Below are 57,671 nucleotides of genomic sequence, written 5' to 3' on the forward strand. Positions count from 1 at the left end.
CATGGTGTGGCATACCAATCAGTATCAAGTCAACAAGGTATCGAAAAAGACCATCGATAAGAATAAAGATGCCAAGACTAGCTTTGATTTTAAAGAAGTCAAATCGCTTTCTACAGAATCTGTTATCAATGCCCAGTGGCAGGCGCAGAAGTTGCCTGTTATTGGGGGGATAGCAATTCCTGAGTTAAAGATGAACCTTCCGATTTTTAAAGGCTTAGATAATGTGGGACTCTATTATGGGGCAGGTACCATGAAAGAGGACCAGGTTATGGGGGAAAGGAATTACTCCTTGGCTAGTCACCATGTCTTTGGTTTGACAGGGGCAAATGAAATGCTCTTTTCTCCATTAGAACATGCCAAAGCTGGAATGAAAATCTATATCACTGATAAGGAAAAGGTCTATACCTATGTCATCAATTCTGTTGAGACAGTTACACCAGATCGGGTCGATGTCATTGCAGATCGTGAAGGGGTTAATGAAATCACCTTGGTGACCTGTGAGGATGCCGCAGCAACTTATCGTACGATTGTAAAAGGTACTTTGGAAACTTCAGTAGATTACTCAAAAGCACCAAAAGATATACTGGAAGCTTTCACAAAATCTTATAATCAAATGCAATTATAATCAACTTAAAAAGAGAGGTCCTTGACCTCTTTTTTGAATGTAGACAAATTGTTATTTTACATAAAACAGCTGGATGATTTTCAAAAAATGACTTTTATTTTTACTCATTTAAGAAGAAGAAAAACTTTCCGCTGTGAGAAAAGTTCCTGAAACACTGTTAATTCAGGCACTCGGAATTATTGAGAGTAAAACAGTTTGGGGAACTGTTTTAGCCTGAGCCAAGAAATTAAAGAGCGAAGAGACTCAATAATTAGTCATGGAACTTCTACGAAGTTCGCTGACGTCCGTACTCACCTAAGGAAAGTTTTTTAAATTACTTTTTTTTTAATCTGAAAAGGGGTCCTTGCCCCCTTTTTTTCTGTTAATTTTCTGCCGACTTGTAAGAGGATAGTCATAAAATGTTACCTGACTGACATATTTTTGCATGCTTTCTATTTTATAATAGAAGAGTGATAGAAAGAAACTTGGAGGAACCGAATGCGCACAGAAGATATCTATACTTTGTTAAGAAACTTCTATGGCTTACTGGTCAATGATTTCCCCAAAACAGGGCTCATTACCAAGGGGATCTACGAAGTTGAACAGGTCTTCGAAACCATTGAAAACCTTCCTGATGATCAAGAACACTTAATTCGATACGAAATTCGTCAATTTCTTGCGTCATTGGAACAAGTGCAAGAGTGCTATAGAATTAACTTCTCAAATGAAGAAACTCGAATTCTTGAAAACTTAAGAGAAGTAGTTTGTCCAATTTAATTTATACAGAATCGTCCTTTTTCCTCCTCAATTGCGAATTATTAATTGAGGAGGTTTTTTATGTATCATATTGTATTTCAAGAATCAGGTCTCTTACCTAGAGAACGTTTGCTAACAGAAGGACCTGATAAGCTCAGTCATCAAGAATTGCTGTCCATCTTATTACGGACGGGGAACAAAAATAAACCAGTCTACGAGATCGCTCAGGACCTGCTGGGCTCACTAAAGAGTTTAAAAGAACTGGCTAGTATGAGTTTTCAGGAGTTACAGGAAGTTCCAGGAATTGGGAAAGTTAAAGCCATTGAGCTGTTAGCTGCTATTGAACTAGGGAAACGAATACAGACTTCGGAAGTGATTGAAACGGAACAAATCATGAGTAGTCAGAAGCTGGCAAAAATGATGCAACAAAAAATAGGCCATGAGAAACAGGAACATTTATTGGCCCTGTATCTGAATACCCAAAATCAAATTATCCATCAGCAAGTGATCTTTATCGGAACAGTCAATCGTAGCATTGCAGAACCGAGGGAAATCTTGCACTATGCCATCAAGCATATGGCGACATCCATAATCTTGGTTCACAACCACCCGTCCGGTATCATTCATCCTAGCAAGAATGATGATGGTGTCACCCAACAAATGATTGAAGCCTGCAATTGTCTAGGAATTGTTTTTCTGGACCATCTGATTGTCTCAACTGATGATTATTATAGCTATCGGGAAGAAACAGATTTATTGGTATAGAAAAAGAGAGTGGGACAGAAATCGGTAATTCGTTAGAATTCGATTTCGTCGTCCCACCTCCGCACAGTTGAGTAGGGCTGTAAAAGCTGATAAAATCAGCGTAGTAGAGCCCACTCAACCACTGCGTCTTGCTCAATAATCCAAAGACAATTGAGAGGCTAGGACTTTTGTCCCAGCCTCTTTGCTTATCATGAATTCTTGCGCATAAAGTAGAGAAGGGTTTGCAGTTCACTGGTTAGGTCGACATATTGGACTACCACATCTTTTGGAACTGTTAAGTGGACTGGAGAAAAGCTAAGGATTCCCTTGATACCAGCTTCAACTAGTAAATCTGCAACTTCTTGAGATTTTACACTTGGAACGGTTAAAATAGCTGTTTGAATCACTTTTCCCTCAAGTTTTTCTTTTAGTGAGGAGATGCCGTGAATCGGAATACCATCTTTACTTTTAGTGCCGACTAACTCATGATCATCCGTATCAAATGCCATGACAATTTTCATTTTATTTCGCTCATGGAAGCGATAGTGAAGAAGGGCACTCCCCATATTTCCAATCCCGACGATAGCAACATTGGTGATGGAGTTATCATTCAAGAGATCGGCAAAGAAGTTCATTAACTTTTTGACATCATAACCAAAACCACGTCGTCCAAGCTCTCCAAAGTAGGAGAAGTCTCGACGAACAGTTGCGGAATCAATCCCGATGGCTTCAGCAATCTGTTTTGAATTTGCTCGCTCGATTTTCTCTGCATTAAAGCGTTTAAAAATGCGGTAATACAAGGAGAGTCGTTTGGCAGTAGCACGAGGAATTGGATTAGTCTTATCTTGTTTCACAATATCACAACCTTTCAAATCTATTTTATAAAAAGTTTGTGAAAAAAGCAACTATCTTCTACTAAAAAAACACCAAAATGGTGTTTTCTTTGTTAATTGGAATTTCTTAAACTCTGATCGAACTGAATCAGATAGCGATAAAAGTCACCGATTTTTCCAGTGAAAGGTAAGGTATGCTCCTTGTAGGTAACAGAAACAACCTGATAGGAATCTGGAATGGTCACACAGCCTGAGAAGGCTAATAGACAGTGATCGATGTTATCGTAGCTAACCTGACGTTCTTTTTGGTATGCATCCAAATAGGTGAGGACTACAGGACCATTGGTCATTAGTTTTCAATCCTTTCAAAGATTTCACGTTCAACTAAACTGTCCATGAGGAAGTAGAATTTTTGTTGGATAATCTTGTTTTCTGGGTTTTTAAAAATATTTACCAAATGAAGGCCTGACTTGTCAGTAATGTTAATTTTAAATCCTGTTAAATCCTTATTGATGATAATTTTTAACTTAAAGCCATCTCCACTATTTGGAATAGCTTCTAACAAACGATTTAATTCGTAGTTTCCAACCTTTGTTTGTGCAAAGGTATTGTCGCGTAGGGTATATTTTTTAATATTTGGATGGATTGCGTATGTGTAATCGCAGTTTGGTAATGAGACAGATGTTTCAAATGCCATGTAATTCTCCTAAAATTTTGTGAATAGTTGTTATAAAAGTATCGACTTCAGCAGTCGTATTGAATTCGGATAAACTAATGCGAATAGATTCCTTCATGCGAGGTGAATCTTCGCCATAATAAGCTGCAAGGACATGACTTGGCTGAACAGTCCCCGCAGTACAAGCAGAGCCAGTTGAGACTGAAATTCCCACCATATCTAAACGAAGCAGTAAGATATCATTGCTGATACCGGGGAAGCCGATGTTTAAGACATGAGGAAGTTTGGAGTCTGTGCTATTCAGATAGAAATCTAAATCTTCTAGGCCTGTTAGGATACGTTCAGATAAGCTCTGAATGTACTGATAATTTGCGTCTAGCTGATCAGTTGCTTCTTTGAGGGCTTGAGCCATTCCAGCAATTGAAATCAAGTTCTCTGTACTAGCTCGACGCTTGTCTTCTTGGTCACCCCCGTGTAAGAGATTGAAAAAGTCAGGCTTTCTAGCATAGAGGATGCCGACGCCTTTAGGCCCATGAAATTTATGAGCGGATGCGGTTAAAAAGTCAATTCCCAGCTCTTCAGGGGCTACAGCAAGTTTACCAACGGCTTGAACGGCATCGACATGAAAAGCAGCAGGATGGTCTTTTAAAAGGTCAGAAATGTCCTTGATGGGTAAGAGATCGCCTGTTTCGTTGTTGGCATACATGGTGGATACTAAAATAGTATCGGGACGAAGTGCAGCTCGAATATCTTCAGGTCGAATTTTTTGATCGACCGGTTGAATGATGGTTACTTCAAATCCATATTCTTGAACCAGGTACTCAATCGGTTCTAGAACGGCATGGTGCTCAATAGCCGTGGTAATAATATGCTTCCCTTGCTGTCTATGTTTGAGACAGTAGCCCTTTATAACAGTGTTATTGCTTTCGGTCCCGCCAGATGTGAAGATAATCTGTTGACTAGAGGTCTTTAAACAAGTTGCAACGCATTCCCTAGCGTCTCTAAGAATCTTTTTCGCTTGACGACCATGGGAGTGGAGACTAGAGGGATTTCCGAAACTGGTTTCCATCGTTTCTGTCATCACCTTGATTACTCCTGGGCTTAGGGGAGTGGTTGCCGCATTGTCAAAATAAATCACGACATCACCTTATTTCTTGTGGTATGCAAAGAGTGGACTAACTGGTTTACGCTCTTGGATACGTACAAGGGCATCTCCAATCAATTCGCTTGCAGTAATGTATTTTACATTTTGGGGTTTTTGCTCTTTGGTTGCTACAGAGTCTGTAACTAAAATTTCTTTAATCGGTGCTTGGTCTAGTAATTCCGCAGCTCCCTTAACGAAAAGTCCGTGACTAGAAACAGCATAAATCTCAGTAGCGCCGTCGCGTTGGACAATTTTTGCAGCCTCAGAGAAGGTTTTTCCTGTATTCAAAATATCATCGATTAGGATTGCTTTTTTACCTTTAACATCCCCGATGATGTAGCCCTCGTCACGGCTGGAATCGTCTTGGGCGTAATCGATGATAGCAATTGGAGCATCTAGATATTCTGCAAGATTGCGGGCGCGTTTCACTCCAGAATTTTTAGGGCTGACAACCACTACATCTGAACCGGTTAAACCTTGTTTGATATAGTGATCAGCAAATAGAGGAATCGTGAACAAGTTGTCTACTGGGATATCGAAGAAGCCTTGTACTTGAACCGCATGAAGATCAAGGGTTACAACACGGTCTACCCCTGCCTTGACAAGCATGTTGGCAACCAATTTTGCTGTAATTGGTTCGCGAGGAGCAGCAGTGCGGTCTTGACGAGCATACCCAAAGTATGGAAGGACCACGTTAACGGTATGGGCACTTGCTCGTTGGCAAGCATCTACCATGATTAACAATTCCATCAAGTGATTGTTAACAGGGTAGCTAGTAGATTGGATGATGTAAATATCATATCCACGCACACTTTCTTCGATATTAATTTGGATTTCACCATCTGAGAATTGACGTGAAGAAAGCTTTCCGAGTGGGATGCCAGCAACTTCTGAAATTTTTTGTGCAATTTCTTGGTTGGAGTTGAGTGCGAAGAGCTTCATATTGTTTTTTTCTGACATGTGTTTGATCCTCATTTAGATATTTTTGTCTAGACTTATTTTAGCAAAAAAATTCAGTAATTTCAGCTATTTAGCAAACTTTGAGCCAATCTTGCTACTTTACTTTTTGCTGGCTTGTATTCAATTTGTTTTTCCTTGAGAAATTCGTGAAAATAAGTTTCATCTGAGGCGTCATCTACCTCCATCTCCAACTCATAGTCCTCGATAGAGTTATAGCGACTACGGTCAAAAGCTAATAATCCTTTAGGGATTCTTTTCTCCCGTCTCTCTGTTTCTAGACTTCCCCAGACATCTAAGGAAGTTAGAGGAATGTCTAAATCAGTGAGAAAGCTGGCAATATCACCTTGAGGGAGTTTCTTCTTGGAGAGAAAGGCTTCTACTTGTTCAAAAGTAAGGGCTTGATTGTATTCAAAATGTCCCGCATCTTGCGGTACTTTAAGGGTTAGCTCAGCTCGATCAGCTAAGGTACGAATTCGCAAGGCCATCCGATGATTCCGGATAGCTTGGTCGGGCGTGTCAATATAGTGATTGGTTTGTCGGATAGGAGGTTGGTCCTTGAAAAAGTCTTCTAGAGAATGGTACTCTTCTTTGGTTAGTAAGGTTTTAAATTCAATTTCTAAATGATTCATAGCTACGTCCTTTTCTTTCGTTTGCAAGCTCTTTATGATATAATAATAGATGTGTTTATTTTATACAAAAAACTTTGAGATGACAAGGTGATTCAATGGCGATTGATTGGGAAAATTTTTTAGATCCCTATATCCAAGCAGTTGGGGAGTTGAAGATTAAACTTCGTGGGATAAGAAAGCAGTATCGCAAACAACAAAAGCATTCCCCAATCGAGTTTGTGACCGGTCGTGTGAAGCCGATTGAGAGTATTCTCGAAAAGATGGAACGCAGAAGTATATCTGAAGAGAACCTGGCTCAAGATATGCAAGATATTGCTGGTCTGAGGATCATGGTTCAATTTGTAGATGACGTAGACGAAGTCCTAGAAGTCTTGCGGAAGCGTCAGGATATGCGCGTGGTTCAAGAACGAGACTATATTCGTCACAAGAAATCAAGTGGGTATCGAAGCTATCATGTAGTGGTAGAGTATCCAGTAGATACCATTAATGGCTATGAAACGATTTTGGCAGAGATTCAGATTCGTACTTTGTCTATGAATTTCTGGGCCACCATTGAACACTCATTAAATTACAAATATAAAGGAGATTTTCCGGACGAGATTAAGAAGCGTCTTGAAGTCACCGCGAATTTGGCTTATCAACTCGATGAGGAAATGGGTGCCATTCGTGATGCCATTCAGGAGGCGCAAGCTCTTTTTGATCCAATGCATCGTAAATTAAACGATGGCGTCGGAAATAGTGATGATACAGATGAGGACTACAGGTAAAAAGGTTTCGATTATTCGGAATCGAAAACGCCAGAGCGAAGAGGTTTTTCAACAACTTCGTTATAAATTAAAAAAGAATAATTTTATCTTAACTGAGAAGCATCCGGATATCGTGATCTCTATCGGTGGGGATGGTATGTTGCTCTCGGCTTTTCATAAGTACGAGAGTCAATTAGATCGGGTTCGTTTTGTTGGAGTGCATACGGGTCATCTTGGATTTTATACGGACTATTTAGATGATGAGATTGACAAGTTGGTAGAAAATCTCAAGTTCGATACAGGTGCCAAGGTATCTTACCCAATCCTTAATGTCAAAGTGACCTTTGATAATGGGGATACGAAGATTATGCGAGCTCTTAACGAAGCGACAATCAAACGCAGCGATCGAACCATGGTGGCTGATTTAACCATCAATGGCGTTCATTTTGAGCGATTCAGAGGGGATGGCATTACGGTTTCGACCCCTACAGGTAGCACAGCTTATAACAAATCTTTGGGAGGAGCTGTTCTTCACCCGACGATCGAAGCGCTTCAGATTGCTGAAATCGCTAGTCTGAATAATCGTGTCTATCGAACTTTGGGGTCATCGATTATTGTTCCCAAAAAAGATAAGATTGAAATCACTCCTAGCCGGCCAGGTTTTCACATTCTCTCTGTTGATAATTCAACCTATTCCTATCGAAATATCGCCCATATCGAGTACCAGATTGATAACCACAAGATCAATTTCGTAGCGAGCCCAAGCCATACCAGTTTCTGGAATCGGGTCAAGGATGCCTTTATCGGAGATATTGACGAATGAGGTTCGAGTTTATTGCAGATGAACATGTCAAGGTTAAAACCTTTCTGAAGAAACATCAGGTTTCAAAAGGCTTATTGGCCAAGATCAAGTTTTCTGGAGGCCAGATTTTAGTCAATGGCGTTGAACAAAATGCCATTTATCTTCTGGATATCGGAGATAAGGTAACGATTGATATTCCCTCTGAGGAAGGTTATGAAGCTTTGGAGGCCATTGATCGTGATTTGGAAATCTTGTACGAAGACGATCATTTCTTGGTTATCAACAAACCAGCAGGAGTGGCATCCATTCCTAGCTCCCTTCATTCCAACACCATTGCGAACTTTGTCAAGGGTTACTATGTTCGCAATCAGTATGAAAATCAGCTCGTTCATATTGTCACCCGTTTAGACAAGGATACCAGTGGGATCATGCTTTTTGCCAAACATGGCTATGCCCATGCTCGCTTGGATAAGCAACTTCAGGCTAAGACGATTCAAAAACGTTACTTTGCATTGGTAAAGGGCAAGGGTAAGTTGGAAAGCAAGGGGGATATCATAGCCCCCATTGCGCGTGATGAAGACTCCATTATTACCCGAAAGGTAGCAAAAGGTGGCAAGTATGCTCATACCAGCTACCAAGTTGTCCAGTCTTTTGGTGATATTCATCTGGTGGATATCCAGTTGCATACAGGCCGGACCCATCAGATTCGCGTTCATTTTTCTCATATTGGTTTTCCACTTTTGGGAGATGATCTCTATGGAGGTTCGTTAGAAGATGGGATTCTTCGACAAGCCTTGCATTGCCATTCCTTGGCTTTTTATCATCCTTTTTTGGAAGAGGAGCTCCGAATTGAAAGCTCTCTGCCAGATGATTTTAGCCGAGTCTTAAAACAGTTATCAAATATTTAATTTTTTTCAAAGGAGAAACTCATGGAAGTTTTTGAAAGCCTCAAAACCAACCTCGTTGGTAAGAATGCTCGTATTGTGTTACCAGAAGGGGAAGAGCCTCGTATTCTGCAAGCAGCAAAACGGATTGTAAAAGAAACAGACGTTACACCTGTCTTGCTTGGTAATCCAGATAAGATTCGTATTTACCTTGAAATTGAAGGAGTTTTGGAAGGATACGAAGTTATCGACCCGCATTCTTACGCAGGCTTTGATGAGATGGTAGCTTCCTTGGTAGAACGTCGGAAGGGTAAAATGACAGAAGAAGAAGCACGTCAAATTTTGCAAGACGATGTCAACTACTTTGGTGTTATGTTGGTACATCTGGGAATCGTTGATGGTATGGTTTCAGGTGCGATTCACTCAACAGCTGCAACTGTTCGTCCAGCCCTTCAAATTATCAAAACTCGTCCAAATGTCAAACGCACTTCAGGTGCCTTCCTCATGGTTCGTGGTTCTGAACGTTACTTGTTTGGAGACTGTGCGATTAACATCAATCCAGATGCTGAAGGTTTGGCTGAAATTGCCATCAACTCTGCTATCACAGCCAAGATGTTTGGCATCGATCCGAAAATCGCCATGTTGAGCTATTCAACCAAAGGTTCTGGTTTCGGTGAAAGTGTTGATAAAGTTGTGGAAGCAACAAAAATCGCTCATGAACTTCGTCCAGACCTTGAAATTGATGGGGAATTGCAATTTGACGCTGCCTTTGTACCAGAAACAGCAGCATTGAAAGCTCCAGGAAGCAAGGTGGCAGGACAAGCTAATGTCTTTATCTTCCCAGGTATTGAGGCTGGTAACATTGGGTACAAGATGGCAGAACGTCTCGGTGGCTTTGCTGCAGTAGGACCAGTTTTGCAAGGGTTGAACAAACCAGTTAACGACCTTTCTCGCGGATGTAATGCAGATGACGTTTACAAATTGACCTTGATCACAGCAGCTCAAGCTGTGGAACAATAAGAATGATTGAAAGGCTTAGGGATTTCCTAGGCCTTTTTATGGTAGAGTCAGAATCTCTAAAGTAGAAGTCATTCTATGGTATACTAGGAATATGATGGATTTAAAAGATTACGGGATTATCATGTGGGAGGAGGAAAAAATTGCCTCTTTCCGAGAAAAGTTATTAGCCTGGTATGATGCCAATAAACGGGATCTCCCCTGGAGACGGACGCAGGATCCTTATAAAATATGGATTTCAGAGATTATGCTCCAGCAGACACGTGTCGATACGGTTATTCCTTATTATGAGCGTTTTTTGGATTGGTTTCCGACCATTGCGGATTTAGCTCAAGCCCCTGAAGAAAAGCTCTTAAAAGCTTGGGAGGGCTTGGGCTATTACTCGAGGGTCCGCAACATGCAGAAAGCTGCCCAGCAAATCATGGAGGACCATGGGGGTGTTTTCCCATCAAGCTATGAGGCTATCTCTAAACTCAAGGGAATTGGACCTTATACAGCTGGTGCCATTGCCAGTATTGCTTTTGGCTTGCCAGAGCCAGCAGTGGATGGCAATGTCATGCGGGTTTTAGCTCGTTTGTTTGAGGTTGACTACGATATCGGAGTTCCGACTAATCGTAAGATTTTTCAAGCCATGATGGAAGTCTTGATCGATCCAGAGCGTCCGGGTGATTTCAATCAGGCTTTGATGGATCTGGGCTCAGATATTGAATCACCAGTCAATCCACGGCCCGAAGAGAGTCCTGTAAAAGAGTTTAGCGCGGCCTATCAGCATGGGACCATGGATCGCTATCCCATCAAGGCTCCAAAGAAGAAACCAGTACCCGTTTATTTAACAGCCTTTATTATAAAGGATAGTCAAGAGCGCTACCTGCTGGAAAAAAATGAGCGAGAGGGACTCTTGTCAGGCTTCTGGCATTTTCCCTTGATTGAAGTGGATAGTCTATCTGAGAACCTGGGCCAATTGTCTCTACTGGATGAGAAGGAACAAGCAGAGAGCAATCTAGAGATTCTCTCCTTTGAACAGGACTATGACTTAGTCATTGATTGGCAAGAGAGAACTTATCCCATGGTCCAGCATGTCTTTTCGCACCGCAAGTGGCAGGTTCAACTTCGGTACGGATTGGTAAAAGAAGGAGAACAAGCAACCAGTGAATCAACTATTTGGTTAAAACCGGAAGAATTTTCGGCCTTTCCTTTTGCCAAACCCCAGCAGAAGATTTGGACGACTTTTACAGAAAATGAAAAATAGCTAGAGAATAATCTCTAGCTATTTTTTTTATAGATGAGCGAATGCTTTGATTTCTTCTTCTGACATGGATGAGTCGCAGCGAACGGTAACTTCACCGGCTTCGACATGTAAAAATCCAGGAACAGTTGGAATGCCATAGGTAGAGCGGAAGACTTGCAAAGCATCCAGTTGACTTGGTTCTTCACTATTAATGAAGTAGATATGAGCTTTAGTTTCGGCTACTACAGTTGCTAATTTAGCAGCGAACTTTCGGCAATATGGGCAAGTCTTGCGTCCAATAAAGAAGGTTGCTGTTTCTTTTTGGTCGATGGCTTCTTGCGCACGCGCAACAGTGGTTACTTCAAGATCTTTAATATCTTCTAAAAATTGTTCCATGAGATTACCTCGCTTTCTTATAAATCTAGTATGCCATAAAGGGCGAAAAAATGCTGTATTTTGATACGAAAAAAAGATGAGATTGGTTGATCTCATCTTTTGTGGTTTCTTATTTTACAAAGGCATTGATTTCAGCTTCGATGTTAGCAATTTTAGCTTGAGAATCTTCGTTGCTTTCACCAACAACGGCAATGTAGAACTTAATTTTTGGTTCTGTACCTGAAGGGCGAACGGCAATCCAAGAACCATCAGCAAGTGTGTATTTCAATACATCACTTGGAGGAGTTGTCAAGGTTGTTACAGTGCCATCAGCAGCAGTAGATGTTTGTGCTTTGAAGTCTTCAGTGATTGAAACTTCTGTTGAGTTAAATTCTTTTGGCCCGTTTTCACGGAATTTCGCCATAATCGCTTTGATTTGCTCAGCACCGTCAACACCAGAAAGTGTAACAGAGATTGTCTTTTCAGCATAGTAGCCGTACTCTTTGTAGATTTCTTCGATACCGTCAGCAAGTGTCAAACCACGAGAGCGGTAGTAAGCAGCAAGCTCAGCAACGACAAGGACAGCTTGAATCGCATCTTTATCACGTACGAATGGTTTAATCAAGTAACCGAAGCTTTCTTCAAATCCCATCATGTAAGTGTGATTGTGTTTTTCTTCGAATTCTTGAATCTTTTCAGCGATGAATTTGAAACCAGTCAAGACGTTAAACATAGTTGCGCCGTAGCTTTCAGCAATCTTCGTTACCAAGTCAGTTGATACGATAGATTTGCAAAGGGCTGCATTTTCTGGAAGAGTGCCAGCATTTTTGTGAGCTTCCAAGATGTACTTAGCCATGATAGCACCGATTTGGTTACCTGAAAGGTTAAGGTAGCTACCGTCTTTTTGAAGGACTTCAACACCGACACGGTCAGCGTCAGGGTCAGTTGCCACAAGAACATCAGCTCCTACTTGGCGACCAAGTTCTTCTGCAAGAGCAAAGGCTGCTTGGCTTTCTGGGTTTGGTGATTTTACAGTTGAGAAGTCAGGGTCTGGAGTTGCTTGAGCTTCAACGACTTGAACAGAGTCAAATCCTGCTTGAGCAAGAGCACGACGAGCCAACATTTCACCAGTACCGTGAAGAGGAGTGTAGACAATCTTCATGTCTTTGCCAAACTCTTCAATCAAGGCTGGGTTGATGTTAACGTCTTTTACTTCTTTGAGGTATTCAGTATCGACAGCTTCACCGATGACTTCAATCAAACCAGATGCTTTTTCAGCTTCAACATCCGCAACTTCTACAGCGAATGGATTGTCGATGGCACGGATGTAGGTTGTCAAAGCGTCCGCGTCGTGTGGAGGCATTTGACCACCATCTTCACCGTAAACCTTGTATCCGTTAAACGGAGCAGGGTTGTGGCTAGCAGTAATCATGATCCCTGCGAAACAGTTTAGGTGACGAACAGCAAATGAAAGTTCTGGAGTTGGACGGAGACTTTCAAAGACATAGGATTTAATACCGTGTTTTGCAAGAACGGCTGCTGATTCAAAGGCAAATTCTGGAGAGAAGTGACGGCTATCGTAGGCGATGGCTACACCACGTTCTTTTTCATTTCCACCTTTAGATTCGATCAAACGCGCCAAACCTTCAGTTGCTTGACGAACAACGTAGATATTAATGCGGTTAGTCCCAGCACCAATCAATCCGCGCATACCAGCAGTACCGAATTCAAGGTTTGTGTAGAAGGCATCTTCCTTCGTTTTTTCATCCATGCTTTCCAAATCACGACGAAGGTAATCTGGTAGGTCCGCGAAATCAGCCCATTTTTGGAAGTTTTCTTGATAAGTCATAGTGCAACTCCTTATTTCTATAAATTAATCGCTTACATTATAGCAAATTTTTTCAGAAAATTCTAGCGATAATTGTAAATCTTTTCAAAAATAAAGGGGGAATTTTGGATAGAAAAAAAGAGGCTGGGACAAAAGTCCTAGCCTCTCAATTGTCTTTGGATTGTCGAGCAAGACGCAGTTTTCGAGTGGGCTCTACTACGCTGATTTCATCAGCTTTTATAGCCCTACTCAACTGTTTATTTTATTTTTTCAAGGGCTGGGACAACGGCACTAGTGATCAGAACCGTTGCAATAACTTCGATAAGTGAGTTTGTAGACACAATCAAGGCTAGAAAATCGTTGATTCCACCTTTGAATTGACTACCAAAAAAGAAGTAAATCCCACTTAAAACAAAAACGGTATTGGTCATGGATCCGACAATGCCGGCTGTTATTAACCCGGTACGATTGCGCATTAATTGATAGATATAGTAAGGTGTTATTCCGATCAAGATACGTGGAACTATTGCAATAAGGAGGGAATAGAAGTTTCCGTTTGGTACAAAGGGACTAAAGAGGTGGCTTGCAGGTGTTAAAACAAGGGTATTCATCGTTAAACTAAATAGTCCCATAAGCAATCCTAAGGTAGCTCCGATTCGTGGCCAGTAAATGATAGACGCGATCACAACAGGAATATGAACCAAGGTTGGCTGAATACCTGATGGTACAAAATGTAAGATGAAGGAAGTTGTAAAATGGATGGTAATCATTACCGCGAAAAATATAGCAATGCGTGAAATGGATGAAGATTTTTTCATGAAAGTGACTCCTGTATAGTAGTTAGAATGGTTTCGATAGAAGCTAAAGCTCCAGACCCTTGATCGCCACAAGCCAGAGTAGCATGGCGAGGTTGAATAATCTGATAGCCGTAGTCTTGTAAAAGTTTTAGATTTCGTTGGGTAGCTGGGTGTTCCAGCATTTTCGTATTCATAGCGGGGGCTAGGATTTTTTTAGTTCCTTGAGGCAAGGCTAGAGCTGTGCTCGTCACCATATTATCCGCTAGCCCTATGGCAAGTTTTGCAATGGTATTGGCACTTGCAGGAGCGACTAGAAAAAGATCAGCCTCTTTCCCCAAGTCAATATGTTGGATTTGTTTTGGATCGTCTTCTGTCATGACCTCTACCAGGACAGCTTGTTTGGAGAGGACCTGAAGTGTTAGAGGGGTAATAAAAGCTGTAGCTGCAGGAGTCATAAGAATCTTTACCTGGTGACCGAGCTTGGTCAATTGACTGGTGAGGTCTGCTGCCTTGTAGGCAGAAATGCTCCCAGTTACAGCCAGTAGTATATTCGCCATAGGTTTTATCCTTTGTTCCTAATGTGATGATAAATTTTTTGAGCAATATCCAATTTCGTTTCGGCTATTTGAGTAGCATCTTTCGTAACTAAGTAAGCTCGATGTTTTCCGTCTTGAATTTCGCTTAAGTCATTGGCAACAATCATTTCTGCCTGATTTTTTTCGAGACTTGCACGAGCAACGGCTAGGAGTTGATCCTGTGCTACACCAACCAGCAGTTTAAAGCCGATCAAGCGAATGTCTGGATTCCATGTTTTTACTAAGGAAATCAACTTAGGATTTTTCTTTAAAAAGAGAACTTGGTAATCTTCCTCTGAAGAAATTTTCGATTCCTGGTTGGTTTGATGAAGAAAATGCTCTAAATTGCTAGCTTCTTTGACAGCCTGGAAACCTGACATATAGACAGGGCTGTAGTCAGAGACAGCCATAGCATGGATGAGCACCTGGTGAGTTGGAGTTTCTTTTTCAAGGACTGTTTGAAGTTCAGCGACATCTTTGATAAATATCTTTCTTAAATGAGGATGTTCTTTAGGCTGAACCGCAGTTGGAGTTGTCACCAGAGTCACAGAAAAACCTGCCTCTAAAAAACGTTTGGAAATGATTTTTCCAAGTTGACCAGTGGAATGGTTGGTAATCGAACGAACCTGATCAATCTTTTCACTCGTCCCACCGGAAGTAATCAAAATATTCATAGGCTTATTTTACAAGAATTTTATATTTTAGTAAAGCCAAGAACACGGCTCTTGCGATTGTTGGTCAAGGGGATACAAAGGCGGTAGAGTAGACGACGAAGGGACTCATAGTTATTTCATATAGAGGGGTATAAGAAATTGGAATAAAGGCTGAAAAAGCAGAGTTACTAAGCAAAAACCGAACGAATGAGAAAAGTTTGAGATTTAAAATATATATCCTTGTGAAATTTCTGTATAATAGGATTATTAAATAGTGAGGAGATTCAGATGAAGACAGATATCGAGATTGCACAAAGTATTGAATTGAAACCAATCACAGATGTGGTAGAGAAATTGGGTATTCACTTCGATGACCTAGAACTCTATGGAAAGTACAAGGCAAAATTAACCTTTGACAAGATCCAAGCCGTTCAGAAGGAAGAACCAGGAAAGCTCATCTTGGTAACCGCCATTAACCCGACTCCAGCAGGGGAAGGAAAGTCTACCATCACCATTGGTTTAGCAGATGCTTTAAATAAAATTGGCAAACAAACCATGATTGCCATTCGCGAACCTTCTTTAGGTCCTGTTATGGGGATTAAAGGGGGAGCAGCAGGTGGAGGTTATGCACAAGTTCTACCAATGGAAGACATCAACCTTCATTTCACGGGTGACATGCATGCCATTACAACAGCAAATAATGCACTTTCAGCTTTGATCGACAATCATTTGCATCAAGGAAATGAGCTAGGCATTGACCAACGTCGGATTATCTGGAAACGGGTAGTGGACTTGAATGACCGTGCTTTGCGTCACGTATCGGTCGGTCTTGGTGGACCGCTCAATGGGATTCCTCGTGAAGACGGATTTGATATCACCGTTGCTTCTGAGATTATGGCCATCCTTTGCTTGGCGACAGATATTGAAGACTTGAAACGTCGTTTGGCCAATATTGTGATTGGTTACCGTTATGATCGTAGTCCAGTTTATGTCCGCGATTTAGAAGTAGAAGGGGCGCTTGCCTTGATTCTGAAAGATGCGATCAAGCCAAACTTGGTCCAAACCATCTATGGAACGCCAGCCTTTGTTCATGGTGGACCTTTTGCTAATATTGCCCATGGATGTAATTCTGTTTTAGCTACCTCAACCGCTCTTCGTTTAGCCGATTACGTAGTGACAGAAGCAGGTTTTGGCGCGGATTTGGGAGCTGAAAAATTCTTGGATATCAAAACACCAAATCTTCCTGTTAGCCCATCTGCAGTGGTGATTGTCGCAACGATTCGTGCTTTGAAGATGAATGGTGGAGTTGCCAAAGATGCTCTTTCTGAAGAAAATGTAGAAGCTGTTCGTTCAGGTTTTGCGAACTTGGAGCGCCACGTAGAAAATATGCGTAAATTTGGAGTTCCTGTAGTAGTGGCTATTAATGAATTTGTCACAGATACAGAAGCTGAAATTGCAGCTCTGAAAGAACTCTGTGCTTCTATTCAAGTTCCTGTTGAATTGGCGAGCGTTTGGGCTGATGGTGCTGATGGAGGATTGGCCCTAGCAGAAACAGTAGTGGAGACACTTGAAACAAGTCCAGCCAACTACACTCGTCTTTATGATAATGACCTTTCTGTTGAAGAAAAGATCACTAAGATTGCCCAAGAAATTTACCGGGCCGACAATGTTGTCTTTGAGAAGAAAGCCAAAACTCAGATTGCTCAAATCGTGAAAAATGGCTGGGACAAGTTGCCAGTTTGTATGGCTAAGACCCAATATAGTTTCTCAGATGATCCAAGTCTCCTCGGGGCGCCGTCTGGTTTTGACATTACCATTCGCGAATTGGTACCTAAGACTGGTGCAGGCTTCATTGTTGCTTTGATAGGTGAAGTGATGACTATGCCTGGATTACCAAAACGTCCTGCTGCTTTGAACATGGATGTAGCAGAAGATGGGACTGCTTTAGGATTGTTCTAATAAAATATATAGAGGTTGGCGGACAACCTCTATTTTTGTGCTTTTGGGGTATAATAGAGAAATAGAAAGCGAGAAGACCATGCTGAAGATACGACCAGTCACCCTTGAAGATGCTCCTGAACTTGTCAGGATTTATGCTCCCTATGTTGAGAAAACAGCCATCACTTTTGAATACCAGGTTCCGACCATTGAGGAATTTGAAGGGCGTATCGAAAAGATCCTTCAACGTTTTCCCTATTTAGTAGCAGAAGTAGACGGTCAAGTCCTTGCTTATGCCTATGCCTCAAGCTATTATGATCGATCAGCATATGATTGGGCGGTGGAAGTATCCGTCTATGTGGATCAAGATCGTCGTGGGCAAGGTCTGGGTTCTCGATTGTATGAGGCATTAGAGTCGGAGTTGGAGGCGCGTGGTTATTTACGTTTCTTAGCTTGCATTGCCCTGCCAAATCCAGCTAGTATCGCCCTCCATGAGAAACGTGGCTATGTGAAAGTTGCTCATTTTCCTAAAATTGGCTATAAATTTGATCAATGGCATGATATTGTCTGGATGCAAAAGACGATCGAAGGGCCTGTGAAGCCCCTAATGTAAAAATTAGAAGGAGCTTAGCTTTGCTCAATTTCTTTTAAGTTATTTAAAAGGAAGTCTAGAACGAGCCTCTTGACTTTTTTGGGCCGTTCATGGTACACTAAGTTTATGCGATGAGTCGATTGGCTCTTAGGAGCCTTTTGCGCTGAGGAGGTCTACATTTAATTGTAACGCAGGAGCGGACCTTGAACAGTTGTGTGAACCTGCTGTTCTCATCGAAAGATGCCTCGAATCCCTTACCATGTGGTAAGGGATTTTTTTTGTAAAAATTCATAGTAAGCAAATACATAAATTTGTTTGCCTCTTATGACTACCGGTGATATAATGATGTAAATAAATGGATTCATTTGTGTTTGAAAGGAGATGGTTATAGTGTATGATCAAAACAGTTCAAACAACAAGTGGTCACAAGAAACGTTTCAACGTATCAGTGAACTGGAAAAATTAGAACAATATCAAGCTAAGTTGCTCATTATGAAGTAACAAATGAAGAATAATCTTCATTGGAGAAACGCCACTATTCTTGGTGGTATTCTAGCTTTTCTCTCCTTCCAACTTGTTAGATGGCGAGCAGCGATTGTTATCATTCTTCTTGTAGTGGTGTTTTATTATTTACCGGCATACAAAAAACGAAAAGCCTTATTCGGAGATCAGGTTCGATCCAATGAAGAGATTTATATTACAGATTTTCTTTGTCCCATCCTGAAAGAAGTTTTTCCTCAAGCGGAGCTAACTCTGACAGCTGACTACCCAATGAATGTCCTGCAGGTCATTAGTCCGAGATCGACTAAGTTTGATCTCTTTCATCAATTGTCTTTCCATGATGAAAAGAATCTCGTAGTAGCCAATCTCTATGCTTATCATATTGAGACGCGAACAAAGAGAGACTCAAGTGGGGAAACTCATACGGTCAGAGAAGAAGTTGAAGATTTTGCTGGTCAGATTTTTTCTTTAAAAGCTCCTATCTCATTTCCAGGGCACTTGAGAGTTGTTCCAACCAAGAAATCTTTGTTTTTAAAAAGAGAACTAAAAGGTGCCTATCCGGGTGCTGGACCTAATGAAGTTCAAATTGAAACAGAAGATATCCGAAACAATGAAAATTACAATATCTATTGTACAGATGAACTGGCTGCTCGAAAATTCTTAAAACCCAAGATCCTAGAATGGTTTGATCAGCAAATTTCTCAAAATGCTATGTGTGTGTATTTAGTACAAGATACACTCTATATTTCCTTATATACTAACCGCTACCTTTTCCCAACACCGAATAGAAAAGATGCAATCGAAAGTCTTTCGATTGCTGCAGAGTATCAAAAACTCTGTAGGGAGATTGATCTCATTGATGAATTAACCAATATATTTAAAGGAGAATAACTATGTTAGGATTATTTATTGCCATCGTCGTTTTTGCTCTTGTCATTGTTATGTGGTTTATCGGTGAAAGCAATCGCTTGAATCGTTATCAGGTCATGATTGAAGAAGCAAAGAGAACGGTTGATATAATTCTTGTCAAACGCTACGATACCATTTCTGAAATGTTGAAGGCAGCTAAGGCCTACGCCAAACATGAAGAGAAAGTCTTTACCGAATTAGTAGCCCTTCGTCAAGGTGCCTCTATCCAAGAATCCAACCAAGTTATTGCCAATCAAAATGATGTCTTGGCACAAATCCGAGCAGTAGGTGAGAATTATCCAGATCTCTTATCTTCTAACCAATTCTTGGCCTTGCAAAAAGAAATTGCAGACGAAAATGAAGATTTGGCAGCTTCTAAACGTATTGTTAATAGTAATATTAGCCAAATCAACCAAGCAATAGTAACCTTCCCAACTTCACTAGTGGCGGGTATCAAAGGGATGCAACAGGTGCCATTTTTATTGGAAGATACTCAAGGCAAGAAGAATTTGAATGATTTGGATTATGAAATCCATTAATTTTCAATAAAAGCTATTCGATATCTAGAAACTATCCCGGTCTTAGATCGGGATTATTTTGTTTTTATAAGTGTAAAATACACTTTTCATTTGTAGGGAAAAATAGTATAATAGATAAAATTCACAAATTTTTAGAAAATTCCGAAAGAGGTTTTATTATGGGATATACAGTTGCTGTTGTCGGTGCTACAGGTGCCGTTGGTGCACAAATGATCAAAATGCTGGAAGAATCAAGTCTTCCAATTGATAAGATTCGCTACCTTGCATCTGCGCGTTCAGCAGGGAAGGTCTTGCAATTCAAAGGGCAAGACGTGACCATTGAAGAAACAACTGAAGAGGCTTTTGCAGGAGTAGATATCGCTCTCTTCTCAGCTGGAGGATCAACTTCAGCTAAATATGCACCATATGCTGTTAAAGCTGGTGCGGTCGTAGTAGATAACACTTCTTACTTCCGTCAAAATCCAGATGTACCATTGGTTGTTCCTGAAGTAAATGCACATGCGCTTGATGCCCATAACGGAATCATCGCCTGTCCTAACTGTTCAACCATTCAAATGATGGTAGCTCTTGAGCCTGTTCGTCAGAAATGGGGCTTGGACCGTATCATCGTGTCTACTTACCAAGCTGTCTCTGGTGCTGGTATGGGAGCCATTCTTGAAACCCAACGTGAATTGCGTGAAGTATTGAATGATGGAGTGGATCCACGTGATTTGCACGCGGAAATCTTACCTTCAGGTGGCGATAAGAAACATTATCCAATCGCCTTTAACGCCCTTCCTCAAATTGACGTCTTCACTGATAATGACTACACATATGAAGAAATGAAGATGACGAACGAAACTAAGAAAATCATGGAAGACGATAGCATTGCCGTATCAGCAACATGTGTACGTATTCCAGTCTTGTCAGCTCACTCAGAGTCAGTTTACATTGAGACCAAAGAAGTAGCACCAATCGAAGAAGTAAAAGCTGCTATTGCTGCCTTCCCAGGAGCAGTGTTGGAAGATGATGTGGCTCATCAAGTATACCCACAAGCTATCAATGCGGTTGGTTCTCGCGATACCTTTGTTGGTCGTATCCGTAAAGACTTGGATGCTGAAAAAGGGATTCATATGTGGGTGGTTTCTGATAACCTTCTTAAAGGAGCTGCTTGGAACTCAGTTCAAATTGCAGAAACCCTTCATGAACGTGGACTCGTGCGCCCAACAGCTGAGTTGAAGTTTGAGTTGAAATGATTCATTAACTAAATAAATTGTAATAGGGGACAGCTATCAACTTTTGGTGCTGTCCCTCTTCCCTATGGTTGTCTCAAGAAGGAGTATGTATGTCTTATCAAGATTTAAAAAATTGTAGAATGATCACTGCCTTTATCACTCCCTTCCATGAAGATGGTTCGATTAATTTTGAGGCTATTCCTCCGCTTATTGAACATCTTTTGGCTCATCACACAGATGGGATTCTTTTAGCTGGTACCACAGCTGAAAGTCCAACTCTAACACACGATGAAGAATTAGAACTTTTTGCAGCGGTGCAAAAGGTAGTCAACGGACGGGTTCCTTTGATTGCTGGTGTCGGGACCAATGAAACTCGCGACTCGATTGAGTTTGTAAAAGAAGTCGACCAATTTGGTGGTTTTGCTGCCGGATTAGCGATTGTCCCTTATTACAACAAACCTTCTCAAGAAGGTATGTACCAGCATTTTAAGGCTATTGCAGACGCTTCTAACTTGCCAATCATAATCTATAACATTCCTGGGCGCGTGGTTGTCGAAATGACACCAGAAACCATGCTTCGTTTGGCAGAACATCCAAATATCATCGGGGTAAAAGAGTGTACAACCCTTGCCAATATGGCTTATTTAATTGAGCACAAGCCAGAGGAGTTCCTCATTTATACGGGAGAGGATGGAGATGCTTTCCATGCCATGAACCTTGGGGCAGATGGGGTGATTTCAGTAGCATCTCATACCAATGGGGATGAAATGCACGAAATGTTCCTAGCCATTGAAAATAATGATATTAAAAAAGCGGCGGCCATTCAGCGCCAATTTATCCCGAAAGTCAATGCTCTCTTCTCTTATCCAAGTCCAGCTCCAGTTAAAGCAGTCTTGAACTATATGGGCTTTGAAGCAGGGCCAACTCGTTTGCCATTAGTGCCAGCTCCTGCTGAGGAAGCGAAGCGCATTATCAAGGTTGTAGTGGATGGGGATTACCACGCGACCAAAGAAATCATTACGGGAGTTCTTCGTCCGGATTATTGACGTTTTAGATTCTTGACAAATCCCCTATTTATTTAGATAATAGAAGTATATTGATGATCAAGGAGAATAAGATGGAAGTCATTAAACGTAGTGGTGAAGTTGTAGAATTTGATCCAGATAAAATCTATCAAGCTGTTTTGAAGGCAGCACAAACAGTCTATGTCTTGACCGATGATCTTCGCCAAAACTTGGCGCAAGTGACTAAAAAAGTTGTGATGGATTTGGAAGAAGCGAAAGTGGAACGTGCCACAATCAGCATGATCCAATCAATGGTTGAGCACCGTTTACTTGGTGCTGGTTATATTACCATTGCTGAACACTATATTTCTTATCGTTTGCAACGCGATTTGGAACGAAGTGGCTATGGAGACCACATCGCTGTTCACTTGCACTTTGAGCAAATTCGCTAAAATAAGAAACGAAGTTACGGGTGTAGCTTCGTTTTTTTAAGAAAAAATGGGGAGCAGTTTTAAAAGAAAATACTGTATTTCATGGTATAATAGATAAGATTGAATGTTGAAAGGATTTCATTTCATGGCGATTATTCAATGGTTTCCTGGACATATGTCCAAAGCTAGAAGACAAGTACAAGAAAATATTAAATTTGTGGATTTCGTGACAATTTTGGTGGACGCTCGTTTGCCTCTATCAAGTCAAAATCCTATGTTAACAAAAATTGTTGGTGATAAGCCTAAGCTGATGATTCTGAACAAGGTAGACTTGGCAGATCCTGTCGCTACAAAAGAATGGCAGGAGTATTTTGAGTCACAAGGGATCAAAACTTTGGCTATTAACTCTAAAGAGCAATCTACGGTTAAAAAGGTTACAGATGCTGCTAAGTCTTTGATGGCCGATAAAATTGCCCGTCAGAAGGAACGAGGGATTCAAATTGAAACCCTTCGGACCATGATTATCGGGATTCCCAATGCTGGTAAATCAACGCTGATGAACCGCTTAGCAGGGAAAAAGATTGCTGTTGTTGGAAATAAACCAGGGGTGACCAAGGGGCAACAGTGGTTGAAAACCAATAAGGACCTCGAAATCTTGGATACCCCAGGGATTCTTTGGCCAAAATTTGAAGATGAAGAAGTGGCCTTGAAGCTCGCCTTAACAGGAGCAATTAAGGACCAGTTGCTTCCAATGGATGAAGTGACCATTTTTGGCCTCAACTATTTTAAAGAGCACTACCCTAAAGAGTTACAAGAACGCTATAAGCAAATGAAATTAGATCAGGAAGCGCCTGAAATCATTATGGAGATGACTCAACGCTTAGGTTTCCGAGATGATTATGATCGCTTCTACAGTTTGTTTGTCAAGGATGTACGTGATGGTCGTTTGGGTCGCTATACCCTTGATCGTGTAGGTGAAGTAGATGCCAACGATTAAAGAAATCAAAGAGTGTTTGTCAACGATTGATAGGCTAGATCATCCCTTATTTGAAGAGTTGATCCTTGATGGTCGAGCGGGCGTTCAAGCGGCTATCAGCAAACGAAAACGCGAACTCCAAAAACAAGTAGACGAAGATTTGCGTTTGGAAAAAATGCTAGCCTATGAGAAAGAACTTTATGCTCAAGGGATTCATCTTATTGCAGGTGTTGATGAAGTAGGGCGAGGCCCTTTGGCTGGCCCTGTCGTCGCAGCAGCCGTCATTCTGCCTGAAAATTGTAAGATTCCAGGTTTAAACGATAGTAAGAGAATTCCAAAATCGAAGCACCATGCTATTTACCAAGCGGTTTTAGATCAGGCTCTCTCTGTCGGGATTGGGATAAAAGATAATCGGGTCATTGATCAGGTTAATATTTATGAAGCAACCAAATTAGCCATGCTTGAGGCTATTCAAGAATTGGACCCTCAACCTCAACACCTCTTGATTGATGCTATGAAATTGGACCTCCCTATTTCTCAGACATCCATCATCAAAGGAGATGCTAATTCTCTGTCTATCGCAGCTGCTTCTATTGTGGCGAAGGTGACACGAGATCAGATGATGGCAGCCTATGACCAAAAGTATCCAGGTTATGATTTTACTCAGAATGCGGGGTATGGGACAAGCAATCATCTTGAGGGCTTGGAAAGACATGGGGTCACGCCTATCCATCGTCGAAGCTTCGAACCCATTAAGTCCATGACGGATCTTGACTAGGAGGGAAGGAAATGCTATTAGCCTTTGATATTGGAGGAACCTTTATTAAATATGCCTTAGTGGATGAAGCCTATCAGGTGAATGATTCCTCTAAAGTTCCGACACCAGCTACTATTGAGGAATTCTGGGAAGCTCTTGAGCGCGTGATTTGCTTGTTCCAGAATCGAATCACTGGGATCGCCATCTCTTGTCCGGGTGAAATCAATAGTCGACTGGGATTTGTCTTTAAAGGTGGCCTCGTTCCTTATTTAAGGAATATTCCTTTAGCTTCTCGTTTAAATAAGACTTTTCAAGTCCCTGTGACCGTCCTCAACGATGGGGATGCTGCAGGCTTGGCAGAAGCACGAATTGGAAACCTCCAGGATTGTGATTGTGGCGCAACCTTTGTGTTAGGAACTGGGGTAGGCTTAGCCTTGACTTCCAACGGTTCCTTAATTTCCACCTGGAATCTCAAGGATTATCTTCGTTGGCCAAGCTTAGGGGAGAAGCAAGTGACTCCTGAACAAAAGCAATATCAGACCGAGATTTTGCGACATGGGATTTCCAGTTTGGTTCAAAATTTAGGCTCTGCAGTCAATTTTGTGGCTAATGCTAGTCGACTCCTAGAATTGCCTGAAGAAGATGGAGTTCAAGTTTTTGAAGTCCTTGAAGCTGGTTATCATGAGGAATTGCAAGACTTATTTGCTTCTTATTGTCGAGAAATTGCGATCCTAATCTATAACCTTCAGTCTTTGGTTCGGCTTGAAAAAGTGACGATTGGTGGGGGAATTAGTAGTCAACCCCTTCTTTTAGAAGAGATTAACCATCAGTATAAAAGCCTGATGGAGGAAAGTGGGGAGCAACGATTTTCTTTAGTAGAGATTCAAGCAGCTCGTTACCACAACTCAAGTAATCTTTTGGGGGCAGTTTGTCATTTTAACATCTTAGAAAATCATTAAAAAGTTCTATTTTTAGAGCTTTTTTTGTTTTCTTTTACGAATATTATAAATAGATAGTAGAAAAAGAGGTTTACGAATGAAGAAATATGAACTTTATAAATTAAAGGTTGCTGGCCTGTCAAATCTACAGGTTTTTAACATTGTCAATTACTGGGAAATGAATGGGGAGTGGCCCTCTTTAGAATTAATGGCAAAAATTGCAGGTTGTCGTAATCAAACACTATTTATGGAACGGTATATCCGGATTGATGACAAGGTCTTGAGAGAAGAGTTTAAGGAGTTTGATTCGATTTCCATTATGGATCCGGAATATCCTGAAGAGCTTCTCTGGATGCATAACCCACCTGTTTTGTTGTTTTACTCAGGCAATATTGATCTTCTTAAACAGCCAAAGATTGCGGTCGTAGGAAGTCGATCCTGTAGTCGTAACGGGATTCAATCCGTCGAGAAAATCATTAACGAGTTAAATAATGAATTGATTGTGGTGAGCGGATTAGCCAAGGGAATTGATGCTGCAGCCCATTATGCCGCTATTCGAAATGGAGGAAAGACAATTGGAGTGATTGGTACTGGCTTAGATGTCTTCTATCCTAGATCCAATAAACAATTGCAGAAGTACATGAGTGGGAGTCATTTAGTGTTAACAGAATACGGTCCTGGACAAGGCCCTCAAAAACATCATTTTCCAGAACGCAATCGGATTATTGCTGGGCTTTCTAGAGCAGTGATTGTGGCGGAAGCGCGGATGCGATCTGGAAGTCTGATCACCTGCGAGCGTGCTATGGAAGAAGGGCGAGATGTCTTTGCTATTCCTGGTTCGATCTTGGATGGACGTTCAGATGGCTGTCACCACCTCATTCAAGAAGGTGCAAAGCTGGTCACCAGTGGAAAAGATGTCCTAGATGAGTTTGAATTTTAAAATGAGTTTTCCTATAGGAGAACTTCACGGTTGACATCCCGAAAAAAATAGTTTACACTCTATGAGGTTTATTACAAAATAGAGGTAAAAAAGTGGCTACTAAAACAAAAAAGAAAACCACAACAACTAAAAAGAATTTAGTCATCGTGGAGTCTCCTGCGAAAGCGAAGACGATTGAAAAGTATCTTGGTAGAAATTATAAGGTCATGGCCAGCGTGGGTCATATTCGTGACTTGAAAAAATCTACCATGTCTATTGATTTTGAGAACAATTACGAACCAGAGTACATCAATATTCGCGGAAAAGGTCCTTTGATTAATGATTTGAAAAAAGAGGCTAAAAAAGCCAAACAAGTCTTTCTCGCAAGTGACCCGGACCGTGAAGGAGAAGCTATTTCTTGGCATTTGGCGCATATTCTTCAGTTGGATAAGGAAGATAAGAACCGCGTTGTTTTCAACGAAATTACCAAGGATGCGGTAAAAAATGCCTTTCAAGAACCCCGTAAGATTGATATGGATCTGGTAGATGCTCAACAAGCGCGCCGTGTCTTGGACCGGATTGTTGGGTACTCCATCTCACCAATTCTATGGAAAAAGGTGAAGAAGGGACTTTCGGCTGGTCGGGTGCAATCCGTTGCGCTTAAGTTAATTATTGACCGGGAAGAAGAAATCAATGCCTTCCAACCAGAAGAATATTGGACAATTGATGGAACCTTTAAAAAGGGGACCAAGCAATTCCAAGCCAATTTCTATGGAATGAATGGCAAGAAGATGAAACTTCAAAACCAGGAGGATGTGAAAGCTGTACTTTCGCATCTAGATGGGAAAGAGTATATCGTTGAAAAGGTTGAGAAGAAAGAGCGCAAACGCAATGCGCCGCTTCCTTACACAACTTCTTCCATGCAGATGGATGCTGCCAATAAGATCAATTTCCGTACTCGTAAGACCATGATGGTAGCACAGCAATTATACGAAGGAATCAATATTGGATCAGGTGTTCAAGGTTTGATTACCTACATGCGTACGGATTCGACTCGGATTAGTCCAGTCGCTCAAAATGAAGCAGCTAGCTTTATCGTTGATCGATTTGGAGATAAGTATTCTAAGCATGGTAGCCGGGTTAAGAATGCTTCTGGTGCTCAAGATGCCCACGAAGCCATTCGTCCTTCTAGTGTCTACAATACGCCTGAGAAAATTGCCAAGTATTTGGACAAGGACCAGCTCAAGCTCTACACCTTGATCTGGAATCGTTTTGTGGCTAGTCAGATGACAGCAGCTATTTTTGATACCATGAATGTCCGTTTAGGGCAAAATGGAGTTCAATATACAGCAAATGGAAGTCAGGTGAAGTTTGACGGCTATTTGGCGATCTACAATGATTCGGACAAGAATAAGATGCTACCGGACATGGAAGAAGGTGACACCGTCACTCAGGTCAACAGCAAACCTGAACAGCACTTTACCCAACCACCAGCTCGTTACTCTGAAGCGACTTTGATTAAGACTTTAGAAGAAAATGGAGTTGGTCGTCCTTCAACCTATGCACCGACCATTGAGACCATTCAAAAACGCTATTACGTGAAGCTTGTAGCCAAACGCTTCGAGCCAACCGAATTAGGAGAAATCGTCAATAAACTGATCGTTGAATTCTTCCCAGATATCGTCAATGTAACCTTTACCGCTGAGATGGAAGGAAAGTTGGATGATGTCGAACTCGGGAAAGAACAGTGGCAAAAGGTTATTGATTCCTTCTACCAACCCTTTAAAAAAGAAGTAGCCAAGGCTGAAGAAGAGATGGAGAAAATCCAAATCAAGGATGAGGCTGCTGGATTTGACTGTGAGGTTTGTGGAAGTCCGATGGTCATCAAGTTGGGTCGATTTGGTAAGTTCTTCGCTTGTAGCAATTTCCCTGATTGTCGCCATACGCAAGCTATCGTTAAGGAAATTGGAGTGGAATGTCCAGATTGTCACCAAGGCCAAATCATCGAGCGTAAAACCAAACGGAACCGTCTCTTCTATGGCTGCAATCGCTATCCAGACTGCGAATTCACCTCTTGGGACAAGCCAATTGGCCGTGATTGTCCAAAATGTGGTCACTACCTAGTTGAGAAAAAAGTTCGTGGTGGCGGTAAGCAAGTCGTATGTAGCAACGGCGACTACGAAGAAGAAAAAGTAAAATAAGATTTTAGAATCATGCGATGTCTATTATAACGGCAATTTTAATAAATGTCTGTTATAATAGACATTTTTGTTTTTTTTCGTTATAATAGACACAAGGAGGTGGGCTTATGTATCTTGCTTTGATTGCAGATGTCATTGATTCCAAAATGGTTCAAGAGCGTTTTGACCTGCAAAAACAGTTAGAAAAAACGCTTCAAACAATGAATGAACTATTTGGAGAATTCATAGCATCCAATTTTACCTTGACCCTTGGTGATGAGTTTCAGGGGCTCTTAAAGGTGGATGCTCCGGTTTTTCAAATCATCGATACCCTGCGTTCTGAACTAACCCCGACTCAACTTCGTTTCGGGATTGGTCTCGGGGAGATTGTAACAGATATTGATCCCTTACAAAGTATCGGTGCGGATGGGCCAGCCTATTGGAATGCACGCGCCGCCATCAATCTGGTTCATCAGAAAAATGACTACGGCAATACCCAGATTTATTTTTCATGCGGGAAGGAAAAGCAAGACTTCTTTGTGAATGCCCTCATCGCTTCCGGGGAAGCCATTCGTTCGGGTTGGCGTGGAAGTCAGGAAGAAATCCTGCTAGATCTTCTTAAGAGGTGTGTATATAGTGAGAATTTTAGTCAGCAGGATTTGGCCCAATCGCTGGAGATAAACCCAAGTGCTCTCTCTAAACGGCTGAAAAGTAGCAGTATCCGGGTTTACTTACGGGGGCGAGCAGCAGCACTAGCTAGTATTCAAAGTTTAGCGAAAGGAGAGGCTTATGACAGGATTATCTAGTATCGTAACAAATCCATACTTGCTTCTCTTGTTGAGTTGTCATTTGTTGTCTGATTATTATTTTCAAAGTCAAAAGATGGCGGACCACAAGGATCAGGATAAGAAGGTGCTCGGGCTTCATATTCTGTATGTAGCTCTGCCTTTATTCGTCGTTTCCCTCTGTCATCTGGATTTGTGGTGGATTTGCTTGATCATTTTGCTGACTCATGCAGGGATTGATTACGGAAAACCTTGGGTGCAGAAGCAATTGAATGTAACAGCCGCATGGACTTTTGCATTGGATCAAGTCTTGCATGTCGGTATCATTAGTTTCCTAGTCCTTTGGGGAGCTAAAAATGGCACGACTTATTTACCTATTGACAGTTTAAAGCTAATCTTTTATGTCCTCCTAGTGGGAAAACCGACCAATATCGTCTTTAAAATTCTTTTTGCTAAGTACCAGCCGACGATGGAGGAGAAAATGGATACCATCACTGGGGCTGGTTCCATGATTGGCTTCTTAGAGCGGTTGATTATCGGTGCCTGTCTCGTCTACGGCCAATTTGCTTCTATCGGTCTGGTCTTTACGGCCAAATCCATCGCCCGCTACAATAAAATTTCGGAGAATCCAGCCTTCGCAGAGTATTATTTAATCGGGTCCTTATTCAGTATCCTATCAGCCCTCTTTGCTGCTTGGTTGTGTCTATAAGAAAACAAATAACAGACTTAGGTCTAAGACAGGAAGGAAAACCCTCCCTGTCTTTTTACTTGGCTTTCTGGTATAATGGACCAAGTAGAAAATTAGAAAGATTTGTGGGTGTCTAACAGTCTAGTGGGGTGGTTTGGATACCCAAAGAGGTATTAGTGTCATGTCTCAATCTTATATCAATGTCATCGGTGCAGGCCTTGCTGGCTCGGAAGCAGCTTATCAGATTGCCCAACAGGGTATTCCGGTCAAGCTTTACGAAATGCGGGGAGTCAAATCTACTCCACAACACAAAACAGACAACTTTGCTGAGTTAGTCTGTTCCAACTCTCTCCGAGGGGATTCTCTAACCAATGCTGTCGGGCTCCTCAAAGAAGAAATGCGTCGTCTGGGGTCTGTCATCCTTGAAGCGGCTGAAGCGACTCGTGTACCAGCTGGTGGAGCACTGGCAGTGGACCGGGAAGGCTTTGCTAGTCGAGTAACGGAAAAGGTATCCCAACACCCACTCATTGAAGTGATTCGCGATGAAATTACAGAATTGCCGACAGACGCGATCACAGTCGTCGCAACGGGCCCTCTAACCAGCGATGCCTTGGCGGAAAAGATCCACGAGCTCAATGGTGGCGATGGCTTCTATTTCTATGATGCAGCAGCTCCAATCATCGATGTCAATACCGTCGATATGAACAAGGTTTACCTCAAGTCTCGTTATGACAAAGGAGAAGCGGCTTATCTCAACTGTCCCATGACCAAACAAGAGTTTATGGACTTCCATGAGGCTTTGGTGAATGCGGAAGAAGCCCCGCTCAACTCTTTTGAAAAAGAAAAGTATTTCGAAGGTTGTATGCCAATTGAAGTCATGGCCAAACGAGGCATCAAAACCATGCTCTATGGTCCTATGAAACCAGTTGGTCTCGAGTATCCAGATGACTACAAAGGACCTCGTGACGGGGAGTTTAAGACCCCTTATGCGGTAGTCCAATTGCGCCAAGACAATGCAGCTGCTAGCCTCTACAATATCGTTGGCTTCCAAACTCACCTTAAATGGGGCGAGCAAAAGCGGGTCTTTCAAATGATTCCTGGTTTGGAAAATGCGGAGTTTGTGAGATATGGCGTCATGCACCGCAATTCTTACATGGACTCTCCAAATCTCCTTGAACAAACCTACCGTTCTAAGAAGCAAGCCAACCTCTTCTTTGCGGGTCAAATGACAGGAGTAGAGGGCTATGTCGAGTCAGCGGCTTCAGGTTTGGTGGCTGGGATCAATGCGGCACGTCTTTTTAAAGGAGAAGAAGCAGCGATTTTCCCAGAAACAACAGCGATCGGAAGTTTGGCTCACTATATTACCCATGCCGACAGCAAGCATTTCCAACCCATGAATGTCAACTTCGGAATTATTAAGGAGCTGGAAGGCCCACGCATTCGGGATAAAAAGGAACGGTATGAGAAAATTGCCGAACGTTCTTTACAAGATCTGGCTACATTTATTGGAAAATAAAGTCAATCAATGAAAAAGTTTGGAGAAATCCAGACTTTTTCTTATAAAAATGGTATAATAAATAAAAATTTAGAATATAGAGAGTTTTCTGACAATGAATAAATCCTACTTTTATTTAGAGATGAAGACACACGAGTTGAAAGTGCCTTATACCGGAAAACTCCGTCGTGTACGAGTCTTATTACCTAAGAATTATGAATTAGATACAGATCGTCGCTACCCTGTGGTTTATTTCCACGATGGGCAAAACGTTTTGTATAGCAAGGAGGCCTATGCGGGTCATTCCTGGAAAGTCATTCCAGCCATTAAGCGAAATCCTGACATTAGTCGCATGATTGTCGTTGCCATTGATAACGATGGTTTGCAACGGATGAACGAATACTCTGCCTGGAAGTATAAGGAGTCCAATATCCCTGGTATGCAATTTGGTGGCAAGGGTGTCGAGTATGGGGAGTTTGTCATGGATGTCGTCAAACCCTTTATCGATCAAGAATATCGAACCCTTGCTGATAGAGAACATACAGCCATGATTGGATCTTCGCTTGGTGGGAATATCACCCAATTTATGGGTTTGGAATACCAAGACCAAATCGGTTGTCTGGGAGTCTTCTCCTCTGCTAACTGGTTGCACCAAGAGGCCTTTGACCGCTATATCGAGCGGAAAAACCTTTATGCAGATCAACGGATCTACATCTATGTGGGGACTGAAGAGGCGGATGATACAGATAAAACGCTTATGGCGGGAAATATCAAGCAAGCCTATATCGACTCATCCCTTCGGTACTATCATGACGTTATTCAACAAGGTGTTGCTTTAGAAAATATCGCCATTCGGATTCAATCTGGGGCTATTCACCACGAAGAAGCCTGGGCTGAGCATCTACCAGAATGCCTTCGCTTTTTAGCAGAAAAATGGGATTAATAGCCTGTAAATAAAGAATTATAGAGAAAGAGGGAACTTATGAATATTGAACATTTAAGCCACTGGAGTGGCCAACTCAACCGCGAAATGTATCTCAATCGCTATGGACATGCAGGGATTCCTGTTGTGGTCTTTGCTTCATCAGGTGGGAGCCATAACGAGTACTATGACTTTGGTATGATTGATGCTTGTGCTCAGTTTATCGAAGAAGGTCGGGTTCAATTCTTCACCCTTTCGAGTGTCGATAGTGAAAGCTGGCTTTGTGATTGGAAAAACCCTCATGATCGAGCAGAGATGCACCGTGCTTACGAGCGCTATGTGATTGAAGAAGCCATTCCTTTCATCAAGCACAAAACAGGCTGGTTTGATCCGATGATGACAACTGGTTGCTCTATGGGAGCCTACCACGCCCTTAATTTCTTCTTGCAACATCCAGATGTCTTCAACAAGGTGATCGCCTTGAGTGGTGTCTATGATGCTCGTTTCTTTGTTGGTGAATTTGGTGGTGACGAAGCGATTTATCAAAACTCGCCATCTGATTATATTTGGCATCAAAATGACGGCTGGTTTATTGACCGTTACCGTCAGGCGGAAATTGTCATTTGTACCGGTCTTGGAGCTTGGGAACAAGATGGCCTACCATCTTTCTACAAACTAAAAGAAGCCTTTGACCACAAAAATATTCCTGCATGGTTTGCTGAGTGGGGCCATGACGTCGCTCACGATTGGGACTGGTGGCGCAAGCAAATGCCTTATTTCTTAGGTCAGATGTATTTATAAGCTAAAAAGGAGGAGACCTCTATGAATTATCTTGTTATTTCACCTTATTATCCGCAAAACTTTCAACAATTTACCATCGAGCTGGCTAACAAAGGCATTACTGTCTTAGGGATTGGTCAGGAGCCTTATGAACAGTTAGACGAGCCATTGCGCAATAGTTTAACAGAGTATTTCCGAGTTGATAACATGGAAAACTGGGACGAAGTGAAGCGAGCAGTAGCCTTTCTTTTCTACAAACACGGGCCAATCGACCGCATCGAATCCCACAATGAATATTGGTTGGAATTGGATGCAGCGCTTCGTGAACAATTCAATGTCTTTGGTGCCAAACCAAAAGATTTGAAGAAAACCAAGTTTAAATCAGAAATGAAAAAACTCTTCAAGAAAGCAGGAGTCCCAGTCGTACCTGGTGCAGTGGTCAAAGCCGAAAAAGACATTGACAAGGCTGTGAAGAAGATTGGGTTGCCATTGATTGCTAAGCCTGATAATGGAGTGGGAGCAGCAGCGACCTTCAAGCTTGAAACAGCAGAAGATGTGGACCATTTCAAGGCAGAATGGGATGGCCATACCGAGTACTTCTTTGAGAAATTCGTCACTTCTAGCGAGATTTGTACCTTTGATGGTCTGGTCGATCGCGATGGTAACATTGTCTTCTCGACGACTTTTGACTATGCCTATACACCGCTTGACTTGATGCTCTACAAGATGGATAACTCTTATTATGTCCTTAAAGAGATGGATCCAAAATTGCGTCAATACGGGGAAGCGATTGTTAAAGCTTTTGGCATGAAGGAGCGTTTCTTCCACATTGAGTTCTTCCGTGATGGGGATGATTATATTGCGATCGAGTACAATAATCGCCCTGCAGGTGGCTTTACCATCGATGTCTACAACTATGCTCACTCGATTGATTTGTACCGTGGCTATGCTGCCATCGTAGCCGGAGAACCTTTCCCAGCTTCTGAGTTTGAGCCACTTTATTGCTTGGCGACTTCACGCCGTGCCAATGCAGCTTATGTCCTTTCAGAGGAAGAAGTCTTGGCCAAATACCAAGATCAGTTCCGCGTGAAGAAAGATATGCCTTCTGCCTTTGCGGAACTTCAAGGGGACTACCTTTACATGTTAACAACTCCAAGTCGTGAAGAGTTGGAACAAATGATTCATGACTTCGGCCAACGCCATCAATAAAATATTCCGATAGGTCTTCCCTATCGGTTTTTTGCTTATCCATAATAAAAACAACTTTGTGAATCTTTTATATAACAGTTTGGGAATTCATATTTATCAGTATTCTAGACGGTTTAGTTTGTGAAAGGAAATGAGCATTTATTTTGACAGTGTTTTCATAGTGAGATAGAATAAAATAGAATGAATAATTGCTTAGAAAGGCGAAATAATGGCAACATTAGATAAAAGTCTCTTATTGGAAATGTTCCGTAAAATGGAAGAAATCCGTCGCATGGACTTAAAAATTGCACAGTTAGTAAAAAAAGGGAAAGTGCCAGGAATGACGCACTTTTCTGTTGGGGAAGAAGCGGCTAACGTTGGAGCGATGTTGGCTTTGAACGAGGATGATCTGCTAACTTCAAACCACCGTGGTCACGGACAAGCCATCGCTAAAGGAATCGATTTGAATGGCATGATGGCAGAAATCCTTGGTAAGTATACCGGTACTTGTAAAGGGAAGGGTGGATCAATGCACATCGCCGACCTGGATGCAGGTAACCTTGGTGCCAACGGTATTGTAGGTGGTGGTATGGGAATCGCAGTAGGTGCAGCCCTTACTCAACAAATGAAAAACACTGGTAAGATTGTTGTTTGCTTCTTTGGTGATGGTGCGACAAATGAAGGTGTATTCCACGAGGCTGTTAATATGGCTTCGATTTGGAATCTACCAGTTATTTTCTACTGTATCAATAACGGTTATGGAATCTCCGCAGACATCAAGAAGATGACCAATATCCAGCATATCCACGAGCGTAGTGCTGCTTACGGCATTCCTGGAATGTTTATTCCTGATGGGAACAACGTTATTGATGTCTATGAAGGATTTAAGAAGGCAGTCGATCACGTCCGCTCTGGTAAAGGCCCTGTCTTGATCGAGAGTGTCACCTATCGTTGGCTTGGTCACTCATCTTCAGACCCTGGTAAATACCGGACCCGTGAAGAAGTCGAAGAGTGGAAGAAGAAAGATCCAATCGAAAACCTTCGCAAGTATCTCCTTGAAAATGAAATCGCGAGCGCAGAAGAATTGGATCAGATCCAAGAAGAAGTAAAAGAAGCAGTGGAAGCTTCAGTGAAATTTGCGGAAGAAAGCCCATTCCCTCCACTCGAATCAGCTTTCGAAGATATTTACGCAGACTAAGGAGAAGTAGAGAAATATGGAAACTAAATTAATGTCTTTCCGCGATACCATTATCCTTGCTATGTCTGAGGAAATGCGTCGCGACGAAAATGTACTCTTGATGGGAGAAGATGTCGGAGTTTTCGGTGGAGACTTCGGAACTTCAGTAGGAATGCTTGAGGAATTCGGTCCAGAACGTGTCCGTGACTGTCCGATTTCTGAGGCTGCGATTTCAGGTGCAGCAGCAGGTGCAGCCATGACCGGACTTCGCCCAATCGTTGATATGACCTTCATGGATTTCTCAGTAAATGCCATGGATGCTATTGTCAACCAAGCTGCTAAAACTCGCTACATGTTTGGTGGAAAAGGGCAAGTGCCGATGACCGTTCGCTGTGCTGCTGGTAACGGAGTTGGATCTGCAGCTCAACACTCCCAATCTTTGGAATCATGGTTTACTCATATTCCTGGTTTGAAAGTTGTTGCTCCTGGTACGCCAGCGGATATGAAGGGACTTCTCAAGTCATCTATCCGTGATAACAACCCCGTTATCATTCTTGAATACAAATCAGAATTCAACCAAAAAGGGGAAGTGCCAGTTGATCCAGACTACACGATTCCACTTGGTGTCGGTGAGATCAAACGCGAAGGTACAGATGTCACTGTCGTAACCTATGGAAAAATGCTTCGTCGCGTGATGCAAGCAGCTGAAGAATTGGCAGAAGAAGGCATCTCAGTAGAAGTAGTAGACCCACGGACTTTGGTCCCACTTGATAAAGAGATCATCATTAATTCTGTCAAGAAAACAGGAAAAGTTGTGCTTGTCAATGATGCCCACAAAACAAGCGGCTATATCGGCGAAATTTCAGCTATTATCTCTGAATCAGAAGCATTTGATTACTTGGATGCACCAATCCGTCGCTGTGCAGGTGAAGATGTACCGATGCCTTACGCACAAAATCTTGAAAATGCAATGATTCCAACGGTTGAAAGCATCAAAGATGCAATCCGTAAAACTCACAACAAACAATAATACATAAAATAAATTATGTGAACAAATTAATCAGACGAGAAGCTTTGTATCTAATAGATGCAAAGTTCTCTACGTCCTTAGTATCTTAGATTAGAGCACGGGCTAAAAGCTCGGAAAAAAGATAAATCTCCTTGACTTCATCGAAGTCTGTGTTGATTTCCTATTTTTCGGTCGCTTTTAAACGCCCTTTGCATCATAAAATTGAACTCGGGCTAAAGTCTGTGTGAAAAAGATAAACTTTCCTAGAAACTAAAGTTTCTTCATCAAGATTCCTATTTTCACTTTGACTTTTAACGCCCTTAGTATCTTATAATTGAATCCGGACGGAGGCCTGTGAAAAAAAGATAGATTTCCTTGTGTTCATCGAACACATCGTCAATCTCCTATTTTTTCTTTGTCCTCTTCGTCCTTGATATCTTAGTATAGAATAGGAGAGGTCATGGCTGATGATAAGCTAAGAGCGACTCCTGCGGCTAGAAAATTAGCGGATGATCTAGGGATCAACCTCTATGATGTTTCTGGTTCAGGCGCAAACGGTCGTGTCCACAAAGAAGACGTGGAAACATATAAAGACACAAATGTGGTTCGCATTTCACCACTTGCAAAACGAATTGCTTTAGAACACAATATTGCTTGGCAAGAAATCCAAGGAACTGGTCATCGTGGCAAGATCATGAAGAAGGATGTCCTTGCTTTCCTTCCTGAGAATATTGAGAAGGATACCATTAAGTCACCTGCTCAAATTGAGAAGGTAGAAGAGGCTCCTGATAATGTAACACCTTATGGTGAAATCGAGCGAATTCCGATGACACCAATGCGTAAGGTGATTGCTCAACGGATGGTGGAATCTTATTTGACAGCACCAACCTTTACATTGAACTATGACGTCGATATGTCTCAAATGTTGGCCCTTCGTAAGAAGGTATTGGATCCAATCATGGAGGCAACTGGCAAGAAAGTCACTGTAACAGATTTGCTTTCACTTGCAGTGGTTAAGACCTTGATGAAACATCCATACATTAACGCGTCATTAACGGAAGATGGCAAAACCATCATCACTCACAACTATGTCAACTTGGCTATGGCGGTTGGGATGGACAATGGACTGATGACACCGGTTGTCTATAACGCAGAAAAGATGACTTTATCAGAGTTGGTGGTAGCCTTCAAGGACGTTATCGGACGGACCTTGGACGGTAAATTAGCACCAAGCGAATTGCAAAATTCAACCTTTACTATCAGTAACTTGGGGATGTTTGGTGTTCAATCTTTTGGACCGATTATCAACCAGCCGAACTCTGCCATTCTTGGGGTTAGCGCAACTGTTGAAAAACCAGTTGTAGTTAATGGTGAAATTGTCATTCGTCCAATCATGAGCTTGGGCTTGACCATTGACCACCGCGTTGTCGATGGGATGGCTGGTGCCAAATTCATGAAAGACTTGAAAGCCTTGATTGAAGACCCGATTTCAATGTTGGTCTAATCAACGAGAGAGAATAGAAACAAGAAAAAAGAGGGAAATAAAATGGCCTTAGAAGTAATTATGCCAAAAGCCGGCGTAGATATGACCGAAGGACAAATCGTTCAGTGGAATAAAAAAGTCGGCGAATTTGTAAAAGAAGGAGAAATTCTCCTTGAAATCATGACAGATAAAGTCAGCATGGAATTGGAAGCTGAAGAAGATGGCTACCTGATTGCTATCTTGAAAGGGGATGGCGAGACTGTTCCTGTAACAGAAGTGATTGGTTATCTTGGTGAAGAAGGGGAGAACATCCCAACAGCTGGAGCAGCAACACCAGAAGCGAGTCCAGTGCCAGCTGCAGCAAGTGCTTCAAATGATGACAATAAGAGCGATGATGCTTATGATATCGTTGTTATTGGTGGTGGACCTGCTGGTTATGTTTCTGCCATTAAAGCAGCTCAATTGGGTGGTAAGGTTGCCCTTGTTGAGAAATCTGAACTTGGTGGAACATGTTTGAACCGCGGATGTATCCCAACTAAGACTTACCTACATAATGCTGAAATCATTGAAAATATCGGTCATGCGGCAAACCGTGGGATCATCATTGACAATCCTAGCTTCACAGTGGATATGGACAAGGTTCTTGAAACTAAGAACAAGGTCGTAAATACTTTGGTTGGTGGTGTTGCAGGACTTCTTCGTAGCTACGGAGTTGATGTTCATAAGGGGATTGGTACCATTACGAAGGATAAGAATGTCTTGGTCAATGGCTCTGAATTACTTGAAACTAAGAAAATCATCCTTGCTGGTGGTTCAAAAGTCAGCAAGATTAACGTTCCTGGCATGGAATCATCCCTTGTAATGACCAGTGATGACATCTTGGATATGAATGAAGTCCCAGAAAGCCTTGTGATCATTGGTGGTGGGGTTGTTGGTATCGAACTTGGTCAAGCCTTCATGACCTTTGGTTCAAAAGTAACGGTTATTGAAATGATGGACCGCATCGTGCCAGCCATGGATGCAGAAGTATCTAAGAACCTTCGTTTGATCCTTGAGCGCAAGGGTATGACTATCTTGACAGATACTAAACTGCAAGAAATCATTGAAGAAGATGGCAAACTCCGTATCAAGGTTGAAGGAAAAGACGATATCATTGCAAACAAAGCTCTTCTTTCAATCGGTCGTGTTCCAGATCTTGAAGGAATCGGTGAAGTGGAGTTTGAATTGGATCGTGGTCGTATCAAGGTCAATGAATACATGGAAACATCTGTTTCAGGTATCTATGCGCCAGGTGATATCAATGGTACTAAGATGTTGGCTCACGCTGCCTTCCGTATGGGTGAAGTTGCTGCTGAAAATGCCCTTAAAGGAAATCACCATGTTGCTAAATTGAACTTGACTCCTGCAGCTATTTACACACTTCCTGAAGTTGCGGCTGTTGGTTTGACAGAAGAACAAGCTCGTGAGAAATATGATGTGCAAATCGGTAAATTTAATTTTGCCGCAAACGGACGTGCCATTGCATCAGATGCGGCTCAAGGATTTGTTAAAGTCATTGCTGACAAGAAATATGGTGAAGTTCTTGGAGTTCACATCATTGGTCCAGCAGCAGCTGAATTGATCAACGAAGCTTCAACTATCATTGAGATGGAAATCACTGTAGAAGAAATGCTCAAGACCATCCATGGGCACCCAACCTTCTCAGAAGTGATGTACGAAGCCTTTGCGGATGTACTTGGAATGGCCATCCATTCACCTAAGAAGAAATAAGAATAGATAGATTAGACTGGAATTATTTTCCAGTCTCTATCGTATTAGAAGGTATCTTATGAAATACATTATCAATCATTCAAACGACACTGCTTTTAATATTGCTTTAGAGGAATATGCTTTTAAGCATCTTCTTGATGAAGATCAAATCTTCCTTCTTTGGATCAACAAACCATCTATCATTGTAGGTCGTCACCAAAATACCATCGAAGAAATTAACCGTGACTATGTACGCGAAAACGGTATTGAAGTAGTCCGTCGAATCAGTGGTGGTGGAGCTGTTTACCATGATTTGAACAACCTAAACTATACAATCATTTCAAAAGAAGATGAAAACAAGGCCTTTGACTTCAAAAGCTTCTCTACTCCAGTTATCAATACTTTAGCTGAACTTGGTGTTAAAGCTGAATTTACAGGCCGTAACGACTTAGAAATCGACGGTAAGAAATTCTGTGGCAATGCCCAAGCCTATATCAATGGCCGTATCATGCATCATGGTTGTCTTCTTTTTGATGTTGATTTGTCTGTCCTTGCCAATGCTCTCAAGGTGTCTAAAGACAAGTTTGAGTCTAAAGGGGTTAAATCCGTTCGTGCTCGTGTGACCAATATCATCGACGAGTTGCCAGAAAAAATCACCGTTGAAGAGTTCCGTGACCTGCTTTTGGACTACATGAAGAAAGAATATCCTGAGATGACAGAATATGTCTTCTCAGATGAAGAATTGGCAGAGATCAACCGTATCAAGGAAACCAAGTTCGGTACCTGGGATTGGAACTATGGGAAGTCCCCTGAATACAATGTCCGTCGTGGCACAAAATTCCCAAGCGGTAAGGTTGAAATCTTCGCAAATGTCATTGAATCCAAAATCCAAGACATCAAAATTTACGGTGACTTCTTCGGTATCGAAGACGTTGCAGCAGTAGAAGATGTTCTTCGTGGCGTTAAATACGAACGTGAAGACGTCCTCAAAGCCCTTCAAACCATTAACCTGGGCCGTTATTTTGCAGGTATCGCTGCAGAGGAAATTGCTGAAGCAGTGGTGGAATAAAGTAAAAGATATCCATTTAACATGGATATCTTTTATCTTAAACTTGATATTTAAATACCATGAGTGTACAATATAGAAGAAATCTGAACAAAAAAGGGGATCATTTTCAATGATGAAAATTCCAGTTGAAAATCTTGGTCTATTTGAACAGTTAGATCGTATAGTAGTGGCTTTTTTTAGCAAGCAACAACCTTCAAGTCCATATGATTTGAAAATCAGTATTACACAAGGACACCTTGACCAGAAAAAGCAAGAGCTCGAACCATTAGGCTATCAAGCTGTGCAACTACCATTAGGAATGGCTTTAGATAATATCATCCAGCAACCTCATTATAAAAATTTAATCCTTGGCGGACTTGCTCCCGACGAAATTATAGTCAGTAAAGAAGAATTAATGCCTTTGAAAGATATCGTGGATAGCTTTTGTATTATGTACGCTGCAGCGAATAACAGACTAGAAAATAGTAAGGCTTATGAACTAATGAAAGATAAGACGGTTTATTTTATTGGTCAACTATTTACAGATTTTCCAAAAGCCGGTGATGAAATTGCTTATTTAGGAATTGATCGAATAGCGAGTGACGGTACACCATACGAAGCAGTTAAATGCTTTTTAACGGAAGGGAGTGCAGAGAAGTACAATAGTGAGAAAAGACCCGTCACCCCAGCAAATCTGGCCTATCTAAAATCATTTTGGGGAAAGCCAGTTATTATTGAGCCCCACCGTAATTATTGGATCGAATTTTTATAGAAAGTATAAAAGAGCGTAAGATTCCATAAAAAAATCTTACGCTCTTTTTCTAATAGAATAGCTGTTACATAATTTACGTTATGTAATTTTATAAACTATCCAAGGCATTTTTCTGCTCATCATTAACGATATGCGTATACAAGTCAGTAACTTGTGTGCTAGCATGTCCCAGCTGGTGACTGACCAAAACCTGTGATTTGGTTGCATCATAAAGACGTGTTGCTAATGTATGGCGAAGCTTATGGGGTGTCACGCGGACTTTGAAGTCTTCAGAATACTTGGCGACCATCTTTTCAACACTAGAAGCATCAATACGGTTTGGAACACCTCGATACAAGGTCAGAAAGAGAGCTGTATCGGTCTTTTCTGTCTTGTACCGTTTGTCTCGAATAGCGAGATATTGCTCCAGATAAGGCTTCGCAAAGGCAGCAACATTGACTGAGTCTCGTTTTCCACCTTTTCGAGTGACGTCAATGACCATCATCTTAAGATTAAGGTCACGAAGGTCCAAATTGACTGCCTCAGATAAACGGACACCAGAGGCAAGAAGGAGTGCGATAATGGCTAAATCTCGCTCTTTATTCTTATTAAAGGAGGATAAGGCGCGATTTGAGAGTGTCTGAGGATACTCCTGGTCGATATAGTTAAGAAAACCTTCTGTTTCATCGCCTAAAAAGAGCTTTTGTTTGATATTTTCAGCCCGTGCCGCCAAAGTTTCTTTCTTTTTCTTGGTAGCAACCTTCTTCATGACGTTGCGGTAGAAATAAGGTTCTCCTTGCTCATTTTCAACTTCCTCAGTCAAGTATTTATAGAGACTGGAAAGTGCAGAAAGGGTACGGTTAATCGTTGTTTGGGAAACCCCGTTTTTTGTCGTATTGGCATTGAGCAGAGGACGTTCACGTAAGTAAAGAATAAAGGATTCCATGTCTTTCTTGGTCATGTGCTCCAGGACGTCTAAAGGGATCTCGGCCATGGTATCAGCATCCGATATACCAGATTCTAAGACCCAGGTGAAAAATCGATCGTATTCCTTTAAGTATTCGTACAAGGTTGTAAAACTGTATGGAACAGCCAGTTTCGATTGGTAATATTCCAATACATACCAGGGCATGACTTGTTTGAGTTTATCAATCCGTTCTAATAAGATCTCGCGTTTCATGTTTTTCTCCAAATCTTTCTATACTAGTAGTATAGCATAGCCAGATATATTTTTCAAGAAAATTATAGTTTTTCGGAAAGATGCCATAGGGAATCTATAGGACTGTTTTCTATATTCTATACCTTTTAAACACAAAACAATCAGCAAATCTCACGGATCTACTGATTGTTTTTCTCCTGTATTTTATTTTTCTACATATCGAAAGGAAATCTTGCTACCACAAAGCCAATTATAGACTCGATCATTAACTTGGACGTTCATAGCTTCATGGGCATATTCTGGCATGATGAAATGCTCTTTTGGACATTCTAACCGATTAAAAATGGCAAACTGTGTCAAAGGATAACAGACATCATCATCTAACCCTGTAATCATGTGAACCTGTCCTTTAATGCGATGGGCAAAATTTTTCACATCAATGTAGGCTAATGTGTCCATAATTTGGTCTTCCGTTTCATGGAAGGGATCGTGGAATTTGAAATAACGAAAAAGCTCGTCATAGGCTTCACTGGTGTTTCCAATCTCTAATACACGTCTGAAATCCGATAAGAATGGATAAATGGCAACTGTTCGTTGGATTCGGGGATTCAATCCGGCAGCAACCAGGGCCAAGGCACCACCTTGAGAGGCTCCATAGCTGGCGAGTTTGCTGTTGTCAACTTGAGGAAAGCTAGCTACAATTTCTATTAACTGGTAAAGATCTAAGTAGACATCCTTATAAAATAGCTCATCTGGACCTTCCACAGCTCCGCGGATAATCTGTCCTTTTACAGTATTTCCAAGTGGTGACCGATCTCCGTCTGTTGAATAGCCTGATTGACCTCTTACGTCCATAGAGACGACACCATAGCCAGCTACTGTATAAGCCAGCATGTCTGTCCAATCCCAACAACGGCCCATATAACCATGAAAATGGAAAATAACTGGAATCTTTTGATCTGTTTTTGGGAAAACAACCCGCGCATAAACAAGACCATCTCGTGTCCCTTTAAAGGTTAATTCATAACAAACAACATTTGGAATGCTGAAATCTTGTTCTTCGAGCTTGTATTCAGGAAGTTCAGCAAGGTTTGCTAAGCCTTGATCCCAGAAAGAATCAAAATCTGCCGGAACTTCATCACGACCTTTGTATTCTTTCATTGTCTCTAGAAATTTCGGATCTTTCATAAAATCCTCCTTAAGGATGTTGTAATCGCTACCAAAAATGTACCATATTTACTTAAGGATTGCAAGAGACAAATAAAAATTACATAACCGAAATTATGTAATTTACTTATAGATTCAAAAATAGACTTAATTGTTTCACTAGATCTAGATTAGTGGGTAAAGCTGAATGGTGAGCCTTGCGTCCTTTTAAATTTACTTCTGTATAGGCTTGTTTCTCAAAAATTGATTGTGCTGCTTGTGCACTAGAAAGAGGGACGATGCCGTCTGATTTCCCAGCAAAGCTACCAACAAAGTTTAGGACCTCTACTTCTTTTCCTAGGCGATGCTTCCACCTTTGAAAATCATCATACATCTCTTGGTTGAATTGGTAAGGACTACCAATAATAACCAGCTTGCTTACGGTCAGCTTTTTCTTTTCTAAAAAGCCACTTTCCAATAAACCAGTCAAAACTAGTCCACCATTGGAGTGCCCTACTGCCTTAAACTCTGTGAAATAATAGTGGTCAAGAAGGTAGGTTAATGCGAGCTTAAGGGATTCGATTTGCTGCTTGATATTGCTGTAGCCATCTCGATTGTTCTCAAAGCCAATCACAATCATCGGATTTGGCTCTTTGGTATTCAGTCTTCCTTCCATCTCGATAGAATCATCTTTATTGACTTTTATTTTTAAGAGACTCTGTTTTTTTCTAGAAAAGCGATGGAGCATGCGGATGGTTCCATTGAATCGCTGGATACTGGCTGAACTCCCAGGTACAAAGATGATTGGTCTGATTGGTGGTTTCTTTGACCCTTTAGGAAATTCAAAGGGCTTGCTGTGCGAAGAAAACAATCTTGCAAAGAAACGAATGACTTGTTGAAATAATTTTTTTAACATCTTTCCTCTAGTAGTAGTTTCTAAAAGAACCTAGAACAGTGTGTTCCAGGCCCTTATTAGAAACGATTATTTCCGTTTTTTCTTATTTTTTCGCATTTGTTTGGCCATCTTATTCATCGCCCGTTTCATCATAAATTCACCGGCTTTTCCTTTGAGACCACCACCGAACATTTGGCTCATATCAGGCATTCCAGCGCCTCCGCCAAGAGCTGACAAGTCAGGCATGCCACCTTGTCCCATCATGCCTTCGAGGGCAGACATATCAGGCATTCCACCAGGCATATTCTTCGGCATATTATTTGGATTGAGCCCCATTTGTTTCATCATCTTGTTCATATCGCCAGAGAGGACACCTTGCATCATTTGCTTGGCTTGGTTAAAGTCCTTGATGAATTTATTGACTTCGACAAAGCTATTTCCTGAACCAGCAGCAATCCGACGACGACGGCTTGGATTTAACAAATCTGGATTTTCCCGTTCAGCTGGTGTCATGGATGATACGATCGCACGTTTGCGAGCAATTTCTCGTTCATCGACCTTGAGGTTCTTCATGGCAGGATTATTAGCCATACCTGGAAGCATCTTGAGCAGGTCTTCCATTGGTCCCATGTTTTGGACTTGGTCTAACTGATCGATGAAGTCGTTGAAATCAAAGGTGTTTTCTCGCATCTTCTCAGCGAGTTCAAGGGAACGTTTCTCATCGTATTCTTGAGAAGCCTTCTCGATCAGCGTTAGCATATCCCCCATACCAAGGATCCGACCAGACATGCGGTCTGGGTGGAAGGTTTCGATATCAGTAATTTTTTCACCAGTACCAGTGAACTTGATTGGTTTTCCAGTAATCTGACGGACAGAAAGGGCCGCACCACCACGGGTATCCCCATCGATCTTGGTCAAGATGACCCCAGTTACTTCGAGTTGTTCGTTAAACTCACGCGCTACATTGGCCGCTTCTTGACCGATCATGGCATCGACAACCAAGAGGATTTCATTCGGCTCAGCAAGGGCTTTGACGTCACGCAACTCACCCATGAGTTTTTCATCGATTTGCAGACGACCCGCTGTATCGATCAAGACATAGTCATTGTGGTTGGCTCTCGCCTGCTCCAAACCTTGACGTACGATCTCCACTGCAGGGACTTCTGTACCAAGTGAAAAGACAGGGACATTGATTTGCTGACCAAGCGTCTTTAACTGGTCAATGGCCGCTGGACGATAGATATCGGCCGCAATCATCAAAGGACGTGCATTTTCTTCCTTGACCAATTTGTTGGCCAATTTCCCAGCAAAGGTTGTTTTACCAGCCCCTTGAAGACCGACCATCATGATAATGGTTGGAATCTTTGGAGATTTGATAATGTCTGCTGTTTCTGAACCCAAAATCGCTGTCAATTCTTCATCGACAATCTTTACGATTTGTTGGGCAGGGTTGAGGGTTTCGATGACTTCATGACCTACGGCCCGCTCACGGACGCGTTTGATGAAGTCTTTTACAACAGGAAGGGCAACGTCGGCCTCTAAGAGGGCTAGACGAATCTCTTTGGTTGCCTCTTGGACATCTGCTTCAGAGATTTTTCCTTTCTTACGAAGATTTTTAAAGACGTTTTGTAAACGTTCGGTTAAGCTTTCAAATGCCATTATTTTCTCCTATTTTTTCAATTCAGTGGAAATCGTCCGAAATGTTGCAAACATTCTAGTTCTTCGGGTGTGACTTCTTTCATGATTTCATTTGGATATCCCCAACAGCTAAAACCTATTTGCATAGCTTTGGAGATATCATTGGGCGAGATAATCTGTAGTCAAGTAGGAAATACTTCCTCTGCGACTAATAGTTTGCAAGGTATTCCTTGATAAATGACGAGACTGCCCATCATCACTCCCGATTATCAATGCTTGATAAAATTTCAACCTGCTCTTGTAGAAAAGTATCTTCCGGATAGCGTTCTAAAATCTGATCAAAAATCTGGCTGCGTACAATGTAGTCAGAGTACATATGCAACTTCATCTCATAATCCTCTAGAATCTTCTCTGTCCGCTTAATATTGTCATAAACCGCCTGACGACTGACCCCAAACTCTTCCGCAATCTCAGCTAAGCTGTAGTCATCTGCGTAATAAAGCTCGATGTAGTTCATTTGCTTGTCCGTCAAGAGCGCTGCATAAAACTCAAAGAGCGCATTCATTCGGTTGGTTTTCTCAATTTCCATACTTTTCATTATATCAAAAAAGCCCGCCAAAGACTAGCGGGACTTCATGCTTTTTGCCTGTGTTTTTAGGAGTAGACACTATTTTTTATCTAAGCAAAGAATTAGATTTTCAGAGCCAACATATTGACCGTCATACCCGCTGCAGTTCCCATTAAGAAGATGGTATCTCCTTCTTTGACAAGGCCATGTTCCAGGGCGTAAGCTAGGCCAAAAGGTACAGCTACTGAAACCATGTTTCCGTAATCGCTAACAATGTTAAGATACTTATGGTCTGGTACCCCTAATTTTTCCATGACCAAAGGAAGGGCACGACTGGCTTGGTGAGGAATGATATAGTCTACATCGGCAAGCGATAGGCCGACTTTGTCTTGAAATTCTTGGAACATGTCAGGAATAACACGCGCAGATAGAAGCAAAATCTTCTTACCCTTCATGTCAAACATGAAATCGGTTTTGGTTGATTCACTATAATGTTTTGGGTGGTAGGCCGTTAAACCACCACGAATCTCTGTATCATGGGCTCCCTTAGACCAGGTCCGTTGAAGGCTTGCCATCACTCCCAGATCTTCTGTGGTACTTTCAAAGATAAAGGCAGCTGCCCCATCACTAAAAAGTTCATAGCTTTCTTTCTGCTTTGGATTGAGACCGAGACTTCCTACTTCACTTGACACAATGAGGACACGCTTGTACTCGCCACCTTCGATCAGATATGAAATGGTACTGAGGGCTGAAATAAAGCTGGTACAAGTGGTATTGATATCCATAGCGGGAATGGTTAAGTCCTTGGCAACCCGTTCATGGATTAGAGCTGCTGTACATGGAATCGGCTGAACCCCTACGGCGCTGGCTGAAACTAGGCAGTCAATATCTGCCATGGTCAATCCTGCCTGCTCTAGAGCCTGTTCAATAGCTCGAGCAGCTAAGTCGATCTGAGATTCTTCATCTTCTTTTACTCGGTAACGTGTCTGGTCCTTAAAGATGACTTGATGCTTGGGTAAGGCTGTTCCATATCCTTTAATACGAACATGTCTTTGTACACTTGTCATAATGCTTCCTCCTATTTGTGAAGACGTTGTACGCGCTTGAGTTTGCGTGTCGTGTCCCATTGGTAGTCAATAAAAGTGAGTTTGGGCATGATAAAGCCCTTTTGATCTGCTAAGACTTGAAATTGGTTGAGGATAGCCTCTTCTATATCAGGTGAACGTTTGCTGAGGGCAACCTGGACTTGTCCATCTTTGGTTTGAGTCACTTGATAGTCTTGAATTCCTTCGACAAAGAGGATACAACGTCGAATGAAGTCCGGATAAACCATCTGTAGCTCGCCGTCTGCTTTTTTGAAATAAAAGATATCGTCCGATCGGCCCTCAATTTTAGCAATCCTTGTAAAGACAGAACCACAATGGCAAGGCTCTGGATCCTCTACCAGAATATCATTGAGCCGGTAGCGGAAAATCGGCTGGCTACTACGTTTAAAATCTGTAATGATAGGATAAAAACGGTGGTCATCTAAATAGTCTTTTTCAACTGATAGAATATCCTCGTTGAGGTGCAAGTTCCCCTCAGAACAGGTACAGGCTAAGAAACCTTCTGTCGCTTGGTAGACCTGATCGACCTTAGTCAAGTGAAATGCCTGACGGATGAGGTCCCGGTCCCGATTCTCTAAGATTTCAGCTACGGAAACGACCTTTTGTGGTTGAATCTGTAAGGCCTGATTCTCTAAATACTTGGTTAAATCCAATAAGGTAGAGGCTGGAGCTACAAGGATAGTCGGTTGGTAGTCATTCAAACGTTCTATATGCTCTTGGCTATCTTTGAAAATATCAAAATATTCTAAGCGAATCAAGGGAGAATTGATGGTTTGATAGAGCTCGTTATCAGCACGGAGGAAAAAGGCAATGCGGTGGCCAAAGAGCTTCCCTTTTGGAAGCATTTTAGCAAGAATAGCTGCTGCCCACATACTACGTTCCGTCTCTGTTGTGATAAAAATGCCTCGGTGGCCGGAGGTACCAGAGGAAAGCCCCACTGCCACTTCTCCTTGCATCTCTGTAAAATCACGAGACTGCTCCCCGCGAATGGCTATTTCAAGAGCCTGGTCCCGGTCGATTCCTTGGGTGTTTAACTCATTGAAATGCTCCATCATAAAGGTCTTGTCCATATAGCGGAAGTCCTTTGGAAGGCCTCGAGCGAAATAGGGAGAATGTTGGAGTAAGAAGTCCTGGTACTTTTGCAGCTCTTTCTCTTGGTAACGCTCGAGTGCCTCTCGATTCTTAAAGCGGTGACCCCAACGGGTCTGGCAAAAGGTTTTAAGAAAGGTCCATTTTTTCATCTAGTATCCTTTCTACCCGATCTATTGGATCATGGCTGACGAGAACATCGATCCCTTGATTTAACAAGGATCGCAAGAAATTGACGTTTTCTAAATAAGCCTCAACATTATCCTGAACTTGACTAGGAATCCAGCGCATCTGCTCCGTCAAGGGGAGAAGGTCAATCCCCCAGCAGAGATCAGCTCCGATAAACAATTGATACTCTGGAAGGAATAGGCAACCCTGTCCCTTAGCATGTCCATCATGAGAACTAAGAAGAATACTACCGTCTCCAAAGATATCCTCTGTTGCCGCATAAGGAAAAAGAGGGTTGGTTTCTTGAGGTTGCATGATTTTGACGGATTCTTCAAATTGATCCGGTAAAAACTCTTTAAAAATTAAATCCTTGAAGCTGGGCTTCTGGTAGACCTGATAGGCTTTCTCAGTGACCAAGAAGCGCGCCTGTTTGAAGCAAGCCGCTCCTCCTAAATGGTCTGGATGAAAATGCGAGAGGATGACATAAGAAATGTCATCTGGTGAAATCCCAGTCGCTTGAAGCAAGCAATCAATCTGGTCTTCCTTTTTCATCTGCATAGGAGTGCCGAGGCGGTAATAAAGATAACGGAGTTTGCTTTTGATTTCATAATGATAGCCCGTATCGTAGAGAATATAACCGTGTTCTCGGTGTTTGAGGAGATAGACGCCGGCTGGAAAGACCATTTTCTTCCTTTTCTGTCCCTTAAAGAGCAAGGCCAGATTGCTAGTACAATAGCCAGCAGGGAAGTACTTAATGCTTTCGATAATCTTGGACATACTTGGCAATTCCCTCCTTGATGCTGATGCGTGGCTCATAGCCCAACTCCTCTCTTGCTTTTGAAATATCAAGAGTCTGGCTATAACGCAACAGGTAGTAAGTATAGCGAGTTAATGGTGGCTCTCCTTTTAGAGGTAAGATTCGATAAAGAATCTCTAAGATCGAAGCTAACCCACCTAGAAGAAAGGCAGGTAGCTTTTTATAACGAATAGGAAGTCCCAAGCCCTGCAAGGCTTCTTCGATCAGTTCCTTAAAGGGAGTCGGCTCGCCGTTGGTAATATTGTAAACCTGGCCTTCTGCCTGATTTGCTTTCAGAGCCAAAGCGATGGCCAAGGCAACATTTTCGACACAGGTCATGTCCATCAATTGCTTGCCTTCCTTGATTAAGGGGATTCCAATTTTTTGGCTTAGCTTGAGAACACGAGGAAGGATGCTGGTATCCCCAACACCAAAGAGCCCACGTGGACGAAGGATGATGCTTGGAACATCCGGGTAAGCAGGAAAGAGCTTCTCTGATAGGAGCTTACTTTTGATGTAGTTGTTTAAATGATTTTCAGCTGGAGCATCTTCTTCCTTGATGTCGATTTGGTCTTTTGGAGCAGCGTAAATACTTGGTGAAGAAACATAGACCAAGCGTCTTATTTTATTAGTTCGACAAGCTTCTAGAACATGCTGGGTACCAAGGACATTAGCTTGGTAAAAACTCTCCCAAGGACCCCAAACAGTGGATAAAGCTCCAGCATGAACGACCATTTCAACGCCCTTGCAGGCCTCTTCTACTGCTTGCTTGGAACTCAAATCTCCTTTAAAGAATTCCACCTGGTCTGAAACCAAACTTTGTCCTACTGCTTCATTCCGACCAAAAGCACGGACAAAGTAGCCTTCTGTTACTAACTCTTTTACCACATATTTTCCTAGAAAACCTGTTGCTCCTGTTACAAGTACTTTCATAGCGCCTCCTTTTTAACTAAGCGATGAATTTCTTTCTTTAAAATGCTGGTGGCATCATAGACCATGGCTCTCTTTTGGAGCTCTTTGAGTTGGGACCAGTCTTTTCTTCAAGTAATTGCTTAAAGGCTTGAGCAATCTTTTGACTCTTGTCCATGGGAGCTTGCAAGGCTACTCCTACTGCTACTCTGCAAATAGCGTAATCATATTGGTAATAGTCATGCGAAAGGATTAAAGCTTGAATCCCATTTTTGATGCATTGAAAGAAAATCCCTGCTCCATCTGGTTTTCCATAATAGGGACAAGAGTAAAGCCCATGACTTCTGCTACTTTTAGCTTCTGAGGCCTTGTAAAAATCCGAATCTCATAGTTAGAGTCATTCAATAATGGGGCTAAAAGTAAGAGGACAGGATAAAGGTGTCCACTTAGAGGTGCTGAAACAGCATCAAATTTAATTCGAGACATAAAAACTTCTTATATGATTTACATAATATAATTTATGTAAATCAATTATTTTCTAAGTAAAATTCAAACCGCTCTCCAACATATTGGCTTTTTACATACTCAAAAGCGATACCATTATCAAAATAAGAAACCTGGGTCAATCCAAGGATGGCCTGTCCTTTGGGGATTTCCAGATATTCAGCAATCTTTTCTTTGGCCAATCGTGCATAGATAGTTTGTTGAGATTTACCAATTCGATAGCCGTGCTTTTCCAAGGTTTGGAAGAAATGACTGGTCACTTCTTCTTTCTTGAAGTTCTTGATAAATTTCTCTGGGATGGAGGTAACTTCATAAACGACTGGTACACCATCCGCATAACGAACCCGTTCCATTCGAACAATTGTTTCAGTCTTATCGATACCAAGCTTATCTACTTCTTGAAGGCTAGGAATGGTGCGTTTGTAGGATATAACCTGTGTCGAAGGGATCTTTCCTTGGGCCTTCATGATTTCAGTAAAACTAGTCGTCCCCCGCATCTTTTCCTGGACGCGCGTGCTAGCGACAAAGGTACCACTACCAACACGGCGCTCCAGTACTCCTTCTTCTACCAAGAGGGTAATGGCTTGACGGAGGGTCATCCGACTAACCTGGAACTTCTCAGCCAAGTCCCGCTCACTAGGAAGGCGCTGTCCAATTTTCCAGATTTTCTGGTCAATTTCGGCTTTAATTTGATCGTGAATTTGTATGTAAGCTGGAATCATCTTGCTACTCTTTCTGTGTGTTATAACCTATTGTAGCGCAATTTTGTTAAATCTTCAATCCTAGTCAGTCTTGATTGGTAATGAAGGGGCTTTTGTGTTAGAATAGAGGAAAAGAATTTTCTAGAAGAAGGGGAAAAGATGACAAACCTATCAACTGATTTGCATGATGTTGAAAAAATCATCGTGCTTGACTACGGTAGCCAGTACAATCAGCTCATCTCTCGTCGTATTCGTGAGATTGGTGTCTTTTCAGAATTGAAGAGTCACAAGATTACTGCAGCTGAAGTGCGTGAAATCAATCCAGTTGGGATCGTTCTTTCAGGCGGACCAAACTCAGTGTATGAAGAAGGATCTTTTGACATTGATCCTGAAATTTTTGAACTCGGGATTCCGATTTTGGGAATCTGCTACGGGATGCAGTTATTAACTCACAAGCTTGGTGGGAAGGTTGTTCCTGCAGGTGATGCTGGTAACCGTGAATATGGTCAATCTGAGCTTAGCTTGACGGAGTCTTCTGCTCTCTTTGCAGGCACACCAGACAAACAATTGGTCTTGATGAGCCACGGGGATGCTGTTACAGAAATTCCTGCTGACTTTGTTCGTACAGGTACTTCTGCTGACTGTCCGTATGCATCGATTGAAAACCCAGATAAGAAAATCTATGGTATCCAATTCCACCCAGAGGTTCGTCACTCAGTTCATGGCTATGATATCCTTCGTAACTTTGCCTTGAATATCTGTGGTGCCAAAGGCGATTGGACCATGGATAATTTCATCGAGATGCAAATCAAACAAATCCGTGAAAAAGTTGGAGACAAACGTGTTCTCCTCGGACTTTCTGGAGGTGTTGACTCTTCTGTAGTTGGTGTTCTTCTCCAAAAAGCGATCGGAGATCAATTGATCTGTATCTTTGTAGACCACGGTCTTCTTCGCAAAGGGGAAGCTGACCAAGTGATGGATATGCTTGGTGGTAAGTTTGGTTTGAATATCGTTAAAGCAGACGCTGCCAAACGTTTCTTGGATAAATTGGCAGGTGTATCTGACCCTGAACAAAAACGGAAGATTATCGGTAACGAGTTTGTCTATGTCTTTGATGACGAAGCAAGCAAGCTAAAAGACGTGAAATTCTTGGCGCAAGGAACACTTTATACAGACGTCATTGAGTCAGGTACGGATACTGCTCAAACTATTAAGTCTCACCACAACGTAGGTGGTCTTCCAGAAGACATGCAGTTTGAACTCATCGAACCCCTTAACACTCTTTACAAGGATGAAGTTCGTGCACTTGGTACTGAACTTGGTATGCCAGACCACATCGTATGGCGCCAACCATTCCCAGGACCTGGTCTTGCTATCCGTGTCATGGGTGAAATCACTGAAGAAAAACTTGAAACTGTTCGTGAATCCGATGCGATTCTTCGTGAAGAAATTGCCAAAGCAGGTCTTGACCGCGATATCTGGCAATACTTCACTGTTAACACTGGCGTTCGTTCCGTAGGTGTTATGGGTGACGGTCGTACTTACGACTATACCATTGCCATCCGTGCTATCACTTCTATCGACGGAATGACAGCTGACTTTGCTAAAATCCCTTGGGAAGTCCTTCAAAAAATCTCAGTTCGTATCGTAAACGAAGTTGACCACGTTAACCGTATCGTCTACGATATCACAAGTAAACCACCTGCAACTGTTGAGTGGGAATAAAATGACTTGATAAAATAACGCTTGAAATTATTGATTTCAGCGTTTTTTTATATATGTAAGACAGCGTTTATAATCAAAATAACCTCTACCTCTAGACCAGTTCCAGGCAGTCTATATCAAGGAGCAAAATTTCCTAATTCAAAAAACAAAGAAAATGTAGGCGGAACTTGTGAACTCTATTTGGGTGTTAGATTAATATTAAATAATCTAGAATGAAACAGGTTCTTGTATGAAGCTCGTACTTATGTTATGATAGTTTTAAATCTATTCCTTTTGAGTAAGGAATTCATAAAGTTAGGAGAATCAAATGTCTGAAATTACAGTTTCGCGTCAAACTGGCCTTGTAGGTGTATTAATGAAGGTAAACGTTTATATCAATGGAGAATGTGTTGCCAACTTAAGCAAAGACGAAACCGTTACACTTCCGCTTCCTGAAGGACTTGATATGGTTAAGGTCTACGTAGATCAAAGAGGAGCCTTCACACGTTCTAAGGAAGTGATCGTAAAAGCTGGTCAAACAGCTATTATTAAAGGATCGGCTATGAAAACACTTCTAGGTATTTTCGGAAAAATCTTAGGTATGCCTTATCTCTCAATCGAAGTAACAGATTAAAAAGCCATCATTCGATGGCTTTTTAATGTATGCACACTAATCTTATCTTACATAAAATTATCTCTTTGAATCAATAATGATGATTACTTGTTGTTAAAATTATACGAGCAATTTTGAAATTTCCGCACTAACTTAAGGAAAGTTTCTAAGAATACTTTGTATTTGAACTCAAATCATCCTTATTGTTTTTTTTATATAGTTTATTTCCTCTTGTTTTGTCGAATATGAAAACGATAAACTATTAATCCGATTCCAAGGAGAACCAGGACTCCCAGTCCAATCATAGGATACAAAGGAAGCTTGTTGGTTTCTTTCAGTAGTGTTTCTGTATTGAGCTTGGTATCAATCGTATTAAAGCTATCTCCTGCTTTCTCAATGATATCCTGTTTTAGAGCTTTGAGGGACTTGACAAGGTTTTTATCAGATCTTAGCTGACTATTAGAAAGCTTACTAGCAAAATCAACTAATTGTTTGGTTTGTTCATCCGTTATAGCACCCTCTAATTGATAAGTTTCCAGAATCTTTTTTACCAGCTTTTGGAAATCTTTCTTCTCGAGCTTTTTATCTTGATTGCTTCCTGTTAGAGCTGCGATTTTAAGATCGATGACAGCTACATTGAGCTTATCTTCATGGAAGCCTTTTTTACGGGCACTCTCTTTATAGATCGTTGCAAGCAGGGATAATTCTTCCTGAGCAAATGTTTTGTTTTCATCAGATATGGTGCTACCATTTTGCTCAAGAGAATATGATACCGCTGCAAGAACGCTCAGGCCTGATGCTTCTGTTGGAGACGCAATCGTGATTTCGGCATGTTCTAGCCCAAGAGTGGTCAGTGCATTGCGATGCATATCCGTTGTTACTTCTGTTATATTTTGAGGAGTGACAATGTGCACGCTAATAGGCGCTTTCTTGGCTTGTTTCTGTAGTTTAACGGAGGAATAATGATCTCCGTTCTCATCAATAGTAAAACTAGTATAAGCAGAAGGATTCATGGTTTTCCATTCCTTCTCCTTTTCTTCGTTATACATCAAGAGACTGAGGGTTTGCTCGACTTGAAATTCATCCAATGATGAGCCAATGACATAGTCAGGTTGGCTATATTTTTGATCAATGACTTTCTGAATGGTTGCGTCTGCAAAAACTGCTGAAGAGCTTGCAAGGAGTGCCAACCAGCCAACAATAAAGATTCCAATAAATTTCCTGAATAGTTTCATACCTTCTCCATAACTACTTCTATCATACTAAACCTCTTTTGGACAATAAAAAGGAAGCAGGTTTTATCCCTTTGCCTCCCTTCTAGTCTATCCTTTTTATCTTAAGACTGGCTTACAGCTTCTTTAAAATCAGATGACAGTTTGCTCCATAAAAAACAAGGGATTCTTCCCTTGTTTAGAGCGACTGCTTGTATTAGAACCAGGAAAATAGTTTCATGATGAACTGATTCATTTCAACGAGACGTGAATAATAATAATTTCCTCCATTAACGTAGAGCTCTGAGCCATGTAAAAATGAAATAGGATGGAGATAAAGATAGGTCTTCCCTGTGACATTTCCAAGACTCGGTGCAACCACTTCTTTTGAGTATTTACGGGCTAATTCAAGGCTATTTTTTCCGCCATTTTTTGCTACATATTCAATGTAATCTTGTCCGAAATTATAAGCCTGAACTGCTGTCCAGGGATCAACCTCCTTCTCCTTTGCTTTTCGTAGATTCTCAGAGAGGGTTTGAATTCCTTGGCGGATACTTTCTTTGTTATTGGTGATAGAATTAGTCTGGCCTGTTGCACTTTCACTGGCCTGCATGACATCATCTTCCTTACCCTTGGTCTCTGTATAAATCATAGCAAGGATCAGATCTTCATTCGTACCGGTATCTTCCTCAGCCAGTACTTCACGCACTAAGGTACGATAAGTCATGACTTGTTTGACATCCCGGTGTATCTGATAGCCCTTGTATATGAAAAAGACGAGCAAGAGGCAAAAGAAAATTTTTATTATTCGTTTCATCATTATTTATTCTGAATGTCCTCTATATTCTTGATGAGGATCGAGTAGGTCCCATTTTCATTCTGAATGAACTCTACCGATTCGGCATCTTCGTAAACATGGTTAGGGACCAAAAGCTCAATTCCGTTTGAAAGGGAGAGTTTTTGGTTTTCAAATTTCTTCAATTGGCGGCTGGCATCAATCTCATCGAAGCGAACAGGATCTGGAATAGTCTCTTTCACCTCATCGACAAAGCTGAGTCGAGCCGTTAAGTTGTTATCGAACAAATCATTGGCTAACTTTTCAGGTGACAATTCATTCTCTTCTTCCAGTTGGTTGAAAATTGCTGATTTGACCTTGGATTGGAACTGAAAATCACCTTGTTGGAAGTTCTCAGCAATCCGTTGGGCCGTTTTTTCGATTTCCTTGATCGATTTTTTAGGTGAAATCTTGGGTTGCTCCTGGAGGAGTTTCTCAGAGAAATAGTTCAAGAAAGCGCCATTGTACTTGATTCGTTTTTCGATCAAATGGTACTTGCGGCTTTGAAGATTAATGACCAAAGCCTCATCGGCGCCTGTTCCAAAGCCAGGTAGATTGTTTTGCGTCAACTTAATCGGATTATCCACTTCCCCACCAAGATGGGTCAAGGTTTCCCGTAAGGCGATCCGAAGAAAGGCAAAATGATCCACCCCTTCTTTTGAGAATTGGATAAACACCAAATCGTTGGTCTTTTGATTCTCAGAGACGACGAATTCTTCTTTCCAGCGATTGGCTACGGCTACTGAAGTTTCTAGGAGATCATCCGTGATCATCTCAAGGAATGGATTGTCTTCCTCAAAAATGCCGGTCTTGGCCTCATCGGAATAGACCCGCTCAATCTTTTTGCGCAAGTATTCCTCAATTTTGGGGGTGATATTCAGGAATTTGTCTGCTAGATAGAGATCGGTATCATCTGGGCTAAATTGATGAATGATGGCTTTTTTTACGTAAATGTCCATAAGATGGTTTAGTCCTCGTAAAGTGGGAAGGCATCTGTCAAGGCTTTGACTTGGTTCCGCACTTCTTCTAATACAGCTGGGTTCTCTGCGTTTTTCAAGGTTTTGATCATCAGTTCAGCCACTGTACGGCTTTCCTCTACTCCAAAACCACGAGCGGTGATGGCTGCTGCACCGATCCGAATCCCACTGGTCTTGAATGGTGATAAAGTTTCGTAAGGAATGGAGTTCTTGTTGAGAGTAATGTTGACTTCGTCCAACAAGTTTTGCGCCACTTTCCCATTTTCAACGACTTTCGTCACATCGACAAGGAAAAGGTGATTCTCAGTTCCGCCTGAAATGACACGGGAATCAGGATCTTGTAAGAAGACATCCGCCATAGCCTGACTGTTTTTAATGACGTTCGCTGCATACTCTTTAAAGGCTGGATCCAGTGCTTCCTTGAAGGC

At 41.7% G+C, this 57,671-nt stretch carries 60 protein-coding genes and 1 pseudogene (2 of these 61 cut by a window edge); 34 read left to right on the forward strand and 27 right to left on the reverse strand.

Annotated features, from left to right (window positions below; all coding sequences use genetic code 11):
• The 3 genes from ADH27_RS04160 to radC form a co-directional block, all read left to right on the forward strand.
• Positions 1-625, forward strand: partial view of a class A sortase gene (locus tag ADH27_RS04160; protein WP_048715926.1) — the 3' portion only. 122 nt of this gene lie to the left of the window's left edge; the window shows 625 of its 747 coding nt (coding positions 123-747); its start codon lies beyond the left edge, outside the window; it ends in the stop codon at positions 623-625.
• Positions 626-1,102: 477 nt separating this feature from the next.
• Entirely contained in the window at positions 1,103-1,381 is a 279-nt protein-coding gene (locus ADH27_RS04165; RefSeq protein ID WP_048715928.1) for a hypothetical protein, read from the forward strand.
• 60 nt (positions 1,382-1,441) lie between these two features.
• Positions 1,442-2,125: a RadC family protein gene (gene radC / locus ADH27_RS04170; protein WP_048715930.1), complete on the forward strand. Its 684-nt coding sequence runs from the start codon at positions 1,442-1,444 to the stop codon at positions 2,123-2,125.
• 188 nt (positions 2,126-2,313) lie between these two features.
• Here radC and ADH27_RS04175 read toward each other — a convergent pair whose 3' ends face one another.
• The 6 genes from ADH27_RS04175 to ADH27_RS04200 all read right to left on the reverse strand — a co-directional run bounded on the left by ADH27_RS04175 (position 2,314) and on the right by ADH27_RS04200 (position 6,346).
• Positions 2,314-2,958, reverse strand: a complete 645-nt coding sequence (locus tag ADH27_RS04175; protein ID WP_048716256.1) for a redox-sensing transcriptional repressor Rex — start codon at positions 2,956-2,958, stop codon at positions 2,314-2,316.
• Between the two features lie 92 nt (positions 2,959-3,050).
• Positions 3,051-3,287 carry a DUF4649 family protein gene (locus ADH27_RS04180; protein WP_048715932.1) on the reverse strand — a complete coding sequence of 79 codons (237 nt, stop codon included), beginning with the start codon at positions 3,285-3,287 and terminating at the stop codon, positions 3,051-3,053.
• Complete coding sequence (locus tag ADH27_RS04185) at positions 3,287-3,634, reverse strand: DUF1831 domain-containing protein (RefSeq protein WP_048715934.1); 348 nt, start codon at positions 3,632-3,634, stop codon at positions 3,287-3,289. The genes ADH27_RS04180 and ADH27_RS04185 overlap by 1 nt, the downstream gene beginning before the upstream one ends.
• On the reverse strand, positions 3,624-4,751 hold the full coding sequence (locus tag ADH27_RS04190; RefSeq protein WP_048715935.1) for a cysteine desulfurase family protein: 1,128 nt from the start codon (positions 4,749-4,751) through the stop codon (positions 3,624-3,626). Before ADH27_RS04190 ends, ADH27_RS04185 begins: the two co-directional genes overlap by 11 nt.
• A 9-nt stretch (positions 4,752-4,760) precedes the next feature.
• The gene (locus ADH27_RS04195; RefSeq protein ID WP_048715937.1) at positions 4,761-5,717 is read right to left on the reverse strand and encodes a ribose-phosphate diphosphokinase; all 957 of its coding nucleotides are present in this window, start codon (positions 5,715-5,717) and stop codon (positions 4,761-4,763) included.
• Positions 5,718-5,779: 62 nt separating this feature from the next.
• A complete protein-coding gene (locus ADH27_RS04200; protein WP_048716258.1) occupies positions 5,780-6,346 on the reverse strand; it encodes a CYTH domain-containing protein in 567 nt (188 codons plus the stop codon).
• A 95-nt stretch (positions 6,347-6,441) separates the two neighbouring features.
• Between ADH27_RS04200 and ADH27_RS04205 the strand changes: the two genes are divergently transcribed.
• The 5 genes from ADH27_RS04205 to mutY all read left to right on the forward strand — a co-directional run bounded on the left by ADH27_RS04205 (position 6,442) and on the right by mutY (position 11,044).
• Positions 6,442-7,113, forward strand: a complete 672-nt coding sequence (locus ADH27_RS04205) for a GTP pyrophosphokinase (RefSeq protein WP_048690012.1) — start codon at positions 6,442-6,444, stop codon at positions 7,111-7,113.
• Positions 7,097-7,915, forward strand: coding sequence for an NAD kinase (locus tag ADH27_RS04210; protein WP_281281320.1), 819 nt, complete (start codon positions 7,097-7,099; stop codon positions 7,913-7,915). Before ADH27_RS04205 ends, ADH27_RS04210 begins: the two co-directional genes overlap by 17 nt.
• Positions 7,912-8,802, forward strand: a complete 891-nt coding sequence (locus tag ADH27_RS04215) for an RluA family pseudouridine synthase (protein WP_048715941.1) — start codon at positions 7,912-7,914, stop codon at positions 8,800-8,802. The genes ADH27_RS04210 and ADH27_RS04215 overlap by 4 nt, the downstream gene beginning before the upstream one ends.
• A gap of 21 nt (positions 8,803-8,823) precedes the next feature.
• Positions 8,824-9,798, forward strand: coding sequence for a phosphate acetyltransferase (pta, locus tag ADH27_RS04220; protein ID WP_023023173.1), 975 nt, complete (start codon positions 8,824-8,826; stop codon positions 9,796-9,798).
• 91 nt (positions 9,799-9,889) lie between these two features.
• Positions 9,890-11,044, forward strand: a complete 1,155-nt coding sequence (gene mutY, locus ADH27_RS04225; protein WP_048715943.1) for an A/G-specific adenine glycosylase — start codon at positions 9,890-9,892, stop codon at positions 11,042-11,044.
• Between the two features lie 27 nt (positions 11,045-11,071).
• Here the strand turns inward: mutY and ADH27_RS04230 are convergent, their stop codons facing one another.
• The 5 genes from ADH27_RS04230 to ADH27_RS04250 form a co-directional block, all read right to left on the reverse strand.
• Positions 11,072-11,419, reverse strand: a complete 348-nt coding sequence (locus ADH27_RS04230) for a thiol reductase thioredoxin (RefSeq protein WP_048715945.1) — start codon at positions 11,417-11,419, stop codon at positions 11,072-11,074.
• 109 nt (positions 11,420-11,528) lie between these two features.
• On the reverse strand, positions 11,529-13,247 hold the full coding sequence (locus ADH27_RS04235) for a phospho-sugar mutase (protein WP_048715947.1): 1,719 nt from the start codon (positions 13,245-13,247) through the stop codon (positions 11,529-11,531).
• Positions 13,248-13,483: 236 nt separating this feature from the next.
• A complete protein-coding gene (locus tag ADH27_RS04240; RefSeq protein WP_048715949.1) occupies positions 13,484-14,044 on the reverse strand; it encodes an ECF transporter S component in 561 nt (186 codons plus the stop codon).
• A complete protein-coding gene (gene coaC / locus ADH27_RS04245) occupies positions 14,041-14,580 on the reverse strand; it encodes a phosphopantothenoylcysteine decarboxylase (protein ID WP_048715950.1) in 540 nt (179 codons plus the stop codon). Before coaC ends, ADH27_RS04240 begins: the two co-directional genes overlap by 4 nt.
• Positions 14,581-14,585: 5 nt before the next feature.
• A complete protein-coding gene (locus tag ADH27_RS04250) occupies positions 14,586-15,272 on the reverse strand; it encodes a phosphopantothenate--cysteine ligase (protein WP_048715952.1) in 687 nt (228 codons plus the stop codon).
• 267 nt (positions 15,273-15,539) lie between these two features.
• Here ADH27_RS04250 and ADH27_RS04255 point away from each other — a divergent pair, with 267 nt between their 5' ends.
• The 24 genes from ADH27_RS04255 (at position 15,540) to ADH27_RS04370 (ending at position 41,245) form a co-directional block, all read left to right on the forward strand.
• The gene (locus ADH27_RS04255) at positions 15,540-17,210 is read left to right on the forward strand and encodes a formate--tetrahydrofolate ligase (RefSeq protein ID WP_048715953.1); all 1,671 of its coding nucleotides are present in this window, start codon (positions 15,540-15,542) and stop codon (positions 17,208-17,210) included.
• A gap of 79 nt (positions 17,211-17,289) precedes the next feature.
• Entirely contained in the window at positions 17,290-17,802 is a 513-nt protein-coding gene (locus tag ADH27_RS04260; RefSeq protein WP_048715955.1) for a GNAT family N-acetyltransferase, read from the forward strand.
• 483 nt (positions 17,803-18,285) lie between these two features.
• The gene (locus ADH27_RS04265) at positions 18,286-19,173 is read left to right on the forward strand and encodes a DUF3137 domain-containing protein (RefSeq protein ID WP_229102040.1); all 888 of its coding nucleotides are present in this window, start codon (positions 18,286-18,288) and stop codon (positions 19,171-19,173) included.
• Positions 19,174-19,175: 2 nt separating this feature from the next.
• The gene (locus tag ADH27_RS04270) at positions 19,176-19,730 is read left to right on the forward strand and encodes a LemA family protein (RefSeq protein ID WP_048715957.1); all 555 of its coding nucleotides are present in this window, start codon (positions 19,176-19,178) and stop codon (positions 19,728-19,730) included.
• 158 nt (positions 19,731-19,888) lie between these two features.
• Positions 19,889-20,965, forward strand: a complete 1,077-nt coding sequence (locus ADH27_RS04275; RefSeq protein WP_048715959.1) for an aspartate-semialdehyde dehydrogenase — start codon at positions 19,889-19,891, stop codon at positions 20,963-20,965.
• A gap of 89 nt (positions 20,966-21,054) precedes the next feature.
• Complete coding sequence (dapA, locus tag ADH27_RS04280; RefSeq protein WP_048715961.1) at positions 21,055-21,990, forward strand: 4-hydroxy-tetrahydrodipicolinate synthase; 936 nt, start codon at positions 21,055-21,057, stop codon at positions 21,988-21,990.
• 71 nt (positions 21,991-22,061) lie between these two features.
• A complete protein-coding gene (locus ADH27_RS04285) occupies positions 22,062-22,400 on the forward strand; it encodes an ATP cone domain-containing protein (protein ID WP_006597242.1) in 339 nt (112 codons plus the stop codon).
• A 124-nt stretch (positions 22,401-22,524) separates the two neighbouring features.
• Entirely contained in the window at positions 22,525-23,376 is an 852-nt protein-coding gene (ylqF, locus tag ADH27_RS04290; RefSeq protein WP_048715962.1) for a ribosome biogenesis GTPase YlqF, read from the forward strand.
• On the forward strand, positions 23,363-24,133 hold the full coding sequence (locus tag ADH27_RS04295) for a ribonuclease HII (RefSeq protein WP_048715964.1): 771 nt from the start codon (positions 23,363-23,365) through the stop codon (positions 24,131-24,133). The genes ylqF and ADH27_RS04295 overlap by 14 nt, the downstream gene beginning before the upstream one ends.
• An 11-nt stretch (positions 24,134-24,144) precedes the next feature.
• Complete coding sequence (locus ADH27_RS04300) at positions 24,145-25,071, forward strand: ROK family protein (RefSeq protein ID WP_048715966.1); 927 nt, start codon at positions 24,145-24,147, stop codon at positions 25,069-25,071.
• Between the two features lie 76 nt (positions 25,072-25,147).
• The gene (gene dprA, locus ADH27_RS04305; RefSeq protein ID WP_048715968.1) at positions 25,148-25,990 is read left to right on the forward strand and encodes a DNA-processing protein DprA; all 843 of its coding nucleotides are present in this window, start codon (positions 25,148-25,150) and stop codon (positions 25,988-25,990) included.
• Between the two features lie 92 nt (positions 25,991-26,082).
• Positions 26,083-28,170 (forward strand): type I DNA topoisomerase, encoded by a 2,088-nt coding sequence (gene topA / locus ADH27_RS04310; RefSeq protein ID WP_048715970.1) that lies wholly within the window; start codon positions 26,083-26,085, stop codon positions 28,168-28,170.
• Between the two features lie 107 nt (positions 28,171-28,277).
• Positions 28,278-28,955 (forward strand): SatD family protein, encoded by a 678-nt coding sequence (locus tag ADH27_RS04315; protein ID WP_048715972.1) that lies wholly within the window; start codon positions 28,278-28,280, stop codon positions 28,953-28,955.
• On the forward strand, positions 28,939-29,643 hold the full coding sequence (locus ADH27_RS04320; protein WP_048715974.1) for a DUF3307 domain-containing protein: 705 nt from the start codon (positions 28,939-28,941) through the stop codon (positions 29,641-29,643). The genes ADH27_RS04315 and ADH27_RS04320 overlap by 17 nt, the downstream gene beginning before the upstream one ends.
• Before the next feature lie 160 nt (positions 29,644-29,803).
• Positions 29,804-31,138: a methylenetetrahydrofolate--tRNA-(uracil(54)-C(5))-methyltransferase (FADH(2)-oxidizing) TrmFO gene (trmFO, locus tag ADH27_RS04325; RefSeq protein ID WP_048715976.1), complete on the forward strand. Its 1,335-nt coding sequence runs from the start codon at positions 29,804-29,806 to the stop codon at positions 31,136-31,138.
• Positions 31,139-31,232: 94 nt separating this feature from the next.
• Positions 31,233-32,060, forward strand: a complete 828-nt coding sequence (locus ADH27_RS04330; protein WP_048715978.1) for an alpha/beta hydrolase — start codon at positions 31,233-31,235, stop codon at positions 32,058-32,060.
• A 39-nt stretch (positions 32,061-32,099) separates the two neighbouring features.
• The gene (locus ADH27_RS04335) at positions 32,100-32,840 is read left to right on the forward strand and encodes an esterase family protein (protein WP_048690507.1); all 741 of its coding nucleotides are present in this window, start codon (positions 32,100-32,102) and stop codon (positions 32,838-32,840) included.
• A gap of 21 nt (positions 32,841-32,861) precedes the next feature.
• On the forward strand, positions 32,862-34,028 hold the full coding sequence (locus tag ADH27_RS04340) for an ATP-grasp domain-containing protein (protein ID WP_048715980.1): 1,167 nt from the start codon (positions 32,862-32,864) through the stop codon (positions 34,026-34,028).
• 208 nt (positions 34,029-34,236) lie between these two features.
• Entirely contained in the window at positions 34,237-35,205 is a 969-nt protein-coding gene (locus ADH27_RS04345; protein WP_048715982.1) for a thiamine pyrophosphate-dependent dehydrogenase E1 component subunit alpha, read from the forward strand.
• A gap of 16 nt (positions 35,206-35,221) precedes the next feature.
• A complete protein-coding gene (locus tag ADH27_RS04350) occupies positions 35,222-36,214 on the forward strand; it encodes an alpha-ketoacid dehydrogenase subunit beta (protein WP_048715984.1) in 993 nt (330 codons plus the stop codon).
• 439 nt (positions 36,215-36,653) lie between these two features.
• Complete coding sequence (locus tag ADH27_RS04355) at positions 36,654-37,697, forward strand: dihydrolipoamide acetyltransferase (protein ID WP_023918161.1); 1,044 nt, start codon at positions 36,654-36,656, stop codon at positions 37,695-37,697.
• 42 nt (positions 37,698-37,739) lie between these two features.
• Positions 37,740-39,446 carry a dihydrolipoyl dehydrogenase gene (lpdA, locus tag ADH27_RS04360; RefSeq protein WP_031573220.1) on the forward strand — a complete coding sequence of 569 codons (1,707 nt, stop codon included), beginning with the start codon at positions 37,740-37,742 and terminating at the stop codon, positions 39,444-39,446.
• A gap of 58 nt (positions 39,447-39,504) precedes the next feature.
• Positions 39,505-40,494 (forward strand): lipoate--protein ligase, encoded by a 990-nt coding sequence (locus tag ADH27_RS04365; RefSeq protein ID WP_048715991.1) that lies wholly within the window; start codon positions 39,505-39,507, stop codon positions 40,492-40,494.
• A 109-nt stretch (positions 40,495-40,603) separates the two neighbouring features.
• A complete protein-coding gene (locus ADH27_RS04370; RefSeq protein WP_048715992.1) occupies positions 40,604-41,245 on the forward strand; it encodes a hypothetical protein in 642 nt (213 codons plus the stop codon).
• 88 nt (positions 41,246-41,333) lie between these two features.
• Here the strand turns inward: ADH27_RS04370 and xerS are convergent, their stop codons facing one another.
• From xerS to ADH27_RS04425, 12 genes and pseudogenes are all read right to left on the reverse strand, one after another.
• The gene (gene xerS, locus ADH27_RS04375) at positions 41,334-42,404 is read right to left on the reverse strand and encodes a tyrosine recombinase XerS (RefSeq protein WP_003001539.1); all 1,071 of its coding nucleotides are present in this window, start codon (positions 42,402-42,404) and stop codon (positions 41,334-41,336) included.
• A 183-nt stretch (positions 42,405-42,587) separates the two neighbouring features.
• Complete coding sequence (locus ADH27_RS04380; RefSeq protein ID WP_048715995.1) at positions 42,588-43,571, reverse strand: acetylxylan esterase; 984 nt, start codon at positions 43,569-43,571, stop codon at positions 42,588-42,590.
• Positions 43,572-43,677: 106 nt separating this feature from the next.
• Positions 43,678-44,445 carry an alpha/beta hydrolase gene (locus tag ADH27_RS04385; RefSeq protein ID WP_048715997.1) on the reverse strand — a complete coding sequence of 256 codons (768 nt, stop codon included), beginning with the start codon at positions 44,443-44,445 and terminating at the stop codon, positions 43,678-43,680.
• A 66-nt stretch (positions 44,446-44,511) separates the two neighbouring features.
• Positions 44,512-46,083 (reverse strand): signal recognition particle protein, encoded by a 1,572-nt coding sequence (gene ffh / locus ADH27_RS04390; protein ID WP_009731038.1) that lies wholly within the window; start codon positions 46,081-46,083, stop codon positions 44,512-44,514.
• A 17-nt stretch (positions 46,084-46,100) separates the two neighbouring features.
• A pseudogene (locus ADH27_RS10405) lies at positions 46,101-46,316 on the reverse strand (2-oxoglutarate:acceptor oxidoreductase).
• A 2-nt stretch (positions 46,317-46,318) separates the two neighbouring features.
• The gene (locus ADH27_RS04395; RefSeq protein ID WP_003001435.1) at positions 46,319-46,651 is read right to left on the reverse strand and encodes a putative DNA-binding protein; all 333 of its coding nucleotides are present in this window, start codon (positions 46,649-46,651) and stop codon (positions 46,319-46,321) included.
• A gap of 101 nt (positions 46,652-46,752) precedes the next feature.
• Positions 46,753-47,697 carry a 3-oxoacyl-[acyl-carrier-protein] synthase III C-terminal domain-containing protein gene (locus ADH27_RS04400; RefSeq protein ID WP_048716006.1) on the reverse strand — a complete coding sequence of 315 codons (945 nt, stop codon included), beginning with the start codon at positions 47,695-47,697 and terminating at the stop codon, positions 46,753-46,755.
• Between the two features lie 11 nt (positions 47,698-47,708).
• Positions 47,709-48,977, reverse strand: coding sequence for a F390 synthetase-related protein (locus ADH27_RS04405; protein ID WP_048716008.1), 1,269 nt, complete (start codon positions 48,975-48,977; stop codon positions 47,709-47,711).
• Complete coding sequence (locus ADH27_RS04410) at positions 48,955-49,770, reverse strand: MBL fold metallo-hydrolase (RefSeq protein WP_048716010.1); 816 nt, start codon at positions 49,768-49,770, stop codon at positions 48,955-48,957. The genes ADH27_RS04405 and ADH27_RS04410 overlap by 23 nt, the downstream gene beginning before the upstream one ends.
• Positions 49,745-50,722, reverse strand: coding sequence for an NAD-dependent epimerase/dehydratase family protein (locus ADH27_RS04415; protein WP_048716012.1), 978 nt, complete (start codon positions 50,720-50,722; stop codon positions 49,745-49,747). Before ADH27_RS04415 ends, ADH27_RS04410 begins: the two co-directional genes overlap by 26 nt.
• Positions 50,723-50,950: 228 nt before the next feature.
• Entirely contained in the window at positions 50,951-51,184 is a 234-nt protein-coding gene (locus ADH27_RS04420; protein WP_048716014.1) for a hypothetical protein, read from the reverse strand.
• 41 nt (positions 51,185-51,225) lie between these two features.
• Positions 51,226-51,924, reverse strand: a complete 699-nt coding sequence (locus ADH27_RS04425; RefSeq protein ID WP_048716017.1) for a GntR family transcriptional regulator — start codon at positions 51,922-51,924, stop codon at positions 51,226-51,228.
• Positions 51,925-52,062: 138 nt separating this feature from the next.
• Here ADH27_RS04425 and guaA point away from each other — a divergent pair, with 138 nt between their 5' ends.
• Both guaA and ADH27_RS04435 read left to right on the forward strand, forming a co-directional pair.
• Positions 52,063-53,628 (forward strand): glutamine-hydrolyzing GMP synthase, encoded by a 1,566-nt coding sequence (gene guaA / locus ADH27_RS04430; protein WP_048691204.1) that lies wholly within the window; start codon positions 52,063-52,065, stop codon positions 53,626-53,628.
• A 307-nt stretch (positions 53,629-53,935) separates the two neighbouring features.
• A complete protein-coding gene (locus ADH27_RS04435; RefSeq protein ID WP_048716018.1) occupies positions 53,936-54,241 on the forward strand; it encodes a hypothetical protein in 306 nt (101 codons plus the stop codon).
• A gap of 200 nt (positions 54,242-54,441) precedes the next feature.
• Here the strand turns inward: ADH27_RS04435 and ADH27_RS04440 are convergent, their stop codons facing one another.
• From ADH27_RS04440 to glyA, 4 genes are all read right to left on the reverse strand, one after another.
• Positions 54,442-55,455, reverse strand: coding sequence for a DUF1002 domain-containing protein (locus ADH27_RS04440; protein WP_048716020.1), 1,014 nt, complete (start codon positions 55,453-55,455; stop codon positions 54,442-54,444).
• A 193-nt stretch (positions 55,456-55,648) separates the two neighbouring features.
• The gene (locus ADH27_RS04445; RefSeq protein ID WP_048716022.1) at positions 55,649-56,251 is read right to left on the reverse strand and encodes a lysozyme family protein; all 603 of its coding nucleotides are present in this window, start codon (positions 56,249-56,251) and stop codon (positions 55,649-55,651) included.
• Entirely contained in the window at positions 56,251-57,225 is a 975-nt protein-coding gene (locus ADH27_RS04450; protein WP_048716024.1) for a nucleoid-associated protein, read from the reverse strand. The genes ADH27_RS04445 and ADH27_RS04450 overlap by 1 nt, the downstream gene beginning before the upstream one ends.
• An 8-nt stretch (positions 57,226-57,233) precedes the next feature.
• On the reverse strand, positions 57,234-57,671 hold the end of the coding sequence (glyA, locus tag ADH27_RS04455; protein WP_048716026.1) for a serine hydroxymethyltransferase. Its footprint extends 819 nt past the window's final position; the window shows 438 of its 1,257 coding nt (coding positions 820-1,257); the start codon falls outside the window, past its right edge — the gene reads right to left on this strand; its stop codon occupies positions 57,234-57,236.

The sequence above is a fragment of the Streptococcus sp. 343_SSPC genome (assembly GCF_001072385.1).
Lineage (GTDB): Bacteria > Bacillota > Bacilli > Lactobacillales > Streptococcaceae > Streptococcus.

Coding starts and splice junctions, on each gene's coding strand:
- ADH27_RS04165 (WP_048715928.1), top strand. CDS start 1,103: ATGCGCACAGAAGATATCTATACTTTGTTAAGAAACTTCTATGGCTTA.
- radC (WP_048715930.1), top strand. CDS start 1,442: ATGTATCATATTGTATTTCAAGAATCAGGTCTCTTACCTAGAGAACGT.
- ADH27_RS04180 (WP_048715932.1), bottom strand. CDS start 3,287: ATGACCAATGGTCCTGTAGTCCTCACCTATTTGGATGCATACCAAAAA.
- ADH27_RS04185 (WP_048715934.1), bottom strand. CDS start 3,634: ATGGCATTTGAAACATCTGTCTCATTACCAAACTGCGATTACACATAC.
- ADH27_RS04195 (WP_048715937.1), bottom strand. CDS start 5,717: ATGTCAGAAAAAAACAATATGAAGCTCTTCGCACTCAACTCCAACCAA.
- ADH27_RS04200 (WP_048716258.1), bottom strand. CDS start 6,346: ATGAATCATTTAGAAATTGAATTTAAAACCTTACTAACCAAAGAAGAG.
- ADH27_RS04205 (WP_048690012.1), top strand. CDS start 6,442: ATGGCGATTGATTGGGAAAATTTTTTAGATCCCTATATCCAAGCAGTT.
- ADH27_RS04210 (WP_281281320.1), top strand. CDS start 7,097: ATGAGGACTACAGGTAAAAAGGTTTCGATTATTCGGAATCGAAAACGC.
- ADH27_RS04215 (WP_048715941.1), top strand. CDS start 7,912: ATGAGGTTCGAGTTTATTGCAGATGAACATGTCAAGGTTAAAACCTTT.
- pta (WP_023023173.1), top strand. CDS start 8,824: ATGGAAGTTTTTGAAAGCCTCAAAACCAACCTCGTTGGTAAGAATGCT.
- mutY (WP_048715943.1), top strand. CDS start 9,890: ATGATGGATTTAAAAGATTACGGGATTATCATGTGGGAGGAGGAAAAA.
- ADH27_RS04230 (WP_048715945.1), bottom strand. CDS start 11,419: ATGGAACAATTTTTAGAAGATATTAAAGATCTTGAAGTAACCACTGTT.
- ADH27_RS04235 (WP_048715947.1), bottom strand. CDS start 13,247: ATGACTTATCAAGAAAACTTCCAAAAATGGGCTGATTTCGCGGACCTA.
- ADH27_RS04240 (WP_048715949.1), bottom strand. CDS start 14,044: ATGAAAAAATCTTCATCCATTTCACGCATTGCTATATTTTTCGCGGTA.
- coaC (WP_048715950.1), bottom strand. CDS start 14,580: ATGGCGAATATACTACTGGCTGTAACTGGGAGCATTTCTGCCTACAAG.
- ADH27_RS04250 (WP_048715952.1), bottom strand. CDS start 15,272: ATGAATATTTTGATTACTTCCGGTGGGACGAGTGAAAAGATTGATCAG.
- ADH27_RS04255 (WP_048715953.1), top strand. CDS start 15,540: ATGAAGACAGATATCGAGATTGCACAAAGTATTGAATTGAAACCAATC.
- ADH27_RS04260 (WP_048715955.1), top strand. CDS start 17,290: ATGCTGAAGATACGACCAGTCACCCTTGAAGATGCTCCTGAACTTGTC.
- ADH27_RS04265 (WP_229102040.1), top strand. CDS start 18,286: ATGAAGAATAATCTTCATTGGAGAAACGCCACTATTCTTGGTGGTATT.
- ADH27_RS04270 (WP_048715957.1), top strand. CDS start 19,176: ATGTTAGGATTATTTATTGCCATCGTCGTTTTTGCTCTTGTCATTGTT.
- ADH27_RS04275 (WP_048715959.1), top strand. CDS start 19,889: ATGGGATATACAGTTGCTGTTGTCGGTGCTACAGGTGCCGTTGGTGCA.
- dapA (WP_048715961.1), top strand. CDS start 21,055: ATGTCTTATCAAGATTTAAAAAATTGTAGAATGATCACTGCCTTTATC.
- ADH27_RS04285 (WP_006597242.1), top strand. CDS start 22,062: ATGGAAGTCATTAAACGTAGTGGTGAAGTTGTAGAATTTGATCCAGAT.
- ylqF (WP_048715962.1), top strand. CDS start 22,525: ATGGCGATTATTCAATGGTTTCCTGGACATATGTCCAAAGCTAGAAGA.
- ADH27_RS04295 (WP_048715964.1), top strand. CDS start 23,363: ATGCCAACGATTAAAGAAATCAAAGAGTGTTTGTCAACGATTGATAGG.
- ADH27_RS04300 (WP_048715966.1), top strand. CDS start 24,145: ATGCTATTAGCCTTTGATATTGGAGGAACCTTTATTAAATATGCCTTA.
- dprA (WP_048715968.1), top strand. CDS start 25,148: ATGAAGAAATATGAACTTTATAAATTAAAGGTTGCTGGCCTGTCAAAT.
- ADH27_RS04315 (WP_048715972.1), top strand. CDS start 28,278: ATGTATCTTGCTTTGATTGCAGATGTCATTGATTCCAAAATGGTTCAA.
- ADH27_RS04320 (WP_048715974.1), top strand. CDS start 28,939: ATGACAGGATTATCTAGTATCGTAACAAATCCATACTTGCTTCTCTTG.
- trmFO (WP_048715976.1), top strand. CDS start 29,804: ATGTCTCAATCTTATATCAATGTCATCGGTGCAGGCCTTGCTGGCTCG.
- ADH27_RS04330 (WP_048715978.1), top strand. CDS start 31,233: ATGAATAAATCCTACTTTTATTTAGAGATGAAGACACACGAGTTGAAA.
- ADH27_RS04335 (WP_048690507.1), top strand. CDS start 32,100: ATGAATATTGAACATTTAAGCCACTGGAGTGGCCAACTCAACCGCGAA.
- ADH27_RS04340 (WP_048715980.1), top strand. CDS start 32,862: ATGAATTATCTTGTTATTTCACCTTATTATCCGCAAAACTTTCAACAA.
- ADH27_RS04345 (WP_048715982.1), top strand. CDS start 34,237: ATGGCAACATTAGATAAAAGTCTCTTATTGGAAATGTTCCGTAAAATG.
- ADH27_RS04350 (WP_048715984.1), top strand. CDS start 35,222: ATGGAAACTAAATTAATGTCTTTCCGCGATACCATTATCCTTGCTATG.
- ADH27_RS04355 (WP_023918161.1), top strand. CDS start 36,654: ATGGCTGATGATAAGCTAAGAGCGACTCCTGCGGCTAGAAAATTAGCG.
- lpdA (WP_031573220.1), top strand. CDS start 37,740: ATGGCCTTAGAAGTAATTATGCCAAAAGCCGGCGTAGATATGACCGAA.
- ADH27_RS04365 (WP_048715991.1), top strand. CDS start 39,505: ATGAAATACATTATCAATCATTCAAACGACACTGCTTTTAATATTGCT.
- ADH27_RS04370 (WP_048715992.1), top strand. CDS start 40,604: ATGATGAAAATTCCAGTTGAAAATCTTGGTCTATTTGAACAGTTAGAT.
- xerS (WP_003001539.1), bottom strand. CDS start 42,404: ATGAAACGCGAGATCTTATTAGAACGGATTGATAAACTCAAACAAGTC.
- ADH27_RS04380 (WP_048715995.1), bottom strand. CDS start 43,571: ATGAAAGATCCGAAATTTCTAGAGACAATGAAAGAATACAAAGGTCGT.
- ADH27_RS04385 (WP_048715997.1), bottom strand. CDS start 44,445: ATGTTAAAAAAATTATTTCAACAAGTCATTCGTTTCTTTGCAAGATTG.
- ffh (WP_009731038.1), bottom strand. CDS start 46,083: ATGGCATTTGAAAGCTTAACCGAACGTTTACAAAACGTCTTTAAAAAT.
- ADH27_RS04395 (WP_003001435.1), bottom strand. CDS start 46,651: ATGGAAATTGAGAAAACCAACCGAATGAATGCGCTCTTTGAGTTTTAT.
- ADH27_RS04400 (WP_048716006.1), bottom strand. CDS start 47,697: ATGACAAGTGTACAAAGACATGTTCGTATTAAAGGATATGGAACAGCC.
- ADH27_RS04405 (WP_048716008.1), bottom strand. CDS start 48,977: ATGAAAAAATGGACCTTTCTTAAAACCTTTTGCCAGACCCGTTGGGGT.
- ADH27_RS04410 (WP_048716010.1), bottom strand. CDS start 49,770: ATGTCCAAGATTATCGAAAGCATTAAGTACTTCCCTGCTGGCTATTGT.
- ADH27_RS04415 (WP_048716012.1), bottom strand. CDS start 50,722: ATGAAAGTACTTGTAACAGGAGCAACAGGTTTTCTAGGAAAATATGTG.
- ADH27_RS04420 (WP_048716014.1), bottom strand. CDS start 51,184: ATGTCTCGAATTAAATTTGATGCTGTTTCAGCACCTCTAAGTGGACAC.
- ADH27_RS04425 (WP_048716017.1), bottom strand. CDS start 51,924: ATGATTCCAGCTTACATACAAATTCACGATCAAATTAAAGCCGAAATT.
- guaA (WP_048691204.1), top strand. CDS start 52,063: ATGACAAACCTATCAACTGATTTGCATGATGTTGAAAAAATCATCGTG.
- ADH27_RS04435 (WP_048716018.1), top strand. CDS start 53,936: ATGTCTGAAATTACAGTTTCGCGTCAAACTGGCCTTGTAGGTGTATTA.
- ADH27_RS04440 (WP_048716020.1), bottom strand. CDS start 55,455: ATGAAACTATTCAGGAAATTTATTGGAATCTTTATTGTTGGCTGGTTG.
- ADH27_RS04445 (WP_048716022.1), bottom strand. CDS start 56,251: ATGATGAAACGAATAATAAAAATTTTCTTTTGCCTCTTGCTCGTCTTT.
- ADH27_RS04450 (WP_048716024.1), bottom strand. CDS start 57,225: ATGGACATTTACGTAAAAAAAGCCATCATTCATCAATTTAGCCCAGAT.